Origin of the sequence: Mesorhizobium sp. CA16 (genome assembly GCF_020165175.1) — a bacterium.
Taxonomy (GTDB): Bacteria; Pseudomonadota; Alphaproteobacteria; order Rhizobiales; family Rhizobiaceae; genus Mesorhizobium.
The window spans coordinates 57158-114342 of record NZ_JAIUHP010000007.1 but is presented as its reverse complement, the minus strand read 5'-3'; the positions used below and the strand labels follow the sequence as shown (position 1 = coordinate 114342).

Here is a 57185-nt window from a genome sequence, read left to right as displayed (position 1 = left end):
TATTTCGGCGGCGACAAGCTTGCCCGCGATGTGTTCTCGCGCATGGTCTATGGCAGCCAGATCGTGCTGATCATCGCGCCGGCCGCCACCGGCTTCGCGCTGATGGTCGGCATCACGCTCGGCCTGCCGGCTGGTTATTATGGCGGTAAGATCGACACGCTCTTGTCGTTCCTTGCCAATCTGGTGCTGGCCTTCCCGGTCATCCTCCTGTTTTACCTGCTGGTGACGCCGGGCATCATGGACACGCCGATCCCCTATGGGATGGCGGGACTGTTCTTCCTGTTCCCGATCATCTTCTTCTGCGTGCTGTTCTGGACCCGCTACAAGAACCGGCCGGACCGGCTCTATATCCTGCTCGGCATCACGCTGGTCCTAGGCGGCTGGATCTATACGGGCCTCGTCTTCGACAAGGATCCGCTGCGCATCGTCCATATCGATCCCAACCAGCTCAATATCTTCGTTGCGGTGGTGTTCGCCTCCAGCCCGGGCGTGTTCCGCATCGTGCGCGGGCTGACCATGGACATCAAGACGCGCGACTATGTGGCGGCGGCGCAGACGCGCGGTGAATCGCCCTGGTACATCATGCTGTGGGAGATCCTGCCCAATGCACGCGGTCCGCTGATCGTCGATGCCTGCCTGCGCATCGGCTACACGACGATCCTGCTCGGGACGCTCGGCTATTTCGGCCTGGGCCTGGCGCCGGAAAGCCCCGATTGGGGCACAGCGATCAAGGACGCCAGCCGCCTCTTGCGGTCCTTCATCCACCCGGCGCTGCCGCCGACGATCGCGCTGATGTCATTCGTGCTGGGGCTGAACCTGTTGGCGGATTCGCTGCGTGAACAGTCGATGAAAGATTGATGGCGGGGTTTTCGGCCCCATCTTCCAAGGACCAAGGATTGGAGCGACCCATGAACGAGGCAGTTCGAGATCCAGCCAAGGCGACCAGTCAGCCGATCATCGAGATCGAGAACCTCTCGATCTCCTTCTTCACCCGCAAGGGCGAGATCCCGGCCGTGATGGATTTTTCCTGCACGGTCATGCCCGGCGAGGCGATGGGCATCGTCGGCGAGTCCGGCTGCGGCAAGTCGACCGTGTCGCTCGGGATCATGCGCGACCTCTCCAACATCGGGAAGATCGTCGGCGGAAAGATCAAGTTCCAGGGCAAGGACATGGGCGAGCTCTCGGAGGATGAGCTGCGCTCGATCCGCGGCAACAAGATCGCCATGATCTACCAGGAGCCGATGGCGAGCCTCAATCCGGCGATGAAGATCGGCCAGCAACTGATGGAAGTGCCGCTGATCCACGACAAGGTGTCGAAGGAAGAGGCCTACAACCGCGCCCTGGAAATGGTGCGGGCGGTGAAACTGCCCGACCCGGAGCGCATGATGCGCTCCTATCCGCACCAGCTGTCGGGCGGGCAGCAGCAGCGCATCGTCATCGCCATGGCGCTGCTGTCGAAACCGGCGCTGCTTCTGCTCGACGAGCCGACCACCGCGCTCGACGTCACGGTCGAGGCCGGCATCGTCGAGCTGGTCAAGGGTCTGGGCGAGAAGTTCGGCACCTCGATGATCTTCGTGTCGCACAATCTCGGCCTCATCCTCGAGACCTGCGACAAGATCACGGTGATGTATTCCGGCGAAGCGGTCGAGACCGGCAAGATCGAGGACGTGTTCGACCGGATGCGCCATCCCTACACGCAAGGGCTGTTCCGCTCGATCCCGCTGCCTGGCGCCGACAAGAACTCGCGGCCGCTGATCTCCATTCCCGGCCAGCTGCCGCTGCCGCATGAGCGGCCGAAGGGCTGCAATTTCGGGCCGCGCTGCCACCATTTCGTCGAGGGCGTCTGCAACGCCGCGGAAATCCCGATGATCCCGGTCGAGGGCCATGAGGGCCATTTCTCGCGCTGCGTGCGGTTCAACGAGATCGACTGGGAGGCGCTGCCGCCCGGTGCCAAGAAGGTCAACGAAAAGGTCGAGCCCGGCGCGCCGGTGCTCAAGATCGACGATCTCAAGAAATACTACAAGGTCGGCGGCAGCGAGGTGTTCGGCTCGAGCGAAGGCCGCGTCGTCAAGGCCAACGAGACGATCTCGTTCACCGCGCGCGAATCCGAGACGGTGGCGATCGTCGGCGAATCCGGCTGCGGCAAGTCGACGCTCGCCAAGGTGTTGTTGGGCCTCGAGACCGCAAGCTCCGGCACCGTGACGCTGGGCAACAAGGAGATCCAGTCGACCGGCATCGAGCGCCGCAATGTCGAGACGGTGTCTTCGATCCAGATGGTGTTCCAGAACCCGTTCGACACGCTGAACCCCAGCCACACGGTCGGCTCGCAGATCATCCGCACGCTGGAGAAGTTCAAAGTCGGCAGGACAGTCGCCGAGCGGCGCCAGCGGATGCTGGAACTGCTCGACCTGGTGAAGCTGCCGCGCGCCTTCGAAACGCGCAAGCCGCGCCAGTTGTCGGGCGGGCAGAAGCAGCGTATCGGCGTCGCGCGCGCCTTTGCCGGCGACGCCAAGGTGGTGGTGGCCGACGAGCCGGTCTCGGCGCTCGACGTCTCGGTGCAGGCGGCGGTGACCGAGCTGTTGATGGACATCCAGCGCAAGAACAAGACCACGATGCTGTTCATCAGCCACGATCTGTCAGTGGTGCGCTATATCGCCGACCGCGTCGTCGTCATGTATCTCGGCTACATCGTCGAGCAGGGCACGACCGATCAGATCTTCTCGCCGCCTTACCACCCCTATACCGAGGCATTGCTGTCGGCTATCCCGATCGCCGACACCAGCGTGGTCAAGAAGCACATCGTGCTGGAAGGCGACATCCCGTCGGCGATGAACCCGCCGACCGGCTGCCCGTTCCAGACGCGCTGCGGCTACAAGAAGCTGGTGCCCGACAATCTGTGCGAGACCAAGGTGCCGCCGGTGAAGAATCTCGGCGACGGCCATATGAGCCTGTGCTGGCTCTCGGACGATGTCTTGGCCAAGATGGAACCGGTCATCAAGTTCGACAGGGAACATGCCGCGCGTGAAGGCGTGCCGGATGATGCGCCGCACGGCGAGGGGCCAGGCTTTGCCGGTTCGCCGCCGCAGCGTCCCGACGGCAAAAACGCCAGCGCGGAGGCCGATGCGATCGGAAAGGGCGTCGAGGAGAACGACCAGGTGCTCAAAGCCCGTCGCCACGAAGTGCGCGACGAGGATTCGGAAACCGGTGTCTCAAGGCCGAAGGACACGACAAGGCGGCACTAGACCCGGTTCCTTAACATAGAAGTTTTGACCGGTTGGTTATGTGTGCGTTGGCAAAGCCCATGCCTTGGCGATTGGCCGAGACGCCTATCGCGATCGTCATCCACGGGCGGGCAAGGAGCGTAGCGACGCGCGCAGACCCGAGGATCCATGCCGTGACATTGAAGCGCCGCGGCGGTCCAGAAATTCTGCACCATTGCACACTTCGGTCTAGGTAACGGAATGGATTCTAGGGTCTGCGCGCGTCGCTACGCTCCTTGCTCCGCCCTAGAATGACGAGGTTCAGGAGCCTTCAGCTCATCGCCAGCGTTTGCGTTGATAGCCTTGCCCGACAAGCCTTCAATCTTTCAAAATCACCGTGTTGAGGAACTAGTTGCCGCACTGCCGCATCTGCGCGGCGTAATCGCGCGCCATCTGGTCGGTGGCGCGCGCGTAGTTTTGAACGCCGCCATCGCCGCGGTTGCCGCGGCCATAAGCGGTCCAGCCGAGATAATAGGCCAGATAGAGATTGTAGGTGTCGTTGCGGGCGACGCCGAACGTGTCGGCCGTCTTTGAGTGGTACCAGCCGACGAAATCGATGGCGTCGGCAAAGCGCGTACGGCGCGCCGCCCAGTTGCCGGTCTCGCTTTGATATTGCGACCATGTGCCGTCGAGCGCCTGCGAGTAGCCGGTGGCGCTCGAGACATGCGTCCACGGGATGAAGCCGAGCAGCTTGGTGCGCGGCGGGCGGGCATTGCTCTTGAAGCCGGATTCCTTGCGCACCGTCGCCATCAGCACGGGGACGGGAACGCCGTATTTCCGCTCGGTCCGTTCGGCGGCGGACTGCCAGTTGTCGAACCAGCCGTCATTCTGGTCGAAGACCGCGCAGACATTGTTGATGTGACTGGGCGCCGTCGCGCAGGCCGAAAGCGCCAGCAGCACGGAGACAGCGACAATTTTACTAAAACTCGACCTACGCATTGGAAGACGAATAGGCCGAAATCATAAAAGGAGTGTTGCGCGCTTTCTTAACGAGGGGTGGGAAGCGCGAAAAGCCAAGTATCGATATCACGACTACTCGTGTCGCTATTCTTTTCCTCGATTTTGAAAAATGCCGCCTTGGCTAAAATCACGCCGGCAAATGGCGAATTCCTGACAGCTCGCATGCGATGCCGGCGCTCTGATGCGCGCATGAGCGAACCAAGACGCAAGCGCGGCGCCGAGCGCACCAGCAACCGGGGACCAGCCGCCATCCCGCAACTGCCGGCGCGGCGGGTGGACAATCCCTATCCGCCCATGGCGCTGCTGTCGGCCGACCAGATCGAGGCCATTCACCAGGCATCGATGCACATACTGGAGAATTTCGGCATCGAGGTGATGAGCGCACGCGCCCTGTCGCTGTTCGAGCGCGCCGGCGCCAAGGTCGACCACGGCTCGATGAATGTGCGCGTCGATCGCGGCATGGTCGAGGAGGCGCTGAAGTCGACGCGCTCGGCCTATACGCTGACGCCCCGAAAGCCAGACCACGCCATTCATCTTGGCGGCAGCACCATCAACTTCACGCTCGTCGCCGGGCCGCCCAATGTGCATGACATGGAACGCGGCCGCCGCGCCGGCAACCTTGCCGACTACTCGGACCTCGTCCGGCTGGCGCAGCATTTCAACTGCATCCACATGCTGGGCAACCAGGTCTGCGCCCCGGTCGAGCTGCCGGCGAACACCAGGCATATGGATACCTATTTCGCCAACCTGACGCTGACCGACAAATGCTTCCACGTCTCGGCGATCGGGCGGGGCAGGGCGCTGGACGGCATCGAGATGATGGCGATCGCGCGCGGGCTGACGCTTGAGCAGATGGGAGAGGACCCCGGCGTCACGACCATCATTTCGGTCAACTCGCCGCGCCGCTTCGACGAGATGATGGCCGAAGGGCTGATGACGATGGCCGAATACGGCCAGTCGGTGGCGGTGACGCCATTCACGCTGATGGGGGCGATGAGCCCGGTGACGCTGGCCGGCGCGCTGGCGCAGCAGAATGCCGAAGCGCTGTTCGGCATCGTGCTGACGCAGCTGGTGCGTCCGGGCGCGCCGGTGATGTATGGCGCCTTCACCTCCAATGTCGACATGAAGTCGGGCGCGCCCGCCTTCGGCACGCCGGAAAACACCAAGGCCAACATTGCTTCGGGACAGTTGGCGCGGCGCTACAAATTGCCCTACCGCACGACGCCTGGCTCTGCCTCCAATGCCGCCGATGCGCAGGGCGCCTATGAGACGCTGATGGCGCTGTGGGGCGCGGTGCTCGGCCACGGCAATCTCGTCTACCACGCCGCCGGCTGGCAGGAAGGCGGGCTGACGGCGTCGTTCGAAAAGCTCATCATCGATGTCGAGATGATCCAGCACATGATGGAATTCCTGCGGCCGATCGCGGTCGACGAGGCGGAGCTTGCGGTCGAGGCGCTGGGCGCGGTGCCGACCGGCGGCCATTTCTTCGGCGAACCGCACACGCTGGAGCGCTACGCCACCGCCTTCTACCAGCCGATGCTTTCCAACTGGCAGAATTACGAGGCCTGGCAGGAGGCGGGCGCGCTCGACACGACGGCGCGCGCGACGCGGCTGTGGAAGAAGGCGCTGGAGGAATATGTCCAGCCGGCCATGGATCCCGCGGTGCGCGAGGCGCTCGAAGCCTATATGGCGCGCCGCAAGGAAGCGATCGGGCAGGGTGAGCCGTGAGGGAACAGCTTCCCATCCTGACCATTTCAATCTCTCAACTCACTGAACCAACGAGAAAAGTCCATGAAGTCGCATGCAAAGGTCGTGGTCATCGGCGGCGGTGTCGTCGGATGCTCGGTGCTGTTCCATCTTGCCCGCCATGGCTGGACCGACGTCGTGCTTTTGGAGCGCGACGAGCTGACGTCGGGCTCGACCTGGCACGCGGCCGGCGGCATGCACACCATCAATGGCGATCCCAACGTCGCCAAGCTGCAGAAATACACGATCTCGCTCTACAAGGAGATCGAGGAACTGTCGGGGCAGGCCACAGGCGTGCACCTCACCGGGGGCGTGCTTCTGGCCGCGACCGAAGCGCGGCTCGACTGGCTGCGCGGCGTGGTGTCCAAGGGCCGCTATCTCGGCATCGACCTCGAGGTGATATCGGCCAAGGAAGCGGCGGAACTGATGCCGCTCATCGATCCCAGCCAGTTTGTCGGCGCCATCCGCAACAAGGAGGACGGCCATCTCGACCCGTCCGGCGTGACGCATGCCTATGCCAAGGCGGCGCGGAAACTGGGGGCTGAGGTTGAGCGCTTCACCAAGGTCGAGGACATCGTGCGCCGTCCCGACGGGCTGTGGCGGATCATCACCAACAAGGGCGATATCATTGCCGAGCATGTCGTCAATGCCGGCGGGCTGTGGGCGCGGGAGGTCGGCCGCATGGTCGGGCTCGAGCTGCCGGTGCTGGCCATGGAGCACATGTACCTGATCACCGAGGACATGCCGGAGGTCGCCGACTGGAACAAGAAGACCGGCACCGAGATCATTCATGCCGTGGACTTCGACGGCGAGCTCTATCTGCGCCAGGAGCGCGGCGGCATGCTGATGGGCACTTACGAGAAGGCCAACAAGATCTGGTCCGAGTTCCAGACACCCTGGAATTTCGGCCATGAACTCCTGGAGCCGGACATCGACCGCATCGCGCCGTCGCTCGAAGTCGGCTTCCGCCATTTCCCCGCTTTCCAGAAAACCGGCATCAAGCAGATCATCAACGGCCCCTTCACCTTTGCGCCGGACGGCAATCCGCTGGTCGGCCCGGTGCGCGGCCTGCCGGGCTTCTGGGTCGCCTGCGGCGTCATGGCCGGATTCAGCCAGGGCGGCGGCGTGGGGCTCGCGCTTTCCAACTGGATGATCGAGGGCGATCCGGGCGCCGACATCTGGGCGATGGACGTGGCGCGCTACGGCGACTGGGCGACGATGGCTTACACCAACGCCAAGGTGCGCGAGAATTATTCGCGCCGTTTCTCGATCCGCTTCCCGAATGAGGAACTGCCGGCCGGTCGGCCGCTGAAGACGACGCCGGTCTATGACACGCTTGCCGCCAAGGGCGCGCAATGGGGCGTGTCCTATGGGCTCGAAGTGCCGCTCTGGTATGCGCCGGACGGCACCAAGGACGAGTTCTCGTGGCGGCGCTCGACCGACTTCGAGCATGTCGCCAAGGAAGTCGCGGCGGTGCGCGACGGCGTCGGCCTGTCGGAGATCTCGAACTTCGCCAAATACAAGGTGACGGGCGAGGGCGCGGCCGCCTGGCTCGAGCGCATGCTTGCCTGCAGGCTGCCAAAGCGCGGCCGCATGACCCTGGCGCCGATGCTGAAGGACGACGGCAGGCTGATCGGCGATTTCACTTTGGCCAATATCGACGACGCAGAATGGTTCATCGCCGGCTCCGGCATCGCCGAGCAATACCACATGCGCTGGTTCGAGGCGCATCTGCCGAAGGACGGCTCGGTGCAAATCGAGGCGCTGGGACAGAAGCTCACCGGCCTTGCGATCGCCGGACCGAAGGCCAGGGAAGTGCTCGCCAAGGTCACCCGCGCCGATGTCTCCAACGCGGCGTTCCCTTTCATGGCGGTTGCGCGGATGGATATCGGCATGGCACCGTGCCTGGTAGGCCGTGTCAGCTACACCGGGGATCTCGGCTACGAGGTCTGGGTAGCGCCCGAATATCAGCGCGCCGCATACCAGGCGCTGCTGGCCGCGGGCGAAGCGTCAGGCATCGGCCTGTTCGGCTCGCGCGCGCTCAATGCGCTGAGACTCGAGAAGAACTATGGCTCATGGGCGCGCGAGTACCGGCCGATCTATGGGCCGCTTGAGGCCGGGCTCGACCGCTTCGTCGCCTATGGCAAGGACGCTGATTTCATCGGCAAGGAAGCAGCACTTACCGAGCGCAAAGACGGCGGCAAGCTCAGGCTGCGCAGCTTCATCGTCGACGCCACCGATGCCGATGTGATCGGCGACGAGGCGATTTGGCATGACGGCGTTGTGCGCGGCTGGGTCACCTCGGGCGGCTATGCGCATCATTCGAAGAAGTCGGTCGCTATGGGCTATGTGCCCAAGGAGATCGCCGACAGACCGGACGGTTTCGAGATCGAGATCCTCGGCAAGCGCCATGCGGCGCGCATCCAGGCGGCGCCGCTGTTCGACGCCAATTTCGAGCGGATGCGCGGCTAGAGCAGGATGACGTTTCGTTGAATCGTCATCCTGCTCTAACTCTTTGTTGGAGCATGATCTTTTCCGAAAACCGGTTCCCACTTTTCGGGATCATGCTCTAGAGCAATTCCAGGAAAAGCGCGAAGCGGTTTCCGATCCGGAATTGCGTCAAAACAAAAAACCTCCAGGCGCGTACCCTTCGATGCTTCAGGCGTTGCGGCGGTTATCCAGCGCGAAGGCGCCGGCCCCGGCGAAGATCAGATAGAGGAAGATGAAGCAGAAGGAGATCGCCGAGTCGCCGCCGTTGTTAACGGGGAAGAAGTCGCGCGGCATGTGCGCCATGAAATAGGCGATCGCCATTTCGCCGGCCAGGAGGAAAGCGACCGGGCGGGTGAAGAGGCCGAGCGCCAGCAGGATGCCGCCGGCGAATTCGAGAATGCCGGCAGCCGTCGTCAGCCCGGTGAGGACGTGCGGCTCGGCGCTGACCGGGAAGTTGAACAGCTTCTGCGAGCCGTGTTCGACGAACTGCAAGGCGGTCATGATGCGCAACACGCCCAACGCTTGCGGACGGCACTGGGCAAGGCTTTCGAAAAGCTTCATCTAAAACTCCATTGTACGCCGCTCGGGCCTTAAGTTATCGCCCGGCGACGGACCACTCACATCCCATGGCCTGCCATCAACAATCGGCGAGTGGAAATGGCTTCAATCCCCATATTTTTTCTCTCTATGGTTGCATACATATCCTTATGGTTGTATTAGTATGGGTGACGCATCAAAACCAGGCAGGTCCCTTAACCATGAGAAAAGTCGTCATCAGCCTATTCGCAATCCTTGCGGGCACCAGCTTCGCCGCAGCCGCAGACACCGGCTGCGACGCGTTCAAATGGCCGGTTGAACGCGAGCAGGCCCTGTTTGCGGCCGCGCCCGCCGCCCAGTCCGGCGCCACGCTGACAGTCGGCGAAGCGGTGGATTTCTCACTCGCGGCTGTCGACACGGTCAGCTTTGAAGTGCCGCCTGACCGTGCACCGAAAGCCGGCACCTTCGGCGCGACGGCAAATGTGACGGTGCCGCCTCAAGGCGAGCTGCAGTTCAGCCTGTCCGACGAGGCCTGGATCGATGTCGTGCAGGATGGCAAGATCGTGAAATCGGCGGCTTTCAGCGGCGTGAAGACCTGCCCGGGCATTCGCAAAAGCGTGCGTTTCAAGCTCCAGGGCGGAGCGGCCGTCGTCCAGCTCAGCGGCGCCAAGAAAGCCGATCTGAAGCTGGCGGTGCTGACGCCGGAATGATCCAGCGCCAGCCCGCCGAGTGGTGCTATTACCGAACCGGTGCCAGCAGCGCGAAATGCGCGCCTTGCGGGTCCTGGCACTGGATGATCCACTGGCCGCTCGGCACGTCCATTGGACCCATGATGACCTTGCCGCCATTGTCGGTGACGCGCTTGGCGGCGGCGTCGATGGCATCGACGTTGAAATAGAACTGCCAGACGGGGACCGGGATCTGCGGCGGCTTGTTCATGATGCCGCCGCCGGATTGGGGGCCGGCGCCAAAAGTCTGGTAGATGCCCATCTCGCCCATATCGAACTGGCCGGCGCTCTCCCAGCCGAACTGGCTGGAATAGAAATCGAAGGCGGCTTTCCAGTCCGATGTATAGAGCTCATGCCAACCGACATGGCCGGGCGTGGTCGCCGGCACCGGCGGCTGCTCGGCCTGATTAGGCTGCAGGAACATGAAGGAAGCCCCTTGCGGGTCCGCAACGACCGCGAAGCGGCCAACGCCCGGAATGTCGTCCGGTGCGCGGTGGACGGCGCCGCCGGCGTCCTTGAGCGCTTGCGTCGAGGCGTCGACATCCTTGGTGTAGATGTAGCCCATCCAGGCTGGCGGCATGCCCATCTTGGCGGGCTCTTCCGGCATCGTCATCAGCCCGCCGACGCCGCGCATGGCGGAGTTCACGACGATGTAGCGGGGCATGCCGGGCGCCTTGTCGAAGGGCTCGGCCCGCCAGCCGACAACGGCGGTGTAGAAAGCCTCGGCGGCGTCGAGGTCGGTGGTCATCAACTCGTACCAGAAGAAAGGTTGCGGGGATTTCGGCATGGTCGGTCTCCTCACCGGTTCAGGCAGCGATCGTTGTTCGATCCAATCCTAAGGTATGTTGATATTCAGGTGATGCCGGCCTGCAAACGCCGGTTTCCTGCGCTTCCGGTGCTCACGTACTTAAGTACGCTCCGCTCCGGTTCTCGAAAACCGCCGTTTTCGGCGCGGCCTGACCTGAATCTCAACACACCTTAGGACGATCCTGACGACAGGAATCCGACATCTGGGCCAGAATTCGAGGACGGCAAGCGGCTTAAATCGCGTCGCGCTGAAACGGATTCAGGCGGCGCGCTTTGAGTCCTTGTCTTGATGCATGTCGTTGTCCCAGAACCGCTGCACACTTCTCGGTGACATGCATTAGGCCCACGATCTTGCGTATCCGGCGCTTTTCGACTTTGCTGGCCTCAAAGAGGGGGCTGTCTTCATGCGTCGAATGTCACTCACGCCTGAGCTCGTGGCCTTGTGCCATCGCGACGAGGTCGACCCTGGTCCCGATGGCAGCTGGACACAGCTAAGCGATGATGATTTCCGGACGCTTGCTAAGCGCCTGTCCGGCGAAGCCGACGACGGTCCGCTGTGGGTGTTCGCCTATGGCTCGCTGATCTGGAAGCCGGCCTTCGAATCGGTCGAGCAAAGACGCGCGGCCGCGCATGGCTGGCACCGCTCGTTCTGCCTCGACATAAAGCGCTGGCGCGGCAGCCGCGAGCAGCCTGGATTGATGATGGCGCTGGAACGGGGCGGGCGCTGCGACGGCGTCATCTATCGTTTGCCGGATGGCGAGAAACCAGCCCAGATCGAGCGATTGCTGCGGCGTGAAATCGACGACCATGAGTCCGTCAGCTCGGTCCGGTGGGTTCCGGTAAGAACGGCGCAAGGGTCTTTGCGGGCGCTCGGCTTCTGGGTCGGCGTGACCGGCAAGGGCACTTCGCTCGGGCAGCCGCTGGAAAGCGTGGCGAAGATACTGGCACGCGCCTGCGGCCATGTCGGCTCCGGCGCCGAATATCTCTACAACACCGTCAGCCACCTCGAGACCTTTGGCATCCATGACCGCAATCTGTGGCGGCTGCAGGAACTGGTGGCGGACGAGATCCGGTCCATCCATGGCCACAGCGTCACAAGCCATGACACAGCAAAGGTTGCCGAGCCGGCTATAACATGACTACATTCATCATGTTTTTGGGCAAACAATACAGTGGCTTGGCCGAAAATTGACCAATTGATAAAAAAATAAAACGTGCTAGCCTTCCCCAAAACGACAACAAGGGGAACTGGAATGGCGACTGGTCATTTCATCGAAGGCATTGCCGGCGGGCGGCTGTCTTCCGAGCAATATGCCGACAATTTTTCCGACCTGCATCCGCCGCTCGATCATCACGAGGCGCTGGTCGAGTCTGATCGCTGCTATTTCTGCTACGACGCGCCGTGCATGAACGCGTGCCCGACGTCGATCGACATCCCGCTATTCATTCGGCAGATCGCGACGGGCAATCCGCTGGGTTCGGCCAAGACGATCTTCGACCAGAATATTCTCGGCGGCATGTGCGCCCGCGTCTGCCCGACCGAGACGCTGTGCGAAGAGGCCTGCGTGCGCGAGGTCGCCGAAGGCAAGCCGGTGCAGATCGGCCGGCTGCAGCGCTATGCCACCGACGTCGCCATGAGCGAGAACAAGCAGTTCTACAAGCGCGCCGAACCGACCGGGAAGAGCATTGCCGTGGTCGGCGCCGGCCCGGCGGGGCTGGCGGCGGCGCATCGGCTTGCCCGCCACGGCCATGACGTAACGATCCTCGAGGCGCGGCCGAAGGCCGGCGGGCTCAACGAATACGGCATCGCCGCCTATAAGAGCGTCGACGATTTCGCCCAGGCGGAAGTGGACTATGTCACCGCGATCGGCGGCATCGACATCCAGAACGGCAAGGCGCTCGGCCGCGACTTCCAGCTTGCCGACCTGATCCGCAACTATGATGCGGTTTTCCTCGGCATGGGGCTTGGCGGCGTCAACACGTTGCGCGCCGATGGCGAGGACGCCGACGGCGTCGCCAACGCGGTGGAATTCATCTCGGAACTGCGCCAGGCGAGCGATCTTTCCGGCCTGCCGGTCGGCCGGCGCGTCGTCGTCATCGGCGGCGGCATGACGGCGATCGACGCGGCGGTGCAGTCGAAGCTGCTCGGCGCCGAAGAAGTGACGATCTGCTACCGGCGCGGCCAGGAGCACATGAATGCTTCGGAGTTCGAGCAGGATCTGGCCGCCGCCAACGGCGTCACCATCCGCCACTGGCTGCAGCCGAAGCGCGTCATTGCCGAGAACGGCAAGGTGTCGGCCATCGAGCTCGAATACACCGCCATGAGCGGCGACAAGCTTGTCGGCACCGGCGAGACGCTGCGGCTCAATGCCGACCAGGTGTTCAAGGCGATCGGCCAGAGCTTCGTGCCGGCGCATCTCAACGGCAGCGCGGAACAGATCGAGCTCGAAGGCGGCCGCATCAAGGTCGATGCCGAAGGCCGCACCTCGCTGGCCAAGGTCTGGGCCGGCGGCGACTGCATCTTCGGCGGCGACGATTTGACTGTCTCGGCGGTGGCGCAAGGGCGCGACGCGGCCGAGAGCATCCACCGGGCACTGACCTCTAACGGGAGGGCATGAGCATGGCAGACATCCGCAACAATTTCGTCGGCATCAAATCGCCCAATCCGTTCTGGCTGGCCTCGGCGCCGCCGACTGACAAGGCCTACAATGTCGAGCGCGCCTTCAAGGCCGGCTGGGGCGGCGTGGTGTGGAAGACGCTGGGCGAGGAAGGTCCGCCGGTCGTCAACGTCAACGGCCCGCGTTATGGCGCGATCTGGGGTGCCGACCGCCGGCTGCTCGGCCTCAACAATATCGAGCTGATCACCGACCGCGACCTGCAGACCAATCTGCGCGAGATGAAGCAGGTGAAGATGAACTGGCCGGACCGGGCGCTGATCGCCTCGATCATGGTGCCGTGCGTGGAGGAGAGCTGGAAGGCGATCCTGCCGCTGGTCGAGGAGACCGGCGCCGACGGAATCGAGCTCAATTTCGGCTGCCCGCACGGGATGAGCGAGCGCGGCATGGGCTCGGCGGTCGGCCAGGTGCCGGAATATATCGAAATGGTCGTGCGCTGGTGCAAGCAGTACACGCGCATGCCGGTCATCACCAAGCTGACGCCCAACATCACCGACATTCGCAAGCCGGCGCGCGCAGCGCATGCCGGCGGCACCGATGCTGTGTCGCTGATCAACACGATCAACTCGATCACCGGCGTCGATCTCGACAATTTCGCGCCGCAGCCGACCATCGACGGCAAGGGCTCGCATGGCGGCTATTGCGGCCCGGCGGTGAAGCCGATCGCCATGAACATGGTGGCCGAGATCGCGCGCGATCCGGAAACGCATGGCCTGCCGATCTCAGGCATCGGCGGCATCACCACCTGGCGCGACGCCGCCGAATTCATGGCGCTCGGCGCCGGCAACGTGCAGGTCTGCACGGCGGCGATGACCTATGGTTTCAAGATCGTGCAGGAGATGATCGCGGGGCTGGAGAACTGGATGGACGAGAAGGGTCACGCCTCGCTCTCCGACATCGTCGGCCGTGCCACGCCCAATGTCACCGACTGGCAGTATCTCAACCTCAACTATGTCGCCAAGGCGCATATCGACCAGGATGCCTGCATCAAATGCGGCCGCTGCCACATCGCCTGCGAGGACACCTCGCATCAGGCGATCACCAGCATGGTCGACGGTGTCAGGCATTTCGAGGTGATCGAAGCCGAATGCGTCGGCTGCAACCTTTGCGTCAATGTCTGTCCGGTGGAGGGCTGCATCACCATGCAGCCGCTGGCCGCCGGCGTGCTGGACCAGCGCACCGGCTTGCCGGTGTCGCCGGTCTACGCCAACTGGACGACGCACCCCAACAATCCGATGGCCAAGGTGGCCGCGGAGTAAAGCTTGGGTTCCTCGCCCCACGGGAGTGGGGAGAGGTGGCCCGGCGAAGCCGGGACGGAGAGGGGCTTTCGCGGCGGTTGCACACCGCTGAGGCCCGTGATTGTCTTTTATCTTTCTTGCGCCTGGTCCCTGACCGGTTTTGGCTTCACAGAAGGCGTCCCCCTCTCCGTCCCGGCTTCGCCGGGCCACCTCTCCCCCGCTTTGCGGGGTGCGAGGAACCCAAGTCCCGCGAAGCGCCAATTCTCCCCCACTCTGTCATTGCGAATCCGCGGGCAATCTTCATTTTTTCATTGCAGATAAAAATTATCTACGATAAAAAATATCCATGATTAGGAGATCGGTACGATGAAGCTCGGCGATGGCGTTGAGGCGGCAATCCATTGCGCGGCGACGCTGGCCAGCGTCGATGGCAACAGCACCATGCCGGGCGCGGCGTTGGCTGAGGCGTTTGGTCTGTCGCCGAGCTATCTGCTCAAGCATCTCAACCAGCTCACGGCGGCGCGCATCCTGGAATCGGTGCCGGGACCGGCGGGCGGCTACAGGCTGGCGCGGGCGGCCGAGCGCATCACGCTGCTCGACATTGTGCTTGCAGTGGAGGGCAGGGAGCCCGCCTTCCGTTGCGGCGAGATCCGCCAGCGCGGCCCGGTCAAGATCGATGCCTCGGCCTATGTGAAGCCTTGCGGCATCAATGCCGCGATGCTCAAGGCCGAGCGCGCCTATCGGGCGGCGCTCGCCGAAGTGAAGCTGTCCGACATCGTGGCGGAGTACGCGGCCGAAGGCGATCAGCGATCCTATGCCGCGAGTTGCGCCTTCGTCGAGCGCCACCAGCGGCCCCAGAAATCCGCTTCACCGAAACAGATTTGAACCCCTGACCCCACCAAAAACCCGGAAGGAAAAGACGATGAAACAGAGGCTGCAGTTCTTTGCCAAGGCGCCGGAAATCATGAAGGCGGTGTCGGCGCTCAACAAGGCCGTCGACGAATGCGGGTTGGAAGTGAGCCTGTTGCACCTGATCAAGCTCAGGGCCTCGCAGATCAATGGCTGCTCATATTGTGTCGAAATGCACAGTCGCGAGGCGCGACGCGACGGCGAGACCGAAACGCGGCTTTATCTCGTCGCCGCCTGGAAGGAATCGCCGCTGTTTTCCGAGCGCGAGCGCGCCGCCCTTGCATGGACCGAAGCCGTGACGCTGATCGCGAACAATGGCGTATCGGACGAGCTCTACGCCCGCACGCTCGAGCATTTCTCGGAAGAGGAACTGGTCAAGCTCTCGGTCGCGCTCGGCATGATCAATACCTGGAACCGGCTGTGCATTCCCTTCCACGCCATCCATCCGATGCCAGCCGCCAAGGCTGCCTGATCGAACGGCTTGGCGCGCGGATAAGAGATCCGCGCGCCTGTTCACGCAGCAAAGCGCAGGCCTCCGTCGCAGGTCAGCACCTGGCCGGTCATGAAGCTGTTCGAAACCAGGAAGGCGATCGCTTCGGCGACGTCCTCGGCGCGACCGATACGGCCGACCGGCGTCTTGCCGGCATATTCGGCAAACACTGCCTGCCGCTGGTCATTCGGCAAAAAATCCCACCAGGGCGTTTCGATGACGCCGGGCGCCACGACATTGACACGCAAAGGCTTCAGCTCGACGGCCAGGATCGGCGCGACGGTCAAAAGCATGCCGTTGATGGCGCCGATGCCGGCGACGCCGGGCGCGGCGATCTGCGCCGACACGGCCGAGATGAAAGTCACCGATCCAGCTTTATTCAAGGTCGGCAGGGCCGCCTGCAGGCAGGAGAGTTGCGGCCGGATCTTTTCATCGACGCCGCTGCCGATGTCGGCGAGGTCGAGCGTCGCGAACGGTCCCAGTCCCTTGCCGCCGCTGGCGGCGAGAACAAGGTGATCGAACGGCCCGAGACGCTCGAAGAAATTCCGGACCTCGTCCGGCTTGGTGGCGTCGAACGCTGCCTTGCCGACGGTGCCGCCAAGCGTCTTCCATGCGCCTTTGAGTTTCTCCTCGTTGCGGCCGGTGATGGTCACTTTCATGCCGGGGCCGACCAGCCGTTTGGCCGTGGCGAGGCCGATGCCGGATGAGCCGCCGACGATGACGCAGTGTTCGGTGGTCTCGCTCATGAATGCTTTTCCCTGGATGTTGCGGAAGATTGTCCGATCAGCTCGAGGCTAAGCGCGCGCAACCGGCGGCGGGCTTTCTCGTCATAGGCCTGCGGGTCGGCGCGCGATTCGCGCTGGCCGTCGAAATAGAGGCCGCTGCGGCCTTCGAGCGCCGGCGATGTTGCCAGGTTGAGAATGGCGTCGGCGCCGGTCTCGACCGAGCTCCATGGCGTGACCCCGGCCTGCCGCACCATCGTTGTGTCCATGTAGCTTGCCGGGTGCAAAGCATTGACCGTGATGCCGGTGCCGTCGAGCTGCTCCGCCAGATCGACGGTGAACAGGATCTGCGCCAGCTTGCTCTGGCAGTATGCGCGCACGCCGCTATAGCTATGCGTCAGCATCACGTCGTCGAAGTCGATCGCCTGCTGGCCGGCCGAGGCGACATTGACGATGCGCGCCGGCGCGCTTGCTTTGAGCAAAGGCAAGAGCTCCGACGTCAGCAGGAAGCCGGCGAGATAGTTGACGGCGAAGCGCAACTCGTAGCCGTCGGCGCTGACCTGCCGGCTGGCGGCCTGGCCGCCGGTGCCGACGCCGGCATTGTTGATCAGGACGTCGAGCCGATCGGTCCTGGCGCGCACCGCTTCGGCGAGGCGGCGCACTTCGGCAAGCGAAGCGAGGTCGGCGGCGAGGAATTCCGCCTTGCCACCTTTTGCCTCTATGGCGGCCACAGTCGCCTTGCCGCGGCTTTCGTCGCGGCCATGCACCAGCACGTGGGCGCCGCCGGCGCCGAGCCGCTCGGCGACCACGCGGCCGACGCCATCGGTCGAGCCGGTGACGAGAATTGTCTTGTTCCTGAGTTCCATGTCCGGAGCCTCCTTGCGCTGCTCTGAATGGAAAGATGGGACATCGCGCGGGACGCAAACAGTTCAAACTTTATCCTGGTATCGGTACTGCTATAATAGGCGCATGGATGCCATCGCCCATTCTCCCGAAGATCATCGCCGGCGCGAACTCGGCGCCTTCCTGCGTTCCCGTCGCGAGCGGCTTTCGCCTGATACCGCCGGCATCGCCTGCGGCGCGCGGCGGCGCACGCCGGGCCTGCGGCGTGAGGAAGTGGCGATGATCGCCGGCGTCGGCACGACCTGGTACACATGGCTGGAGCAGGGCAGGGACGTACGGCCTTCGGTCGAGGTGCTGTCGGCTCTCTGCCAGGCGCTGCGGCTCGACGCCGCCGAGCAGCGGCATCTGTTCACGCTCGCCGGCCGCCAGCAGCCGGAGCGGCGCCGCATCGTGCAGGGCAAGGTCGAGGGGCCGCTGCTGCACATGCTGCAGAGCTTGGTCCTGCAGCCCGCCTATGTCGTCGGCCCGCGCTGGGACGTGCTGGCATGGAACGATGCGGCCGTCGCGATTTTCGGCGATTACGGCCTGCTGGAGGGCGACGCCCGCAACATCATCCACGGCGTCTTCACCGATCCGCACCGGCGGCATCTGCTGGTGGATTGGGAACAGCTGGCGCGCGCGACCCTTGCCGCTTTCCGCGCCGAAAGCGCGAAATACACCGGCGATCCGGATTTCGAGCGGCTGATCGAGTTGATGATGCGCTCAAGCCCCGAGTTCCGCGAATGGTGGCCGCAGCGCGATGTGGTGCATCGGCTCTCCGGCCTGAAGCATCTGCGGCATCCGATCGCCGGCGCGATGACGTTCGAGCATATGAGCCTGTCGATCGACGACGGCTCGGACACGCGGCTGATCGTCTACACGCCGCTGGCGGAGCAGAACTCGGTGGTGAAATTGCGCAAGCTGCTCGAGGGGCTTCCAACCGAGCGGCGCAGCGCGTGAGGTCCCCTCGACTTCGTCATCCACGGGCGGAGCGGGAGCGAAGCGGACGCGGAGACCCGAGGATCCATTCCGTTACCTTTGCCGTGTGTGCCAGCGGTGCAGAATTCTGGATCGTCGCGTCGCTTCGAGGTCACGGAATGGATCCTCGGGTCTGCGCTGCGTCGCTTCGCTCCTTGCTCCGCCCGTGGATGACGAAGCTGAGAGGCTTCGGCTAATCTCGAAGGACAGCAACAGCCAAACGGCTGGCAAAACGGCCCCGTCCCGGCGATACGCTAGCCCTTCGGTTTCAGTCCATCCAGGAACAGCTGCTCCAGAAACCGCGCTGCGTCCTCGAAGCGGCCGTCGCCGCCGCGGTCGGCGCCGAGCACGGCGCGGACCTGAACGTCGAAATCGGCATAATGCTGCGTCGTCGCCCAGATCGAGAAGATCAGGTGCCAGGGATCGGTGCGGGCGATCTTGCCGGCGCGCATCCAGCCCTTGATGACGGCGGCCTTCTCGTCGACCAGCGTCTTCAGCTCGCCCTCCAGCATCGGCTTTATGCGCGGCGCGCCCTGCAGGATCTCATTGGCGAACAGCCGGCTTTCGCGCGGAAAATCGCGCGCCATCTCCAGCTTCCTGCGGATATAGCTTCTGAGCTCCGTCAGCGGATCGCCGATGTCGTCAAGCTCGCGCAATGGCGCCAGCCAGGTGTCGAGCAGACGCTGCATCAACGTCTCGTGAATGTCCTCCTTGCGGCGGAAGTAATAGAGAAGGTTGGGCTTCGACATGCCGGCGGCTTCGGCGATCTGGTCGATGGTCGAGCCGCGAAACCCGTTGGCGGAGAAGACTTCGAGCGCGGCTTCCAGGATCAGCTCGCGCTTTTCCTGCTGGATGCGGGTGCGGCGGGGAGCAGAGCCTTCCTTCGCCGCCGTCATCCTGGCCGGCCGTCTTCGCGCCGGCTCTCTGGACCAATTGTCTGGACCAGTTTTTCCTTGGGCTGTGGAGCGCGCTTTTTATGCCGCATTTCCGCTAGTAATCCCCTGACCGCCGACAGGCGGTGCTAACGTTTGTCCAACCGGTCAAAAATTTGCGTAGCACGAAAACGCAGCAAAGACCAAGCGTTGGCCGCACCGAAACACGCTTACAAGGGGAAGTCCTGGTCATGTCCAACCGGCTGAAAGTCACGCCGAACGATCTCAGCGCATTCTGGATGCCGTTCACGGCAAACCGCCAGTTCAAGCAGGCGCCGCGCATGTTCGTGTCCGCCAAGGACATGCACTACACCACCAGCGACGGCCGCAAGGTGCTCGACGGCACTGCGGGCCTGTGGTGCGTGAACGCCGGCCACTGCCGGCCGAAGATCACCGAGGCGATCCAGAACCAGGCTGCCGAGCTCGACTACGCGCCGGCTTTCCAGATGGGCCATCCGATCGTGTTCGAGCTGGCGAACCGGCTGGTCGATATCGCCCCCAAGGGCATGGACCATGTCTTCTTCACCAATTCCGGATCGGAATCGGTGGACACCGCGCTCAAGATGGCGATCGCCTATCACCGCGTTCGCGGCGAGGGCTCGCGCACCCGCCTGATCGGCCGCGAGCGCGGCTATCACGGCGTCAATTTCGGCGGCATCTCGGTCGGCGGCATCGTCTCCAACCGCAAGATGTTCGGCACGCTGCTCGGCGGCGTCGACCATCTGCCGCATACGCATCTGCCGGACAAGAACGCCTTCTCGAAGGGTGTGCCGGAGCATGGCGCCGAGCTCGCGAACGATCTCGAGCGGCTCATCGCGCTGCATGACGCCTCGACCATCGCTGCCGTCATCGTCGAGCCGGTCGCCGGCTCCACCGGCGTCATCCTGCCGCCGAAGGGCTACCTGCAGAAGCTTCGGGAAATCTGCACGAAGCACGGCATATTGTTGATTTTCGATGAAGTGATCACCGGCTTCGGCCGCCTCGGCGCGCCGTTCGCGGCGGACTATTTCGGGGTCACGCCGGACATCATGACCACCGCCAAGGGCGTCTCCAACGGCGTCATCCCGATGGGCGCGGTGTTCGTCAAGAAGGAGATCCACGACGCCTTCATGACCGGCCCGGAGCACATGATCGAGTTCTTCCACGGCTACACCTATTCGGGCAATCCGATCGCCTGCGCCGCGGCGCTCGGCACGCTCGACACCTACAAGGAAGAGGGCCTTTTGACCCGCGGCGAGGAACTGGCGCCTTACTGGGAGGACGCGCTGCATTCGCTGAAGGGCGAGCCGCATGTCGTCGACATCCGCAACATCGGCCTGATCGGCGCGATCGAGCTGGCGCCGATCGCCGGCAGCCCGACCAAGCGGGCCTTCTCAGCCTTCGTCAAAGCGTTCGAACGCGGCGCGCTGATCCGCACCACCGGCGACATCATCGCGCTGTCGCCGCCGCTGATCATCACCAAGGGCCAGATCAACGAACTCATCGACCATGTGCGTGAGGTGCTGAGGTCGATCGACTGACAAGCCGGAGCGGACACTCTGCCGTGGAGGGAGGGTGTCCGCGAAGCCGCCGGCTGAGGTCGACGCCGCAGCGCCGACCTTCGGTGCGATTCAGGCCGGCTGCGCGCCAATGCCGGTCAGGATCACCCGTTTGATGTTTTCCTTGGCTTCCCGCCATTGCCGGTCGGAGAGCGACTTGCCGCCGTTCAGCGTCTCGATCTGGTGGCCGAAATCGGCGTAATGCTGGGTCGTGGCCCAGAGCATGTAAAGCAGATGACGCGGGTCGACCGGGTCCATCTTGCCCTCCTCGATCCAGCGCCTGATGATCTCGACGCGACCGTCGGTCCATTCGCGCAGCGTCGATTCCATATAGTCCTGAAGCACGGGCGCGCCGTGCATGACTTCCGAGGCCCAGACCTTCGAGCCGTCCGGGTGGCGACGCGATATTTCCATCTTGGCGTCGATGTAGGCGCTGATGCCGTCTACCGGGCCGCGCGCCGCGTCGAAGCAATTGGCCGCCTGCAGCCAGATCTCGAAAATGTTCTGGACGACGGACCGGTAGAGCTCTTCCTTGGTGGCGAAATAGTAGTGGAGATTTGCCTTTGGCAGTCCCGCCAGATCGGCGATCAGCTGCATCGTGGCGCCGCCGAACCCGGCTTCCGCAAACACCTTTTCGGCGGCGAGCAGAATTGCTTTTTCATTCTCCCGCCTTATGTCCTGTCGCCGCATGGGACGGGTGGATTCGCTCATGTCTCCCCCAAGATTCTCGTTGACCGCTTGGTCAGCTTGTGTAGTCTGAAAGCTGACCATACGGTCAGGATGCAAACCACTCAAGGGGCGACAAGACCCCTGGTGAAAATGGGAACCGCAAATGGCCGCACCTGGTGAAAATCTGCGAGTGAATTCAGACCGCTTGTGGGATTCCATCATGGAGATGGCGAAGATCGGCCCCGGCATTGCCGGCGGCAACAATCGTCAGACACTGACCGATTCCGACAAGCAAGGCCGCGAGCTGTTCAAGTCCTGGTGCGATGAGGCCGGGCTCACCATGGGCGTGGATCAGATGGGCACCATGTTCATGACGCGGGCCGGCACCGATCCGGACGCGCTGCCGGTCTATGTCGGCTCCCATCTCGACACCCAGCCGACCGGCGGCAAATATGACGGCGTGCTCGGCGTACTTTCCGGCCTGGAGGTGGTGCGCTCGCTCAACGATCTCGGCATCAAGACCAGACATCCGATCGTCGTCACCAACTGGACGAACGAGGAGGGCGCTCGTTTCGCGCCGGCGATGCTCGCCTCGGGCGTGTTCGCCGGCGTGCACACCCAGGAATATGCCTATGCCCGCAAGGATCTCGACGGCCTGACCTTCGGCGACGAGCTGAAGCGGATCGGCTGGGTGGGCGACGAGACGGTCGGCGCGCGCAAGATGCACGCCTATTTCGAATACCATATCGAGCAGGGCCCGATCCTCGAAGCCGAGAACAAGCAAATCGGCGTGGTGACCCACTGCCAGGGCCTGTGGTGGCTGGAGTTCACGCTGACCGGCAGGGAAGCGCATACCGGCTCGACGCCGATGAACATGCGCGTCAATGCAGGCCTTGCCATGGCGCGCATCCTGGAGATGGTGCAGACGGTCGCCATGGAGAACCAGCCCGGCGCCGTCGGCGGGGTGGGCCAAGTGAAGTTCTCGCCCAATTCCCGGAACGTCCTGCCAGGCACGGTGGTCTTCACCGTCGACATCCGCTCGCCGGACCAGGCCAAGCTCGACGGCATGCGCGCCCGCATCGAAAAGGAAGCGCCGAAGATCTGCGAGGCGCTTGGCGTGAAATGCTCGGTCGAGGCGGTCGGCCATTTCGACCCGGTGACCTTCGATCCGACGCTGGTCGGCCGCGTGCGCACAGCCGCCGAAAAGCTCGGTTACAGCCATATGAATATCATCTCCGGCGCCGGCCACGACGCCTGCTGGGCGGCCAAGGTGGCACCGGCGACCATGGTCATGTGCCCCTGCGTCGGCGGCCTCAGCCACAACGAGGCCGAGGAGATCTCCAAGGAATGGGCGGCGGCGGGCGCCGATGTGCTGTTCCATGCGGTGGTCGAGACAGCTGGAATCGTTGAATGATCGCCTAGACCAGTCACCTCGCAACGCCGCTCGCAAAGAAGCGCGAAAGAACAGGGGAACAGATATGACCAAAGTCATCCGGAACGGCACCATCGTTACCGCCGACCGTACCTGGAAGGCCGACGTGCTGATGCAGCATGGCAAGATCGTCGCCATCGGCTCCAACCTGCACGGCGACCATGAGTTCGACGCCACGGGGTGCTATGTCATGCCGGGCGGCATCGATCCGCACACCCATCTCGAAATGCCCTTCATGGGCACTTATTCGGCCGACGATTTCGAATCCGGCACGCGCGCGGCGCTCTCCGGCGGCACGACCATGGTGGTCGATTTCTGCCTACCGGCGCCGCAGCAGTCGCTGCTGGAAGCCCTGCAGATGTGGGACAACAAGACCTCGAAAGCCTCCTGCGACTATTCCTTTCACATGGCGATCACCTGGTGGGGCAAGCAGGTGTTCGACGAGATGGCTCAAGTCGTCGACCGGGGCATCACCTCGTTCAAGCATTTCATGGCCTATAAGGGCGCGCTGATGGTCGACGACGACGAGATGTACTCGTCGTTCCAGCGTTGCGCCGATCTCGGCGCGCTGCCGCTGGTCCATGCCGAGAATGGTGACGTGGTCGCAGCGCTCTCGCAGAAGCTTTTGGCCGCCGGCAACAATGGTCCGGAGGGACATGCCTATTCGCGGCCGCCGGAAGTGGAGGGCGAGGCGACAAACCGCGCCATCATGATCGCCGACATGGCGGGCGTGCCGCTCTATGTCGTGCATGTCTCCTGCGAGCAGAGCCACGAGGCGATCCGCCGCGCCCGGCAGAAGGGCATGCGGGTGTTCGGCGAGCCATTGATCCAGCATCTGACGCTCGACGAGACCGAGTATTTCAACAAGGACTGGGACCATGCGGCGCGCCGGGTGATGAGCCCGCCTTTCCGCAGCAAGTGGCACCAGGATTCGCTGTGGGCCGGCTTGCAGGCCGGCTCGCTGCAGGTCGTGGCGACCGATCACTGCTCTTTCACCACCAGCCAAAAGCGCAACGGCATCGGCGACTTCACCAAGATCCCGAACGGCACCGGCGGGCTCGAGGACCGCTTGCCGGTTCTATGGACGAGAGGCGTCAACACCGGGCGGTTGACGATGAACGAGTTCGTCGCGGTGACCTCGACCAACATCGCCAAGATCCTCAACATGTATCCGAAGAAGGGCGCGATCGTCGAAGGCGCCGACGCCGACATCGTCGTGTGGGATCCGAAGCGCAAGAAGACGATCTCGGCCAAGAACCAGCAGTCGGTGATCGACTACAACGTCTTCGAAGGCGTCGAGGTGACCGGTCTGCCGCGCTTCGTCTTCTCGCGCGGCGAGCTGTCGATCGAGGAAGCGGAGGTGAAGGCCAAGACCGGCCATGGCGAGTTCGTCGCCCGCGAGCCGAACGCCGCGGTCAACCGGGCGCTGTCGACCTGGAAGGAGATTTCCGCGCCGCGCAAGGTCGAGCGAACCGGCATTCCGGCCACCGGGGTCTGACCATGCGGGCTCTTCATCTTGCGATCACGGCGGCCGTGATACTTGCCGACGGCCAGGCTCTTGCCGCCGGCATCGACCTCAGCAAGCCCTATGGCGACAAATATGGCTGCATCAACCGGAACGGCCAGCAGGTCGCTGCCGACAAGATGCTGCTTTTGACCGACAAGGAACTGATCACGGCGGCCAGCGCCTGCACCTTCAGCGACCGCCAAGCGCAGGCCGATGGATCGCTGGTGGTGACGGCAAAATGCGAGGCTGAAGGCGAAGAGGGACAGCCGACCAGGTTCACCATCAAGCGCAGCGCGAAGAATGCGAAGAAGCTGGTCGTGGCTGACGAAGGCGGCAATGTGATGGGCGAAGTCGCGCGATGCAAATGACGGTCATCCCGTCAGGGTCAAGCGACGAGGCCATCCAGCTCCGGCAGCAGCACGACGCTTTCCTGTTCATTGGGATCGGTGCGGGCGATGACCGCGGAGGAGGGCGCCCCGCTCAGATTGGCGGGCAGATGCGGCACGCCCGCCGGAATGTAGAAGAGGTCGCCGGCCTTGACGACGGTGTGGTGCTCGAGCCGGTCGCCGTACCAGGTGTGGACTTCGCCGGAGAGCACGTAGATCGCCGTCTCGTGGCTTTCATGCATATGCGCCTTGGCGCGCGCGCCGGGCGGCATGGTGAGAAGATGCATGCAGATGCCGGAGGAGCCGACGGTTTCGGCGGCGATGCCGGCGAAATAGCTCAGCCCCTGCTTGCCCTGATAGGTGCTTTCGGGGCGAACGAGACGACAGGTGGGTTTAGGCGACATCAGCAAGGCTCCGGGCGGCGTCGATCGGGTGGGACAGGACGAGTGGAAAGCAACGCTATCATAAAATCAACCGGATTGCGGACGGTGCGGCAGCGGCTGCGAAAGGCAGGCTGCAGCCAATGACCGAACAGCCGCCAGCCGTCGTCTCGGCAAGCAAGCTCGGCCTCACCTTCCAGACCAATGACGGTCCGGTGCAGGCGCTGTCCAATGTCGATCTGACCATCGGCAAGGGCGAATTCGTCTCTTTCATCGGCCCGTCCGGCTGCGGCAAGACCACCTTGCTGCGCGTCATCGCCGATCTCGAGAAGGCGACCGCCGGGGCGATCTCCGTCAACGGCATGACGCCGGAGCAGGCGCGCGAGAAACGCGCCTATGGCTATGTCTTCCAGGCGGCGGCCTTGTTCCCGTGGCGCACGATCGAGCGCAACGTGGCGCTGCCGTTGGAGATCATCGGCCTCAGCCAGGTCGAGCAGGCCGAGCGCATCAAGCGCACGATGGAGTTGGTCAACCTTTCCGGCTTCGAGAAGAAATACCCCTGGCAGCTTTCCGGCGGCATGCAGCAGCGCGCCTCGATCGCGCGCGCTCTCGCCTTCGATGCGGATCTGCTCTTGATGGACGAGCCGTTCGGCGCGCTTGACGAGATCGTGCGCGACCATCTGAACGAGCAGCTCCTCGATCTCTGGGCGCGGACCAACAAGACGATCTGCTTCGTCACCCATTCGATACCCGAGGCGGTCTATCTGTCGACGCGCATTGTCGTGATGTCGCCGCGGCCCGGCCGCGTCACCGACATCATCGAATCGACGCTGCCGAGAGAGCGGCCGCTCGACATCCGCGAGACGCCTGAATTCCTGGCGATCGCCGCGCGGGTGCGGGATGGCTTGAGGGCAGGGCACAGCTATGATGATTGAGGGGCGGGAGGATGAGCTCTCTCCTCTCCCCTCCGGGGAGAGGGTGGCGGCGCAGCGGCCGGGTGAGGGGCCGGCCACTCGCGCCTTCGTCATCCTAGGGCGGAGCAGGCGCGCCACCCCGCGTGTTAAGGAAGCCGGCCATCGCGATTTCGTCATCCTAGGGCGTAGCGACGCGAACCGGAGCGCAGACCCTAGGATCCATTCCGTGACCCTGGTCGAAGGGCGTAAGCGGCTCAGAATACCCGACGAGCAGAGCGCGGCGCAGGGAACTGTATTCTGGAACGTTGCGGAGCTCAGAAGTAACGGAATGGATCCTAGGGTCTGCGCCGCGTCGCTTCGCTCCTTGCTCCGCCCTAGGATGACGAAAAATACCAGCGCCGCAGCACTCCAGTCGAACGTGCCCGGCCTTCGCTTTGCTCCGGCCACCCTCTCCCCGTGGGGGAGAGGAGAAGGGCGGCGCTAGATGGACTCCTTCCGCTCCAAGATCGTCCCCGTCACCAGCATCCTCGCCGGCGTGGTGGTGCTCTGGTATGTCTTCGCCGTCATCCTCAACGCGCCGTTCCAGCGCGATCTCGACCGCCGTGCCAATGAGACGCCGGGTATCGTCGAGTTCATCGGCAAGACGCTGTCGCAGCCGAAGCCGACGCTACCGGCGCCGCATCAGGTGGCGGTGAATTTCTTCCAAAACACCTTCCTGCGGTCCGTCACCTCGAACCGCAGCCTGGTCTACAACGCCTGGGTGACGCTGTCGTCGACGCTGCTCGGCTTTGCTTTCGGCACCGCTCTCGGCATCCTGATTGCGGTGGGCATCGTGCATGTGGCGACGCTCGACCGCAGCCTGATGCCGTGGATCATTGCTTCGCAGACCATTCCGATCCTGGCGGTGGCGCCGATGATCATCGTGGTGCTGGCCGCGATCGGCATCACCGGCCTGATCCCCAAGGCGCTGATCTCGACCTATCTGTCGTTCTTTCCGGTCGCCGTCGGCATGGTGAAGGGCCTGCGCTCACCCGAGATCATGCATCTCGACCTGATGCATACGTATAATGCCAGCGCCTCGCAGACCTTCTGGAAGCTCAGGGTGCCGGCTTCGGTGCCGTTCCTGTTCACCTCGATGAAGGTGGCGGTGGCGGCGAGCCTGGTCGGCGCCATCGTCGGCGAATTGCCGACGGGTGCGGTCGCCGGCATCGGCGCGAAGCTGCTTGCGGGCGCCTATTACAGCCAGACCATTGATATCTGGTCGGCGCTGGTCGCGGGGTCCGTCGTCGCGGCGCTGCTGGTGATGGTCGTGGGCATCGCCGGACGCCTGGTCGACCGCGCCATGGGCGGGAGGCCGGCATGAATTGGCTGAAGCCATCATGGCAATCGGTGCTGGCAATCCTGCTTTGTCTCATCGCTGTTGCGCTTGGCGCAATGACGAAGCCGGAGGCAGCCGCGCTGGCGGAGCCGGCCGCAACGCTGGCCTATCCCTATATGGGCGCCAAGGGGCTGATCATCGGGCTGCTGCTCATTGCGGCGCTGGTCTCGACCTTAAGGCTGACGCCGGTCGTTGAGGCCATCGTGCTCTTCGTCGGCGCCCATGCCGCAGCCTGGCTCTTGGTCAAAGGCATAGCCGGTTTCGAGGGCACGGCGCTGGCGCCCTATTTCCTGCTGCTTGCCGCTGCCTGGCTGCTTGCCTGGCGCTGCGTTGCCTTGCTCGCCTGGTTGCGTCCGAGCGGGAGCGTCGCAAGGAACGCGCTGCGCCTGATCATCCCGGCGATCTTCGGCGCCTGGATCCTGATCATCTGGGAGGCGGTGACGCGCGGCGCCGGCATCCCCTTCATTCTTTTGCCGCCGCCGAGCGCCATCGGCGCGCGTATTGCCAACTCACTGCCGATCCTGGGATCGGACGTGCGGCAGACGATCTTCAAGGCGGTGCTCATCGGCTATGTCGTCGGCAATCTCGCCGGCTTCACCGTCGCTATCCTCGCCGACCGTGTGCCGTTCCTGCGGCGCGGCCTGCTGCCGATCGGCAATATGGTTTCGGCGCTGCCGATCATCGGCGTGGCGCCGATCATGGTCATGTGGTTTGGCTTCGATTGGCCGTCCAAGGCCGCGGTCGTCATCATCATGACTTTCTTCCCGATGCTGGTGAATACGGTGGCGGGCCTTGCCGCGTCCGGGCATATGGAGCGCGACCTGATGCGCACTTATGCATCGGGCTATTGGCCGACCTTGCTCAAGCTCAGGCTGCCGGCGGCCATGCCGTTCATCTTCAACGCGCTGAAGATCAACTCGACGCTGGCCCTGATCGGCGCCATCGTCGCCGAGTTCTTCGGAACGCCGGTGGTCGGCATGGGATTTCGCATCTCGACGGAAGTCGGGCGGATGAACATCGACATGGTGTGGGCCGAAATCGCAGTTGCAGCACTGGCGGGTTCGGTCTTTTATGGCGTGGTCGCTCTCGTCGAGAGAGCCGTCACGTTTTGGCATCCCTCTGTCCGAGGTGGATAGGGGCGGTGGGTTTGGGTGCTAACTTCAGAGGGTAATAAGATGAAAAGACTGCTGATTTCTGCTCTGGCCGGCGCCATGTCGCTGGCCGCCTTCCAGGCGATGGCCGCCGACAAGGTGACACTGCAACTGAAATGGGTCACGCAGGCCCAGTTCGCCGGCTATTATGTCGCCAAGGCCAAGGGCTTCTATGACGCCGAAGGCCTCGACGTCGACATCAAGCCGGGCGGCCCGGACATTGCGCCCGAGCAGGTGATCGCCGGCGGCGGCGCCGACGTCATCGTCGACTGGATGGGCGGCGCGCTCGCGGCCCGCGACAAAGGCGTGATGCTCGTCAACATCGCCCAGCCGTTCAAGAAGGCCGGCATGGAGCTGGTCTGCCCCAAGAACGGCCCGATCAAGACGGAAGCCGACTTCAAGGGCCACACGCTCGGCGTCTGGTTCTTCGGCAACGAATATCCGTTCTACGCCTGGATGAACAAGATCGGCCTCAAGACCGATGGCGGCCCGGACGGCGTGACCGTGCTCAAGCAGAGTTTTGACGTGCAGCCGCTGATCCAGAAGCAGGCCGACTGCATCTCGGTGATGACCTATAATGAATACGGCCAGGTGCTGGACGCGGGCTACAAGCCGGAAGACCTGGTCGTGTTCAACTACTCCGCCATGGGTAACGACCTTCTGGAGGACGGGCTTTACACGCTCGAGGACAAGCTCAAGGACCCGGCCTTCGAGGACAAGATGGTGCGCTTCGTGCGCGCCTCGATGAAGGGTTGGAAATACGCCACGGAGAACACCGACGAGGCGGCCGAGATCGTCGTCGACGCCGGCGGCCAGGACGAGAACCACCAGAAGTTCATGATGAAGGAAGTGGCCAAGCTGGTCGACAATGCCGACGGCAAGCTGATCCCGGCCGCTTACGAGCGCACCGCCAAGGCGCTGCTCGACCAGAAGATCATCAGCAAGGAAGCGAGCGGCGCTTACACCACTGCGATCACCGACAAGGCGATCAAGTAAGGTCCGCTCTCAGCGCGGAAGTTGGAAAGGGGCGGGCGACCGCCCCTTTCTTGTTGCCCCGCGGTAAAATAACCGTGTGCGCCGGGATACATCGGGCCGCTCAGCCGTTGATTGGCGCATCCGCGCGCCGGGGAGCCGCGAAGGATGCTGCAATCAACGGAGGTTCTTCATGCGCATCCTATCCGTGCCGATGCTTTCGGCCTTGGCCGTTTCGACCGCCTTCCTTCTTGCATCGCCGGCCATGGCCGAGATGGTGAAGTACAAGGCGACGCTCGACGGCAGCCAACAGAGTCCGCCCGTCACCACCAAGGGCAAGGGAACCGCCACACTCACCTTCGACACCACAAGCAAGAAGCTCAGCTGGAACGTCAAATATTCCGGCCTTAGCGGGCCTGCCGTGGCCGCCCACATCCACGGCCCGGCGGACATGGGCGCGAACGCGGACCCGGTCATCCCGTTCAAGAAGCTGAAGAGCCCGATCAAGGGATCGGCGACGTTGACCGACGCGCAGGCAGCCGATCTGGAAGCCGGCAAATACTACGTCAACGTCCACACTGCCAAGAACAAGGACGGCGAGATCCGCGGCCAGATCGAGAAGGCGATGTAGCGCCCGATAGGGTCACGATCAATTCGGACGTCGGCGGGACAGCCCCCCTCTGTCCTGCCGGACATCTCCCCCACAAGGGGGAAGATTAGCAGTTCCGTCGCCTTGCCGTTCCTGCAACGCTGGTGATTGGCGAAAGCCGGCGTGACGTCCAATCTCCCCCCAAGTGGCGGAGATGTCCGGCAGGACAGAGGGGGGCGCGAAGGAACTCGGCCTAAACTCTGTCGGCAATTATGCCTTGTCGCGGATCTGCGTCAGCGTGCGGGTGGGCGTGATCGCTTCGGGATCGAGCTTGATCTCGACGATCGCCGGCTTGCCGCTGGCGCGCGCGCGTTCGAAGGCCGGCGCGAAGTCGGCGGTTTTTTCCACCGTCTCGCCATGGCCGCCATAGGCACGGGCCAGTGCGGCGAAGTCAGGGTTCTTGAGGGTGGTGGCGACGACGCGGCTTGGATATTCCCGCTCCTGATGCATGCGGATCGTGCCGTAAATGCCGTTGTTGACGACGATCACGACGATCGGCAGGTCATACTGGACAGCCGTCGCGAACTCCTGGCCGTTCATCAGGAAGCAGCCGTCCCCGGCGAAGGCAACCACAGTGCGATCCGGGAACAGCGACTTGGCGGCGACCGCCGCGGGCGTGCCGTAGCCCATCGAGCCGGACGTGGGCGCCGCTTGTGTACCGAAACGGCGCGAGCGGTAGAAGCGATGCACCCAGGTGGCATAGTTGCCGGCGCCATTGGTGAGGATGGCATCTTCCGGCAGAACCTTTCCGAGGTAGTCCATGATCGGGCCCATCTGGACGGCGCCCGGGCCGGTCTGCGGCGGCGTCGACCATTCGAGATAGGCGGCGTGCGCCTTTTCCGTCTCGGCCGCCCAGGCAGGCTTGGCCGTTGGCTTGCGCCTGGCGAAAGCCTCGACAAAAGCGGCGGGCGACGCGTTAATCGCTATCGTCGGCCGGTAGACGCGGCCGAGCTCGCCGGCATCGGCATGGACATGCACCAGTGCCTGATCGGGGTAGGGGCTCTTCAGCAGCGTGTAGTCGGAAGACGGCATCTCGCCCAGGCGGCCGCCGATCAAAAGCACGACGTCGGCCTGCTTGATCCGCTCCCCCAGCTTGGGATTGATGCCGATGCCGACATCGCCGGCGTAATTCGGATGCAGATGGTCGAAAAGCATCTGGCGCCGGAAGGAGCAGCCGACCGGCAGTGACCAGGTCTCGGCGATCTGGCGCATATGCGCCACCGCTTCCTCGTTCCAGCGCGTGCCGCCGAGGATGACGAAGGGACGCTTGGCATTGCTCAGCAACATCTCCAGCGCGTCTAGCTCGGCTTCACCGGGACGCGTCTCGACCGGCGTGTGCGGGAGCGCTTCCGGCGCCTCGACCTCGTCGGTCAGCATGTCCTCCGGCAGCGAGATGACCACCGGGCCGGGACGGCCGGAAGTCGCCACGGCGAAGGCGCGGGTCACGAATTCCGGAATGCGCGCGGCATCGTCGATCTCGACCACCCATTTGGCAATGTCGCCGAAGAAGCGCTTGTAATCGACCTCCTGGAAGGCCTCGCGCTCCTTGGCGTGGCTGGCGACCTGGCCGATGAACAGGATCATCGGCACCGAATCCTGCATCGCGATATGGACGCCGGCCGAAGCGTTGGTGGCCCCGGGGCCGCGGGTGACGAAGCAGATACCGGGCTTGCCGGTCAGCCTTCCTTGGCAGTCGGCCATCATCGCGGCACCGCCTTCCTGGCGGCAGACGATGGTGCGGATCGAAGAGTCATGCAGCGCGTCGAGGACGGCGAGATAGGATTCGCCCGGAACACAGAAGATGCGGTCGGTGCCGTTCGCTTCGAGCGCCTCGACGATCAGTTGTCCGCCGGTTTTCATTTTGCTGCTCTCTCCAGTTCGGCAAGGATTTCTTGCGTGTGTTCGCCAAGGCGCGGCGAGGGTCGTTCATAGACGAGCGGCGTGCCCGACATCACCATCGGCGCGCGCACCGAAGGCAGGCGATTGCCGTGGCCGTCGTCGAGATCGAGCCGCATGCCGCGCGCGATGGTCTGTGGGTCGTCGAACATCTGGCCAATCGTGTTGATCGGGCTTGCCGGCACACCGGCAGCCTCGAGCTTCGCCAACAGCGGATCGCGGTCCCAGGTGCTCAGCATCGCGATAATCAGCTCGCGCAGCTTCACCCGGTTGGCGACGCGGGCAGGGTTGGTGGCGAAATCCGGATTGGCGGGCAGATCGGTCAGCCCGACCGCCGCGCAGAACTTGCCGAACTGGCCGTCATTGCCGACCGCCAGGATGATGTGGCCGTCCCTGACCGGCAGCACCTCGTAAGGGGCGATGTTCATATGCGCATTGCCCATCTGCACCGGCGACTTGCCGGAAATCAGATAGTTGAGGTTCTGGTTGCCGAGCGCCGAGATCTGGCTGTCGAAGAGCGCCATGTCGATATGCTGGCCCTCACCGGTCTTTTCGGCGTGGCGCAGTGCTGCCTGGATGGCGATCACCGAATAGAGGCCGGTGAAGAGATCCGAGATGGCGACGCCGGCCTTCTGCGGCTCGCGGCCGGGCTCGCCGGTGATCGACATCATGCCGGCCATGGCCTGGATGATGAAATCGTAGCCGGCGCGCGGCGCGTAGGGACCGTCCTGACCAAAGCCGGTGATCGAGCAATAAACGAGGCGCGGATTGATCGCCTTCAGGCTCTCGTAGTCGAGGCCGTATTTCTTCAGGCCGCCGAGCTTGAAATTCTCGATCAGCACGTCGGCGGTGGCGACCAGCTTGCGCAGCGTCTCGGCACCGTCGGGCTTGGAGAAATCGACGGCGATGGAACGCTTGCCGCGATTGCAGGAGTGGTAATAGGCGGCCGACAGGTTCTCGCCGTCATGGCTCATGACGAAGGGCGGACCCCATTTGCGCGTATCGTCGCCGCCATCGGGGCTCTCGACCTTGATGACGTCGGCGCCGAGATCGGCAAGCAACTGCCCGGCCCAGGGACCGGCCAGGATGCGGGCGAGTTCGACAACGCGGATGCCTTTCAGCGGAGGTTCGGCCATGGATCACCGTAATGGGGTCGGAAACGCAGGCTCTATCAACAGCAGCGGTACCTGTCACGGCCCTTGCAGTGGGCCACGCCGGATCAGGATTTCAGCACGCTGTCCGCCCAAGCGACGAAATCATTCATGACGGCATTGCGGTTGATCTCGTTCAGGCTTTCATGGCGGGTTTGCGGGTAAACCTTTGAAACCAGATTCGAAAAGCCCATTGCCTGCATGCGCGTTGCCAGGTGATGGACCGCCTTGCCATAGTCCGATGCGGGATCCTTCTCGCCGCCGACAAGGTTGATGAAGAGATCGCGGCGGACGCCGGTGAAGCTGGAATCCTTGCCGGCGTGAAGCGCCATGTCGACTACGTCGCGCCACATCGAGACCGACGCATCCCAGCCGCAGAGCGGGTCGGCGATATATTTGTCGACCTCGACCGGGTCGCGCGACAGCCAATCGAACAGGGTCCGGTGATTGGGAACCGCCTTGCCCCAAGCCTGGAAGGTGAGCTTGGGCAGAAGCCGCGACGGCACGTCGGAGCCGAGCCGCATCCGCTCCCAGCCTAGAATGCCAAGCGCCAGTTGCCCGAGCCGGCCTTGCGAGAAATTGCCGTTCCAGATCGCGGCGGCATGGACACGCCCGGAATGGCGCAGGACAAAGTTCAGCGCGACCGAGGCGCCCAGCGAATGTCCAAAGGCGATCACCGGCAAGCCCGGATGCTCGGCCGCGATCAGGTCGTGCACGGCCTCGACATCGGCGATCACCTTGGCGATGCCGTCGCTATCGGCGAATTTGCCGAGCGGCGCGTCGGGCGCCTTCGTCGCGCCATGGCCACGATGGTCATGGGCATAGACGTGGAATCCGCGCGGCGCGAGATAATCGGCAAAGCGGGCATAACGCGCCGCATGCTCGGCCAGTCCATGGTTGATCTGGACCACGGCGCGTGGCTTCGCCTCCGCGTGTTTCACATAGAGGTTGAGGTCGGCCCCGGTCGGTGAGGCCAGGCTGGTCTTTCTGTCGAATGGCATGTGTCGCTCCCTCGGCAACGTTGGGCGCGGCGTTTGCCGGCGTCAAGAGGATGAGCGCGCTTGCGAACATGCCAATGGGAAGCGCTCAGCTGGGGATTGTTTTTTCGAGCGGCGAAAAAGATCGCAATTCTGACACGTCGACTGTTCTAGTGTGACGTATTCAATACGGTTCAATGATCGCCGGGAGAGCGGGATGCGGGTTTGGGCATTATGGGGTTCGATGGTGCTGGCTCTGGCCGGCGCCGGGGTGGCGCATGCCGACGTGAAGATGAGCGGCACGTTCGTTGCCGACAGCGCCTGCCCGGCGACGCAGGCCATCAAGAGCGGCAAGAACCCCGGCAACATCTCGACCGAAGCCGGCAAAAGCTACGACCTTCTTGCCGGCAACAAGGACGAGCCCACGCACTACCTTATCCAGGTGCCGGGCGCCGACCCAGAGCGGCGCTGGGTGAAGATCAGCTGCGGCCACGTCAACGGCGGCAGCGCTGCGACCATGCCGGCGCCTTCCGGCCAGGCCAAACCGTCGCCGTCAGCCTCCGGAAAACCCGAATATGTCTTTGCGCTGAGCTGGCAGCCGGCTTTCTGCGAGACCAAGGCGAGCAAGCCCGAATGCAAGGCACAGAGCCCGAGCGAGTTCGATGCCTCGCACTTCACGCTGCATGGGCTGTGGCCGCAGCCGAACGGCAATTTCTATTGCCAGGTCTCGGCGAACGACAAGGCCAATGACAATCCGGCGCATTGGGGAGACCTGCCGCCGGTCGAGCTCGACGCAGAGACGCGTGCCGAGCTCGACCAGGTGATGCCGGGCACTGCCTCCAAACTGGAGCGGCACGAATGGATCAAGCACGGCACCTGCTACGGCAAGAACCAGCAGGACTATTTCTCAGACGCGCTGAACCTGATGCGGGCGGTGAACGCCTCGGCGGTGCGCGATCTGTTCAACAGGAACATCGGCAAGCAGCTGACGTCGGATGCGATCCGCGGCGCCTTCAACCAGGCTTTCGGTCCCGGCGCCGGGGATCGCGTACGCGTGTCCTGTCTGGTCGACCCGTCGAGCGGCAGGCGTATGATCGGCGAGATCACGCTCGGCCTGTCCGGTCCGATCGGCCCGGACAGCAAGCTGGCCGATCTCCTGATGGCATCGGCGCCGACAGCCAAGGCCGGTTGCCCGAAGGGCACGGTCGACGCGATCGGTTTTCAATAGGCGAGAATTTTGGTCAGCCCGTTCTTTGTCAGGCTGATCGGGAGGCCGTCTGCAGGATGATAGCCTCGCTGCCAGGTTCGCCGACCACGCGGTCGCGGCCGCTCAACTTCGCCTTGTAGAGGCGCTGGTCGGCCAGCGCGAAAATGTCGGCAAGACAGCGCGTCGTCTCGCTGACGGTGGAGACGCCGGCACTCACGGTGATGTTGTAGCGGCCGGTATGCGCCGACGTCTTCGTGGCGTTCCTGATAGTCTCGCCGAGCAGCCTGGCCGGCGCGTGCGACTGTTGCGTCAGCACGGCGAATTCCTCGCCGCCGATGCGGAACACCTGATCGTTGCCGCCGACGGTCTCGGCCAGCAGGGCAGCCATCGATTTCAGCACCTTGTCGCCCTCGGCATGACCGAAGCTGTCGTTGATCGACTTGAAATGGTCGACGTCGACGATGAGCAGGCTGAGCGGCTTGCCGATCCTGATGGCGGACGACACCGCGGACTCGCCGTCGGCATCGAAACTGCCGCGATGCAGCAGGCCGGTGAGGCCGTCGCGGCCGACATATTTGATCAGCGCTTCGTAGCGTTCGCGATAGGTGAGGGCGTCGAAAATGTCGGAGAGGCCGCGTGGCACGGCGACATCGTGGTCTTCGATCCATTTCAGATAGGCGACGAGCATGCCGCTATAGGCAAGCGCGGCGCCCATCTTGGCGAACCAGCCGCCGAAGAAGACCTCGAGCGGCGCGCCGGCGACGAAATGCAGCGCGGTGAAGAAGCCGGCCTGATCGAAGGTGAGCACGCAGGCGACCGATGCGAGGATGCGCATGAATGGCCTAGCGCGCAGATAGCTGCCGAGCTTCTCGTAGAGCAAGATGATCAGGATGGAGTCGACGAAGAGCAGCGAGGTGCCCCAGACCATCAGCCAACCCATCTCGTCGATGAAGGCGATATCGGGAAGCTTGCCGCTTGGAAGTGGAGCGATCGCGTGCAGGCGCAGGACCAGCACCAGCCCTATCATCACGGCGTTGCCAAGCAGCAGGCCGTAGATCGGCTGGCGAACCGTCGCCGCATCCTCCTTCATGTAGAGCAGAAGCAGCATGACGAGCTTGCCGGAGAAGAGCACGGCGGAGCCCGGCGACACCAGCCCGAACGGCAGCGCGACATAGAAGACGCTGGCAAGGTAGGTTTCGAGGAAGTGCATGACGCCGAGCGCGCAGATGAACACGCCAAGCCCGATGCGGCGCCGGAAACGGAAAAGCGTGACCATGGCGCCGAAATAGAGAACCGCTTCGGCAAGGAGCAGGGCACCGTTCAGCACGTCGTCGATCCGATCCTTCCCCGAAACCGCAGCATGACCGCGATTTCCCAACCTAACATCGTTTTGAAGGCGAATGGTTAAGCTCTGATTTCGCACGATCGCGAGAGCGGCGAAAAAGCCCTGAGTGAATTTGGGCGCCGCAAACCGGCGAATCCGCGCGGATTGGCGCGTTTCGCGCCGAAAGCGATTGCCGTTCGACGCTTCATCGCCTACATAGCGCCCAACCCCCATCCACCTTGACACTTCAGTTTCCAGGGAAAGCGCGCGTGGCTCGCCAGTTCATCTATCACATGTCCGGCCTGTCAAAGGCCTATGGCACCAAGAAGGTGCTCGATAACGTTCACCTGTCCTTCTATCCGGATGCCAAGATCGGCATTCTCGGCCCCAACGGCTCGGGCAAGTCGACGATCCTGCGCATCATGGCCGGGCTCGACAAGGAGTTCCAGGGCGAGGCATGGCTGGCCGAGGGCGCAACCGTCGGCTACTTGGCGCAGGAGCCGCAGCTCGACAACACCAAGACCGTGCGCGAGAACGTCATGGACGGCGTCGCCAGGAAGACCGCCATCATCGAGCGCTATAACGAGCTGATGATGAACTATTCCGACGAAACCGCGGACGAGTCGGCCAAGCTCCAGGACGAGATGGACCGGCTCAATCTTTGGGACCTGGAGCAGCAGGTCGAAATGGCGATGGACGCGCTGCAGTGTCCACCGCCCGACTCCGAAGTGACCAACCTGTCGGGCGGCGAGCGCCGCCGCGTGGCGCTGTGCCGGCTGCTGCTCGAGCAGCCCGACCTCTTGCTGCTCGACGAGCCGACCAACCATCTCGACGCCGAGACCACGCAATGGCTGGAAAAGCATCTGCGCGACTATCCGGGCTCGGTGCTGATCATCACCCACGACCGCTACTTCCTGGACAACGTGACCGGCTGGATCCTCGAGCTCGATCGCGGCCGCGGCATCCCTTACGAGGGCAATTACACCAAATATCTCGACGCCAAGGCCAAGCGCCTGATCCAGGAAGGCCGCGAGGACGACGCCCGCCAGAAGTCGATCTGGCGCGAGCGCGAGTGGATCCAGTCCTCGCCCAAGGCGCGCCAGACGAAGTCCAAGGCGCGTATCAAGGCCTATGAGGAACTGGTCGAGCAGTCGCAGAATCGCAAGCCGACCGACACGCAGATCGTCATCCCGTCGAGCGAGCGCCTCGGCAACCTCGTCATCGAGGTCGAAGGCCTCAACAAGGGCTTCGGCGACGAGCTCTTGATCGAGGATCTGTCGTTCAAGCTGCCGCCGGGCGGCATCGTCGGCGTCATCGGCCCGAACGGCGCCGGCAAGACGACGCTGTTCAAGATGATCACGGGCCAGGAAACACCGGATGCCGGCTCGATCCGCAAGGGCGAGACGGTGCGGCTCGGCTATGTCGACCAGAGCCGCGACGCGCTCGACCCGAATAAGACCGTATGGGAAGAGATTTCCGGCGGCGCCGAGGTCATCAAGCTCGGCAAGCACGAGGTCAACAGCCGCGCCTATTGCTCGTCGTTCAACTTCCGCGGCGGCGACCAGCAGCAGAAGGTCGGCAACCTGTCGGGCGGCCAGCGAAACCGCGTCCACCTGGCCAAGATGCTGAAGGGCGGCGGCAACGTGCTTCTGCTCGACGAACCGACCAACGACCTCGATACCGAAACGCTGGGCGCTCTGGAAGACGCGCTCGAAGCCTATGCCGGCTGCGCCGTCATCATCAGCCACGACCGCATGTTCCTCGACCGCATGGCCACCCACATGCTCGCCTTCGAAGGCGACGCTCATGTCGAATGGTTCGAAGGCAATTTCGAGGAATATGAGAAGGACAAGCTGAGGCGCCTGGGCGCCGAAGCGGCGACTCCGCACCGCATGACCCACAAGCGGCTGACGCGGTAGGATCAGTCCCCAAGGGCGGCGAACAAAGCAAGGTTCTCACATGGCTGACTGGTCCGCCGCCCAATATCTGAAGTTCGAGGATGAGCGCACACGGCCCGCGAGGGATCTGGTGGCGCAGGTGCCGGTCGATTTTCCGCGCCGCGTCGTCGATATCGGCTGCGGTCCGGGCAATTCCACCGAGCTTCTGGTCGAGCGCTGGCCGGATGCCCAGGTGAGCGGCTTCGACACCTCGCCCGACATGATTGAGAAGGCGCGGGCGCGGCTGCCGAATGTCAATTTCGAGCTGGCGGATGCCGCCGGATGGCAGCCCGAGCATCCCATCGACGTCATCTTCGCCAATGCCGTCTTCCAATGGCTGCCGGAGCATCCGGCGGTGTTCCAGCGGCTGATGGGATTGCTGGCGCCAGGCGGCGCCCTCGCCATTCAGATGCCCGACAATCTCGGCGAGCCTTCGCACCAGCTGATGCGCGAAACCGCGGCCGAGATGCCGTTCTCGGCGAAGCTCGAGGGTGCCGCGCGCGGGCCGCTGCCGCCGGTGTCCTTCTATTACGATCTTCTGTCGCCGCTCGCCGACCGGCTCGACATCTGGCACACCATCTACAACCATCCGCTGGCCGATGCCGAGGCGATCGTCGAATGGGTCAAGTCGACGGGCCTGAAGCCCTTCCTCGATCCGCTCGATGCGGATGAGAAGAAGCTGTTCCTCGACAGCTACACCGCCAAGATCGCCAAAGCCTATCCGAAAATGGCTACCGGCAAGGTGCTGCTGCGCTTCCCGCGCATCTTCATCGTGGCCAAGCGCGCTTGAGCATCCACCACCTGAATGCCAGCGGTGGTTGTCGAATTAAGCTGGAATAAACCGGGCAAATGCGACAAGTGTAGCGCCTCGCCTCGGCACAACTTGGCGCCCCCTCGGACGGATTGGACATGCATCGCGTCATCATCAGCGGCATCGGCGCCGAAATCCCTGAACCCGTCATCACCAATGAAGAGCTGGTCGCAAGCTTCAACAACTGGGTCGATACCGAGAACGCGCGCCGCGCCGACACCGGCGAGCCGCTTTTGCAAAAGTCGGACAGCGACTTCATCGTGCATGCCTCGGGCGTGAGAAGCCGTCATGTAATCGAGCGCGAGGGTATTCTCGACCCGACCCGCATGTCGCCGCGCATTCCGGCGCGGCCCGACGACGCGCTGTCGCTGGAGGCGGAGTTCGGCCTCGCCTCGGCCAGGAAGGCGCTTGCCCATGCCGGGGTCGACGGGTCGGACATCGACCTGGTGATCTGCTCGGCCTCGCACCACCAGCGGCCCTATCCGGCCATCGCCATCGAGATGCAGGAGGCGCTGGGCACCAAAGGCGCCGGCTTCGACATGGGGCTTGGCTGCTCTTCCGCCGCGGCGGCGCTGCATGTCGCGGTCAACCTGGTGAGGGCAGGGGCGCATAAGCGCATCCTGGTGTCGACGCCGGAGATCATCACCGGGCATCTCAACTTCCGCGACCGGCAGACGCATTTCATCTTCGGCGACGCCTCGGTCGCCATGGTCGTCGAGGGGCTGGCGCAAGGCGAGAAGCAGCCAGGACGTTTCGAGGTGCTCGACACGCGCACCTGGACGCAGATGTCGAACAACATCCGCACCAATCTCGGCTATTACACGCGCACCGCCCAGGACGATCCCTACATGATCAACCTGGAAGGCAACCTCATCAAGCAGGTCGGCAACAAGGTGTTCAAGGAAGTCACCGTCGCCGGCCAGAAATTCATCGTCGAATTCCTGGCCGAGCACGGGCTGACGCCGGCAGGCATCCGCCGCTTCTGGCTGCATCAGGCCAATGCGCGCATGAATGCGATGATCCTGAAACTGTCCTTTGGCCACGACGTCGACCATGACCGCGCGCCGATGGTGCTGGAGCGGCTCGGCAACACCGCCGGCGCCGGCGCGATCGTGGCGCTGTCGGAGAACCATGCCGACATGAAGGCCGGCGATTTCGGCCTGATCTGCGCCTTCGGCGCCGGCTATTCGATCGGCGGTGCGCTGCTCAGGATGCTTTAAGCCGGCGCGAAGGGCACCAGCATCGGCACGCGCCTGGCGTAGTCGTCATAGGCCGGGCCGAGCTCGCCGCGCAGGAAGCTCTCTTCCAGCCGCGCCTTGACGACGACGCCGACGAGCAGCAGCGCGGCGCCGGCAATACCCCATACGGTGCCCTTGACGGCCATGGTGGCGAGGACAGACAGCAGCAGCCCGGCGTAGATCGGATGGCGGACCAGGCCGTAGGGGCCGGTATCGACCACGCGATGATCGGCCTTGGCCGTGACGTTTGCCGACCACAGGCGGCCGAGATGCAGGCGCGCCCACCAGGCGAAAGCGATGCCGATGGCGATCAAGGCGACGCATATCCAGGCTTCGGCAAGCGTCGGCGTCCACAGCCGCAGCCGGCCGGCATAGCCGTGCGCCGGCACGAACAGCAGGATGGTGCCGGCGAGCCAAAGGACCCGATAGCGCGCCTCCGACTTGAGATTGGCGCGCTTTTGCGCTGGATCTGCCCAGCTAGCGGCAAGGAGCCAGGATACCACCCAGAACAGCCAAAGCGCCGCTACAGCGTGTCCGACCTGCATGATCGAGCCTCCTCCCTCCCGATATAGCGCGCATCGTTTATGACGGCCGCACGGCGGCAATGCGACCCGTGTGCAGCGGGGCGGCGTTTTCTGGTAATAACGTCGTGATCGCCATCAAACGATGTGATCGGATCATCAGCGCTTTCGACTGGACCGCCTTCTCAGCGGCCTTTAGACCAGCGGCATGCAGGAAACGAACCTAGAGCTTTTTCCAGCGGCCGAACCGACAATCGACATCGTGCCCGGCCGCAAGCTGACGGCAAAGGCGGCGGCGCTCTATGCCGCTCCGCACGATCATTTCGAGACAAAACGGGTGGAGGAACTGCGGCTCGGCTTCGACGGCATCGAGGGCGATTTCCATGCCGGCGCAACGCGGCGGTCGGGCGGGCGCGAGCCTTGGTATCCGCGCGGCACCGAAATGCGCAACGAGCGGCAATTGTCGCTTGTGGCCGCGGACGAGCTCGCCATCATCGCGCAACGCATGGGGATCGAGCAGATCAAGCCGGAGTGGATCGGCGCCAATCTTCTGGTCGAGGGCGTGCCGCATCTTTCGATGCTGCCGGCCGGCTCGCTGATGTTCTTCAAGGGCGGCGTGACGCTCAAGGTCGACGGCCAGAACAAGCCGTGCCGGTTCGCCGGGCAGTCGATCGCCGAGCATGTCGGCGCAGCGGATCAGGAGGCCACCGCGCTGCTCTTCCCAAAGGAGGCGAAACGGCTGCGCGGCCTTGTCGCCTGGGTCGAGAAGCCGGGCGTCATAAGAGCTGGCGAAGAGATTTCCATCCGGGTGCCCGAGCAGTGGATCTATCGGGCCTGAACAAAGAGGCCGCGCCGCTTTCGCGGGGCGGCGTTCGCGGTTAGGCCGCCTTGCGGTTCTTGTTGGCGCCCTGCGCCATTACCGAGACGTGATCCCATTTCTCCCAAGTGGCGATGCGGTTGGCATATTCCTGCCGGATCATCGGCAGTCCGCCGTCGCCGAAGAAGACCCTGAGCGGCGGCTCTTCGGCATCGACGATCGCCAGCATCGCCGGGCCGGTCGCTTGCGGATCGCCAGCGACGGAACGGCTGCGGCGCTCGGCCATCGCTGCGCGGACCGGCTCATAGGCGTCCAACGGCTTGGAGACCTTGGCCGACGGCCCGGCCCAGTCCGTGGAGAAGCCGCCCGGCTCGACCAAGGTCACGTGAATGCCGAACTCCGCGACCTCCAGGCTGAGCGACTGGCTGAAGGCTTCCAGCGCCCATTTTGAGGCGTGATAAAGGCCGAGCGAGGCAAAGGCGTTGACGCCGCCGATCGAGGAGATCTGGATGATGTGGCCTGAGCGTTGCGCCCGCATGACGGGAAGCACGGCCTGGGTCACCCAAAGCGCTCCGAAGACGTTGGTCTCGATCTGGTCGCGCGCCTCCTGCTCCGTGACCTCCTCGATGGCGCCGAAATGGCCGTAACCGGCATTGTTGACGACCACGTCGAGCCGGCCGAAACGCCTGTGCGCTTCGGCAATCGCGGCGTCGACCGCCTGTTTATTGGTGACGTCGAGCTGCATGGCAGCAACCTTGTCGCCATATTTCTTCACGAGATCGGCAAGCGTGCCTGCGTCGCGCGCGGTTGCGGCGACGCGATCGCCGCGGGCGAGAGCGGCCTCGGCCCAGACGCGGCCAAAACCCTTCGACGATCCGGTGATGAACCAAACCTTATCAGTCATGATCTGCTATCCTTGCCCAGAGGGCGATGAATTCGGGGGGTAAACGGAGGAATCTCCGTTTATCCCCATGTACGGCGCCGCCGCCGTTTTTCCAGAGGCGGCACCCGAATTAATTGGCGGGATGCGGCGTAGAGGGCGCAGCCGCCTATTCGTCCTCGTCGTCTTCCTGAAGCAGGCGTGTAGCGCGCCAACGGGTGAGCACCTCATTGGTCCGCCCGATGACGAAGAAGCGCGCCGAATCCCGGTCATAGCCCTCGGCGAGCAACTTCTCATAATCTGTGTGGACATGGCGGACATGGGCGATGGTGGCCAGCCATACCGCGATCGTCGGGGGCAGGGTCTTCATATGCACGGAACCGGCGTCGGCGCGGATCTTTTCCATGTCGGCATAGGGCGCAAGCGGCAAAAGTGCGGTCAGCGCCTTGGCGATGGCACGGCGGCGGCCGGTGGGGGCGCTCATTTCTCGTCTCGCCCGGCAATCGTCGCTTCCGGGAAGGCATCCGTGGAAGCGTAATAAGGCTTGATGTCGATGACCGGTGTGCCGTCGAGCACATCGATGGCGTCGATCTCGATCCGACCGGCCTCGATGTCGAGCGCGGCGAGCTTCGCTACATGCAGGCCGACAGGGTTGGGCCGGGCAGGGGAGCGCAGCGAGAAAACGCCTTTCGGTTCAGCCGCGTGGCGCGGTTTCTGCACAATCAGATTCCGCGGCGCGTGATGCAGCCAGGACAGGATGACGACGTGGCTGGCGCGCTCCAGGTTTTGCAACCCCGGGCGATAGGGCTGGTCGATCAGGATTGTCGCGGGTTGCCCGGTTTCCCGGGCGGCGCGCATGTTCTTGGGGCAATGCTCGCGACTGGTCCATGGTGAGACGATGCGGCCGATGAAGACCACATGGCCGTCCGGCGGCAACTGCGCCGGGTCGACCGCAAGAAGCATTTCACCTTGGCGTGTCTCAAACATCCTGTTCATCCCGCCCAGAAACCGCCTGCCGGCGCGGATCGCGGCTGCGCCATTTTCTTGTCCGGAAGCGACATAGCGCTTGCCAGGGTATCAAAATCGACATAAACATATCTTTATATCTTTCAACGAGAGCCCGCTCATGCATGTCTCGCTCGACACAATGGTAGATACATTGAAGGCGGCGGCCGAATCCAGCCGGCTGCGCATCCTGGTGCTGCTTTCACGCGGGGATCTCACCGTCTCCGACCTCACCGAGATCCTCGGCCAGTCGCAGCCGCGCGTCTCGCGGCACCTCAAGCTGCTGCTCGATGCCGGGCTGATCGGCCGCTATCAGGAAGGGTCCTGGGCTTTTTTCAGGCTGACCGACATCGATAATTCGCGCGATTTCGTCCAGCGTCTGGTCTCGGCCATAAGCGAGGCCGATCCGCAGGTGGTGCGAGATCTCGAGCGGCTGGCGGCGGTCAAGCGCAAGCGGCAGGACCGGGCTGCCGAGTATTTCTCCGAGAATGCCGCGAGTTGGGATCATATCCGCTCGCTGCATGTGCCGGACCGCGCGGTGGAAGCGGCACTCATCAAGCTCGTCGGCAAGCGGCCGTTCCAGTCGATGCTCGACCTCGGCACCGGCACGGGCAGGCTGCTCGAAATCTTCGCGCCGCTCTACCGGCGCGGCGTCGGCATCGACATGTCGCGCGAGATGCTGAGCGTGGCGCGCGCCAATCTCGACAAGGCCGGCATCGCCAATGCGCAGGTACGCCAGGGCGACATCTTTTCGCCGCCGGTCGAGCGCAACGCCTTCGATCTCGTCACAATCCACCAGGTGCTGCACTATCTCGACGATCCCGCGCGCGCCATCGCCGAGGCGGCGAGGCTGCTCAGGCCATCAGGCCGGCTGATCGTCGTCGACTTCGCGCCCCACGCGCTCGAATTCCTGCGCGACCAGCACGCCCATATGCGGCTGGGCTTTTCCGACCGGCAGATGTCCGACTGGTTCGCCGAGGCCGGCCTCGATCTCGAGGACAGCCAGGAATTCGAGCCGCGTGGCGGTAACGAGGCAAGGCTTACGGTGAAGCTCTGGCTCGGCCGCGACCGGCGACTGCTGATCGCCGATCCATCCAATGACTCGCTACCCGCCAAGGCATATCCAATGGGGGAAACAGCCTGATGAACCAGTTCCGCTTTTCCCGCCGCCCCGACATCGGCGACAAGGTCCGGGTCTCGTTCGAATTCTTCCCACCGAAGACCGACGAGATGGAAGCAAGGCTCTGGGACACGGTTACAAAGCTGGAGCCGCTCAAGCCGAAATTCGTCTCGGTGACCTACGGCGCTGGCGGTTCGACCCGCGAGCGCACGGCGCGCACGGTCAAGCGCATCTTGAACGAGACGACGCTGACGCCGGCGGCGCACATGACCTGCGTCGATGCCGCGCGCGATCAGGTCGACACGGTCATTCGCGAATTCGCGGATATGGGCGTCAAACGTTTCGTCGCGTTGCGCGGCGATCCGGCGGCCGGTGTCGGCGCAAGTTACCACCCGCATCCCGACGGCTATGCCAATGGCGCCGAACTGGTCGGGGCGCTGAAGAACGCCGGCGATTTCGACATCTCGGTCTCGGCCTATCCGGAAAAGCATCCGGAAAGCCCGGATTTTGCCACCGACATCGATATGCTGAAGCGCAAGGCCGACAATGGCGCGACGCGGGCGATCACCCAGTTCTTCTTCGACAACGACCTTTACGAGCGCTATGTCGAGCGGGCGCGCCGCGCCGGCATCTACATCCCGATCGTGCCGGGCATCCTCCCGGTGCATAATTTCACCCAGGTCGCCAATTTCTCGTCGCGCTGCGGGGCGCTGGTGCCGGCCTGGCTGGCCGAGCGGTTCGAGGGGCTGGAGAACGACCCGCAGACGCATGCCCTCGTGGCCTCCGCCGTGGCCGCCGAACAGGTGCTCGACCTTGTCGAGCGCGGCGTCGGCGACTTCCATTTCTACACGATGAACCGCGCCGATCTCGTCTTTGCCGTCTGCCACATGATCGGCATCCGCTCGCATGAGACGGAGGCGGCGGGTTCGGCCGCCGCATAGGGCAGGCTGCAACGGAAAAGGCCGGGTAGAACCCGGCCTTTTCGAACTGTTTGGACTATATCTCGGTACTGGTCTTCCCGGTTTTGGCGGGTCAGGGAAGAACACCTATGATAAGGGCACCGATGAATGCGAATGCGGCACAAATCATCAACGCGTTGATCGGCCTCGTCAGTCCCATGCCATAGCCTCCTCTTCAGAGCTATGGCCGGAATCTAGAGTCATTTGGGTTACAGGCAAGCGGAAAACGTGCTGCAATGCGACATGATTGTGGGATTTGCGACTTCCGATTTATCGTTAGCCGTTGAAACTCTTCGGCAAAAGCCGCCTCAAGCGTTGTGAATAAATTGTGGCGGAGCCGTGGCATGACACCGCTACCATCGGCCAAACAGGCGACCGTCTATGGTGACCAGGCCGAGTCCGATCAGCGTCATGCCGCCGATTTCGAACAGCGCCAGGCGCTCGCCGAGGAACAGGAAGCCGAGCAGCACCGCACTGACCGGCACGACCAGGGTGACCAGCGAGGCATTGGTGGCGCCGGCCGAGGCGACGAGATTGAAATAGAGGATGTAAGCAAAGGCGGTTGAAAGCAGCGCCAGGCCCAGAACCGCGGCCCAGACGGGCGGCGAGACCGAGAAAAGCCCCGCGGGGCCATACGCAATCAGCACGAGCGGGATCATGATGATGGTCGATGCGGTCAGCTGTCCGGTGGCGATGACGGGCGATGGCACGCCCTTGAAGCGGCGGGCGATCATCAGGGCGACGGCGTAGGAGATCGAAGCGCCGATCAGTGCGAACTTGGCCCACACCGGTCCGCCAAGCCCGGCAAGCAGGCCGGGTCCGATCATCACCGCGGTGCCGGCGACACCGAGCGCGATGCCGGCGAACTTGTTCCAGGACAGCTTCTCGTCGATGGTGAGCGCATTGGCCAGGATCAGCGTCCAGAACGGCGTCGTGGCGTTGAGCACCGAAGCGACGCCGGCGCCGAGCTGCGTCTGGCCGGCGAAGATCAGCGAGAAGGGCACGACATTGTTGGTGAGCGCCAACAGGAAGAACAGGCCGGCATGCGGGAAGGCGAGCCGGAACGAAGGGCCGCGGGCTGCCAGATAGAGGTGAAGTGCCGCCGCGGCGATGGCGACGCGGAACAGCACCAGCGCCAGCGGATGGATCTCGGAAACGGCGATGCGGGCAAAGAAGAACGAACCGCCCCAGATCGCGCCGAGCAGGAGAAGCTGCGCCCAATCCTTGAGCGTCATCGCTCCGCGCGTCGGCGCGGCGCCGGCCGTAATCGACATGTCCTGTTCCTCCCCGGGGCCGATCGCAACCTCGGCCCCTAAAGCATCTCAAGAACCGATATCGGGTTCGGCGGCAAGAGCCACCCGAAACATGACCGCTGGTTTAGCGTCGCCAAAATGTGCAGCAGGCCGCTCCGGATCGCCAAGACACAGAACTGTTTTCTTTGGCGGCTAGCTAGGATTAATTGTGCGCGCTCCAGACCTGAGGATTCGTCCATGCAGCGATTCGAAAATGCCCGTGAGGCGGCACTGGCGCTTCGTCCCGACGACCCGGTCTACTGTTTCCGCCCGCAGGTGTTGAAGGAGGATGCCCTGCAGTTCATGGGCATGTTTCCCGGCAAGACCGCTTATGCGGTCAAGACCAATGGCGAGCAGATCGTTCTCAAGACGCTGGTCGAGGCTGGCGTCAGCGCCTTCGATGTCGCCTCGCCCGGCGAGTTCGCCGCCGTGCGCGCCGTCTCGCCCGACGCCGAGATGCTCTACATGCATCCGGTCAAAGCGCAGTCGGACATCAAGCTGGCGCTTGAAAAATACGGCATCCGGGTGATCTCGCTCGACCATGAGGACGAGATCACCAAGCTGACGCGCGTCGTGCGTGCGCTCGATATCGACCCGGGCGCTCTCACCGTCTTCGTGCGCATCCAGACCAAGGGCCACGCGGCTTACGAGCTGTCGAAGAAGTTCGGCGCCGGGCCGGCCAATGCGGTCGAGCTTGCCGAGCGGCTGAATCGCACGGGCTACAAGGTCGGCCTCTGCTTCCATGTCGGCAGCCAGATCGAGGATCCCGATACCTATGAACGTGCGCTCGCCTCGGCGGACTGGGTGCGCAACCGCCTGACCTTCGACATTGCCGGGCTGGATGTCGGCGGCGGCTTTCCCGCCGAATACGGCCACGACCCCAATCGCAGGCACATCGAGATGCCGTCGCTCGGCCAATTGATGTCGCGACTCGCCGGCGACCTGAAAGAATATCAGTTTGACCAGATGCCCCTGGTGGCCGAGCCCGGACGCGTGATCGTGGCGCGGTGTCTCTCGCTGATCGTGCGGGTGCTGTTGCGCAAGGGCAAGCGGCTCTACATCAATGACGGCATCTGGGCCTCGCTGTCGGATTCATGGACCGGCAAGATCACGCTGCCGGCCCGCTTCATTCCCGATCCCGCGATCCGTACCCGCAACGGCGACGAGAAAACCATCGTACCGTTCAAGGTCTGCGGCGCGACCTGCGATTCCGTCGATATCCTTTCCAGGCCATTCTGGCTGCCGGAAACGGTCGACACCGGCGACTGGATCGAGATCGGCCATATCGGCGCCTACTCGCTGTCGCTGAGGACCCGCTTCAACGGCTTCTTCCCAGACACATTTGTCGAGGTGACGACGCCGTTCGACGAGGGCGACGCGCCGCAGGGGTTCGCGAGTTTGGAGACGATGGCGGATTAGGAGTAGGGAGTAGCGAATAGCGAATAGCGAATAGTGTGTAAGCGAAAGAAGCGCCGGCCAACCCTATTCGCTACTCTCTATTCGCTATTCGCTCTCACAATTTCGCCAAAAGCTCGGGCGTCGGCCAACCGTCTACCGGCAGGCCAAGGCGCATCTGCTCCTTGCGGACCGCTTCGCGCGTGTTGGTGCCCAGGATGCCGTCGACGGTGCCGACGTCGTAGCCCTTGGCCTCTAGCTTGGTCTGCAGCGCCTTGATCTGGTCGCCGCTCAGGCCTTGCTCGGGCGTGCGCGGATCGAATTGCGGCGCGCCGGCAAGGCGGCTCGCAAGCACTGCCGCCGTCAGCGCGTAGGTGAAGGACTGGTTCCATTCCAGATAGACGTCGAAATTGTCATAGGTCAGGAAGGCGGGACCCTTGCGGCCCATCGGCAGCGCCAGGCCAGCCTTGAGACCATTGTCGATGAGCGGGTTGCCGTTGGGTTCGGTGACGCCCCACTGCGCCCATTGCGACAGCGGCAGCTTGTTGGTGCGGCCGGTCTGGTCCCATGGCATTTCGTCGGGGACGCGCACTTCCTGGACCCAGGGCTGGTCGCGCTTCCAGCCGCGCGACATGATCTTGTCGGCCGTGGTCATGATGACGTCCGGCACGCTGTTCCTCAGATCGACCTTGCCGTCGCCGTCGCCGTCGACGCCGCGCGCCAGATAGTCGGTCGGCAGGATCTGCGTCTGGCCGATTTCGCCGGCCCAGGCGCCCTTGACGTCGGCCGGCAGCACGCCGCGGTCGATCAAGGTAAGCAGCGGCACCAATTGCTGCCGAAACAGCTGAGGGCGGCGGCAATCATGCGAAAGCGTCACCAGCGCATTCAGCGTATGGAAGTCGCCCTGGACAGCGCCGAAGTCGGTCTCCAGCCCCCAGAAAGCAGCGATGATGGCCGGCTGGACGCCGAACTCCTTGTCGGCGCGGTCGAAGATTTCGGCATATTTCTTCAGATTGGCCGCACCCTGCTTCAGGCGGTAGGTCGAAATCATGCGGTTGGCAAATTCGGTGAAAGTCTGGGTGAAGACGCCCTGGGCGCGGTCGCGCGCCAGCGCCCGCTGGTCGATGGTGGCGTCCTCCAGCGCGTCGAGCCCGACGGCGCCGACGCCGGCTGCCTTGGCTTCTGCCGCGACGCCCTGTTTCCAAGCCTCGAAATCGCCGCCGCATTCCTGCGCCGCCGCGGGCATCGCAAGCGCGCCGACGAAGAGCGCCGCCAGGATTTCAACGCGCAATCGCATCGCTTTCCTTTCGAGACCGGCGCATGACCCGATCGCGACCCCGGACGGGATCGGACGGGCGCATGCGAGGATTTCAAAGTTCGGGAGCCTCGCTAGGCACTCGCACGAGTACGCCGCTCCAGATTACCAGCGGTTGCATGTTTCGCCGCCCGCCGTGTCGAAAAGCAGGCGCGGCGGCCGATGTCAACGGGTGTTCTGCCGCAGCCACTTCTTCCAGGCAGCTTCCGAGCCGTTGAAGACGTTGATGTCGGACTTGCCGGTCATGCCGGGCACGATGCCGGTGCCGGTGTACTGCCAGAAGGTGAAGGGGTGGCTGCCGTATTTCTCGCGCGGATGGCCGGCGACCGAGCGCAGCCAATAGGGATAGCCGCGGAAGGTCGCCAGTTGGTTGTCGTCGAAGAAGTCGACCGAGGTGTAGATGATCGGCTTCTTGCCGTAATAGCGCTCGACCATTTGCAGGAAGACGGTCATCTCGCTGCGCACCGTGGCCGGGTCGGGGCGCAGCCTGCAGGTCGGCGATTTCGCGTTCCATTCCATGTCGAGCACCGGCGGCATTGCCGACGGGTCTCTCGGGACATTGGCGATGAACCAGCGCGCCTGGATTTCGGCCGGCGTGCAGAAATAAAAGAAATGATAGGCCGCGCGCGGGACGCCGGCGGCCCTTGTACGCGCCCAGTGCTCGTTGAAATAGTCGTCGAAACGATCGCCGCCCTCCGTCGCTTTGATGAAGGCAAAGGAGATGCCGCTGGCCTTGGCGGTCGGCCAGTCGATCGAGCTCTGGTATTTGGAGACGTCCGTGCCGTGGATGGCGTAGGTCCATGGCGCGCCGCTGTCCCACTCATGCGGCTTGGAGTCCTCGAATTTGGGCGCGCGCACGGCAACCGCCTGCGACGACGGCGACAATGGTGAGAGGTCCTCCACAGTCGAGCAGGCGCCCAGCAGCGTAAGCATCAGGATGGCCGCAAGACGGCGCATGATATTCCCCGAGCCGGGATCAGCCGGCCGCTGATGGGTCCTTCATCGATGGTGGTCGCTTACGCGGGCCCCCTCCGGACGATCGCCCCACAGGACCGTCCCGATTTATTCCGTCCAAATCGTTATCCCAAAACCGCTGCGCACTTTTGGGCGACATGGAATCATTTGATCGCCGAACATGGTTGATAATCCATTGACGGCGCTCGACCATGCCGGCGATTTTGCGGAAGCAATGGCGGCAAATCGATGACATATATCGAGCCCGCGAATCCAAAAGGCGGGGAAAGATGCGGACTGTCGTTAAGTTCATCAAATGGCTGCTTGGGCTTGTGATCCTGGCGGTGGCGGCACTCTTCGCCTGGCTCTATTTCGCGCCGCCAGAACTCATCCGCGTCGGCTCCGGCTACTCGGCCAAGATCATCTGCTCGAACGTCTTCATCGCCGGCCGCGACGCCAAAGAGGTCCTGGCCGTCGACGTGCAGGCGCCGGGCCATCCGTTGCTGAAGCTGATGAAGGTCTCCGTCGACAAGGAGCGGGGACTGGTTTCGGCCGGCCTGCTTTGGGTTTTCGGCAAGAGTGTCGCGGTCGAGCGCGACGGCGTCGGTTGCGCGTCGGTTGCCGATGGCGACACCGGCAAGGCAAGGCAGATGTCGCTGCGCGCCGCGCCGCCGGCCGCGGCGCAACCCGACGCGCTCTGGCCCGATGGCGAGCGGGTCGATGCTTCGCAGCACCCCGAAGTCGCGAAGATCGTCGACGATGCCGCGATGGCCGGCACCGGCATGCGCGCCATCGTGGTGGTGAAGAACGGCCGGATCATCGCGGAGCGTTATGGCGAGGGCTTTTCGGCCAAGACGCCGCTGCTTGGCTGGTCGATGACCAAGACGGTGAATGCCGCGATCGTCGGCACGCTGGTCAAGGACGGCAAGCTGGCGCTCGATAACAAGGGGCTCTTCGCACCGTGGAAGGCCGATGGCCGCGCCGCCATCAGCCTTGCCGACATGATGGCGATGTCGAGCGGGCTGGCGTTCAACGAGGATTACGGCGACGTCGCCGACGTGACGCGCATGCTTTATCTCGAGCCGGACATGGCTCGCTTCGCCGAGGCCCAACCGCTGACCGGCGAGGTGGGAAAAGTGTTTTCCTACTCGAGCGGCACGGCGGTGATGCTGTCGCGGCTGTGGCAGGACGCGATCGGCGACAAGGCGAAGGCGCTGGCATGGCCGCGCACGGCGCTGTTCGAGCCGCTCGGCATGCATAGCGCGGTGCTCGAGACCGACGAGCAAGGCACCTTCGTCGGCTCGTCCTATCTCTATGCCACGGCACATGACTGGGCGCGCTTCGGCCAGTTCCTGCTGCAGGGCGGCGTCTGGAACGGAAACCAGATCCTGCCCGCCGGTTTCGTCGACTGGATGCGCGAGGCCGCACCGGCCTCAAAGGTGTATGGTAAAGGCCAGGTCTGGATCGAGGGGCCGGGCGATGAGGAAAATCCCGGCGCGGGCGTCGCTGCAGGCCTGCCCAAGGACACCTATTGGATGGAGGGCCATGACGGCCAGACGGTGGCGATCATTCCGTCTGAGCAGTTGGTGGTGGTGAGGCTAGGTCTGACGCCGCGCAAGTTTGGCTATCGGCCACAAGCGATGGTCAGCGCGCTGGTGAAGGCCCTGCACTGATCGCGTTCTTTTATTTGCGGGATCCGATCACGGCCAGCCAGGCGTAGCCGCGATAAAGCGTTCTGAAGCGGAAGGTTGCGCCAGTGCGCTGCGATTCCGATTCAAGTACGTCGCGCAGCGAGGCGCGCGGCGCGACATGGAATTTCCGCAGCCAGCCGCGCAGCAGGGAGCGGAACCAGTGCGGCAGGCCTTCCTGTTGGCCGAAATCGACGACATGCAGCGAACCGCCGGGCGCGAGCGCCGCAAGGGCTGCCGAAACCGTCTTTTCCCAGCCGGGGATCATCGACAGCGAATAGGACACGAAGACGCGGTCGAACTGCGCGATGCCGAAGAGCGCCATGGCATCGAAGTCGGTTGCGTCGCCACGCGACAGCCTGACTTTGTCGGACAGGCCTTCGCGAGCAATGGCCGCGCTAGCCGTCTCCAGCATCTCGGCCGAGATGTCCAAACCGAAGAAGCGCGCATCCGGATAGCGGCGGGCGGCAAGCGCAATGTTGCGGCCGGTGCCGCAGCCAAGCTCCAGCACGGTGCCGCCTTGCGGCACGTCCAGCCCGTCGATCAGCCGGTCGCGGCCGAGCAGGTAGTATTTGCGGGTCAGATCATAGATATGGCGCTGCCAGCGGTAGACGCCGTCCATCAGTTCGGCATGGCTGGCCGGCAGCTCCGTCGTGCTCATGCCGGCCGCTTCACATAGAGATGGAAGCCGCCATAAATGGCCGAGCGGTCTTTTGCCGAATATTCGCGCGAGGCGTCGGCCTCGTAGGTCCACTGGTCGAGCAGCGAACTGGAGACACGGCCGGGCAGGAGGCTCGGTTCGGCCGCGGTGCGGAAGATGACGCGGGCGCCGGCCGAGGCCGTGCGAGTGATCTCGGTCCACAGCGCGTTGAGCAGGTCGTCGGTCATCCAGTCCTGCGCGTCGAGCAGGACGAAGCGATCGACGGTGCCGGCATCCTTGGCGGCCAGGAACTTGATCAGATTGGCGTGGTGGATGGCGACGCGATCGATGTTGTCGCGGATCGTCTTGTAATTGCGCTCTTCCAGATAAGCAGGCAGCGCGGCCTCGCCGGGCTGCGGATAACGGCGGGCAAAGGCCTGCCAGGCGAAATAGTTGTTCTTGAGCGGGAAATCGCAGGCGAGCTTTTCAAGGCGCGCCTTGAGCACGCTCGCCATCGAGCCGTCGCCAGAGGTGATCAGCGAGTCATACTGCGCCGGCGGAATGCCGAGGCCGAACAGCGAGGCCTTGCGCGAGGTCGCCCAGCGCAGCAGCTTCTTGTCGAAGACCGGTGCCAGTTCCTCATTGAAGAAGCGGCGCTGCTCGCCGATGTTCTCCGCCTTCATGATGCCGGCGGGATCGACGCCGAACAGTTTTGCGACGCGATGGCCCATTGCGATGAAGAGGCCGAGCAGGCCGGTCTGGTAGAAGTTGCGGTCGAAAACCGAGATGCGGCGGCGGCCGCGCCAGTTGCGGCGTTCCCAGTAATGGCGGCTGACCGGATCGAGATGCGGCGCGATGAAGCGATCATAGGCATCGGAATTGTGGCTGGTGCCGGCGGCGCCGAAGAAACGGAACAGGTCGCCCTGCGACGGCAGGTGGCGCACCGCTTCCAGCTTCATGCGGTTCAGCGCGACATGCGCGGCATTGAGATCAACGGCGTCGATCCGGGCCGGCGTGCGGGTCAGGTAAGCCAGGATGTTGCAGCCGCCCGAGGCGATCGTGACGACTCGGTGCCCGGCGCCAAGTTGCATGGCCTCCATGTCGACATCGGGATCTTCCCAGATCTGCGGATAGACGAGGCCGGAGAACAGGAAAGCGAAGAGCCGCTCGGAAATGCCGTCCTTCGACAATGCCCGGTTCTGGTAGACGGCCTTTCCGACTTCCTTGCCTCGACGATAAACGAGTTCTCCGGATACGTCCGACATGGAAAGGTGATTCCCCGTTTGCTTTGGCGCAAGCGGGTAGCGCAGCGGCATGACAGACAGGTGACAGCCTGTTGACGCTGTTTTTACGCTTTTCCGAACGCTCCGGGTGTCGGCGTGGTGACGATGACGGCCTCGCCGGCATCGAGCGTGGTCTGGTCGCAGGCCTTCAGGACGTCGACCGAGCCGTCATTGCGCCTGACCTTGGTCGAGCCGGCCTCGCCGTCGCCGCCGCCTTCGAGGCCCTGGGGCGGCCGGTTGCGGTGCGACGACAGGATCGCGCATTCCATCTTTTCGAGGAAGCGGATGGTGCGCCTGGTGCCGTCGCCGGCGTTCCACTTGCCCTTGCCGCCGGAGCCTTCGCGGATATGGAAGTCTTCCAGCACGACGGGGAAGCGCAGTTCCAGCACCTCGGGGTCGGTAAGGCGCGAATTGGTCATGTGGGTATGGACGCCGGACGTTCCGGCGAAGCCGCGCCCGGAATTCATCCGGCCCGCCGGCGAGCCGGAGCAGATCGTCTCGTAATACTGGTATTTCCTGTTGCCGAAGGTGAGGTTGTTCATCGTGCCTTGGGCGTTGGCCATCGCGCCCATCGCGCCGAACAGCGCGTTGGTGACATGCTGCGAGGTCTCGACATTGCCAGCGACGACCGCCGCCGGATAGGACGGTTTGAGCATGCAGCCATCCGGAATAACGATGTTGATCGGCCTGAGGCATCCGGCGTTCATCGGGATCATGTCCTCGACCATGACGCGGAAGGCATAAAGCACCGCGGCGCGGGCGACGGGCTCCGGCGCGTTGAAATTGTTCTTCATGACAGGCGAGGTGCCGGTGAAATCGACCGTCGCCTCGCGCTTTTGGCGGTCGACGGTGATCTTCACCTTGATCACCTGGCCGGTGTCGGTGGGGTATTCATAAGCCGCGCTGTCGGGGAGCCGCTCGATCACGCGGCGCACGCTTTCGGCGGCATTGTCCTGGACATGGCCCATATAGGCCTCGACCACATCGAGGCCGAAATGCGCGACCATCTTGCGCAGCTCCGCCACGCCCTTTTCGTTGGCGGCGATCTGCGCCTGGAGGTCGGCGATGTTCTGGACGGGATTGCGCGCCGGATAAGGATGGTCGGTAAGCAGCGTCTCCAACTCCTTCTCACGGAAGCGGCCGCGGTCGACGATGCGGAAATTGTCGAACAGCACGCCTTCCTCATCGACCGTTGTCGCAAGCGGCGTCATCGAGCCCGGCGCGGTGCCGCCGACATCGGCGTGATGGCCGCGCGAGGCCGCCCAGAACAGGATTTCCTTGCGGGCGTCGTCAAACACCGGCGTCACCACGGTGATGTCGGGCAAATGCGTGCCGCCATTATAGGGCGCGTTGAGCGCGAAGACGTCGCCGGGATGGATATCGCCGGAGTTCAAGCGGATGATTGTCTCCACCGAACGGTCCATTGAACCCAGATGCACCGGCATATGCGGCGCGTTGGCGACCAGCGCGCCATGACGGTCGAACACGGCGCAGGAGAAGTCGAGCCGTTCCTTGATGTTGACCGAATAGGCGGTGTTCTGCAGCGTCACGCCCATCTGTTCGGCGATCGACATGAAGAGGTTGTTGAAGACCTCCAGCATCACCGGATCGGCTTCGGTGCCGAGCGCCGCGGCACGCGCCTTTCTTTCTGTCCGGCGTATCACGACGTGATTGAGACTGGTGATTTCGGCTCGCCAGCCCGGCTCGACAACGATGGTCTGGTTCGGCTCGATGATAAGCGCGGGCCCGGCGACAGTGTGGGACGGCCGCAGGCCTTCGCGGCGATAGACGCCCGCCTCGTGCCAGCGGCCTTCGGTGTAGATGCGCCGGCTTTCCAAAGGTTTGGCGTCAATTCCTGCCGGTCCGGCGAGCGCCGGGGCTTCAGCCTTGTCCTGTCGGGCGACTTCCATGCCTTCGACGGCGACGGTCTCGACGACGATCGGCTTATCGTCATAGACGAAACCGAACTGCGCCTTGTGCGCGGCCTCGAAATCGCTTCTGGCGCGGAAGATCGAGCCATGCTCGAAATTCACCGGCAGCGCCGTATCGGTGCCGTCATAGCGGATATGCAGGACAGGCCTCGTTGAAACCGCGTCCCCGGCAATGCCTTGCTCGCCGAGCTCGGCAATGACGTCGCCGCGCAGCGCCGCGATGAGCGCCTCGATCGCCGCGCGGGATTCTTCGGCAAGCGGCTGCAGCAGACCCTGTTGGCGCGAGGCGAAGACCGACGAGAGGCCGATGCCGTAAGCCGAGAGAAGGCCGGAGAAGGGATGGATGAGCACCGCCTCCATGCCGAGCGCATCGGCGACCAGGCAGGCGTGCTGGCCGCCGGCGCCGCCAAAACAGTTCAAGAGATATTCGGTGACGTCATAGCCGCGCTGCACCGAGATCTTCTTGATGGCGTTGGCCATGTTCTCGACGGCGATGGTGACAAAGCCTTCGGCG

At 63.8% G+C, this 57185-nt stretch carries 51 protein-coding genes (2 of these 51 running past the window's edge); 29 read left to right on the top strand and 22 right to left on the bottom strand.

Annotation, left to right across the window (positions count from 1 at the left end):
• Nucleotides 1-858, top strand: partial view of an ABC transporter permease gene (locus tag LB525_RS12690; RefSeq protein ID WP_140839587.1) — the 3' portion only. 300 nt of this gene lie to the left of the window's left edge; the window shows 858 of its 1158 coding nt (coding positions 301-1158); the start codon falls outside the window, past its left edge; the stop codon is at nt 856-858.
• A gap of 50 nt (nt 859-908) precedes the next feature.
• Nucleotides 909-3242, top strand: a complete 2334-nt coding sequence (locus LB525_RS12685) for an ABC transporter ATP-binding protein (RefSeq protein WP_224544875.1) — start codon at nt 909-911, stop codon at nt 3240-3242.
• Nucleotides 3243-3608: 366 nt separating this feature from the next.
• Here the strand turns inward: LB525_RS12685 and LB525_RS12680 are convergent, their stop codons facing one another.
• On the bottom strand, nt 3609-4199 hold the full coding sequence (locus tag LB525_RS12680; protein WP_095768936.1) for a hypothetical protein: 591 nt from the start codon (nt 4197-4199) through the stop codon (nt 3609-3611).
• 210 nt (nt 4200-4409) lie between these two features.
• On the opposite strand from LB525_RS12680, the gene LB525_RS12675 reads away from it, so the two are divergent.
• Nucleotides 4410-5948, top strand: a complete 1539-nt coding sequence (locus LB525_RS12675) for a trimethylamine methyltransferase family protein (protein ID WP_224544874.1) — start codon at nt 4410-4412, stop codon at nt 5946-5948.
• Nucleotides 5949-6011: 63 nt separating this feature from the next.
• On the top strand, nt 6012-8438 hold the full coding sequence (locus LB525_RS12670) for an FAD-dependent oxidoreductase (RefSeq protein ID WP_224544873.1): 2427 nt from the start codon (nt 6012-6014) through the stop codon (nt 8436-8438).
• 186 nt (nt 8439-8624) lie between these two features.
• Here LB525_RS12670 and LB525_RS12665 read toward each other — a convergent pair whose 3' ends face one another.
• A complete protein-coding gene (locus LB525_RS12665) occupies nt 8625-9017 on the bottom strand; it encodes a DoxX family protein (protein WP_224544872.1) in 393 nt (130 codons plus the stop codon).
• A 65-nt stretch (nt 9018-9082) separates the two neighbouring features.
• On the opposite strand from LB525_RS12665, the gene LB525_RS12660 reads away from it, so the two are divergent.
• A complete protein-coding gene (locus LB525_RS12660) occupies nt 9083-9703 on the top strand; it encodes a hypothetical protein (RefSeq protein ID WP_318012400.1) in 621 nt (206 codons plus the stop codon).
• 28 nt (nt 9704-9731) lie between these two features.
• On the opposite strand, the gene LB525_RS12655 is transcribed toward LB525_RS12660, so the two are convergent.
• The gene (locus tag LB525_RS12655; RefSeq protein WP_224544871.1) at nt 9732-10508 is read right to left on the bottom strand and encodes a VOC family protein; all 777 of its coding nucleotides are present in this window, start codon (nt 10506-10508) and stop codon (nt 9732-9734) included.
• Between the two features lie 424 nt (nt 10509-10932).
• Between LB525_RS12655 and LB525_RS12650 the strand changes: the two genes are divergently transcribed.
• The 5 genes from LB525_RS12650 (at nt 10933) to LB525_RS12630 (ending at nt 15822) form a co-directional block, all read left to right on the top strand.
• Complete coding sequence (locus LB525_RS12650) at nt 10933-11667, top strand: gamma-glutamylcyclotransferase (protein ID WP_224544870.1); 735 nt, start codon at nt 10933-10935, stop codon at nt 11665-11667.
• A gap of 114 nt (nt 11668-11781) precedes the next feature.
• On the top strand, nt 11782-13146 hold the full coding sequence (locus LB525_RS12645; RefSeq protein WP_224544869.1) for an NAD(P)-dependent oxidoreductase: 1365 nt from the start codon (nt 11782-11784) through the stop codon (nt 13144-13146).
• A 2-nt stretch (nt 13147-13148) separates the two neighbouring features.
• On the top strand, nt 13149-14462 hold the full coding sequence (gene preA, locus LB525_RS12640) for an NAD-dependent dihydropyrimidine dehydrogenase subunit PreA (protein WP_224544868.1): 1314 nt from the start codon (nt 13149-13151) through the stop codon (nt 14460-14462).
• Nucleotides 14463-14807: 345 nt separating this feature from the next.
• Nucleotides 14808-15326 carry an RrF2 family transcriptional regulator gene (locus LB525_RS12635; RefSeq protein ID WP_224544867.1) on the top strand — a complete coding sequence of 173 codons (519 nt, stop codon included), beginning with the start codon at nt 14808-14810 and terminating at the stop codon, nt 15324-15326.
• 37 nt (nt 15327-15363) lie between these two features.
• The gene (locus LB525_RS12630; RefSeq protein WP_224544866.1) at nt 15364-15822 is read left to right on the top strand and encodes a carboxymuconolactone decarboxylase family protein; all 459 of its coding nucleotides are present in this window, start codon (nt 15364-15366) and stop codon (nt 15820-15822) included.
• Between the two features lie 41 nt (nt 15823-15863).
• Here the strand turns inward: LB525_RS12630 and LB525_RS12625 are convergent, their stop codons facing one another.
• Complete coding sequence (locus LB525_RS12625) at nt 15864-16586, bottom strand: SDR family oxidoreductase (RefSeq protein ID WP_224544865.1); 723 nt, start codon at nt 16584-16586, stop codon at nt 15864-15866.
• Nucleotides 16583-17428: an SDR family oxidoreductase gene (locus LB525_RS12620; RefSeq protein ID WP_224544864.1), complete on the bottom strand. Its 846-nt coding sequence runs from the start codon at nt 17426-17428 to the stop codon at nt 16583-16585. The genes LB525_RS12625 and LB525_RS12620 overlap by 4 nt, the downstream gene beginning before the upstream one ends.
• A 103-nt stretch (nt 17429-17531) precedes the next feature.
• Between LB525_RS12620 and LB525_RS12615 the strand changes: the two genes are divergently transcribed.
• Entirely contained in the window at nt 17532-18404 is an 873-nt protein-coding gene (locus LB525_RS12615) for a helix-turn-helix transcriptional regulator (RefSeq protein WP_224544863.1), read from the top strand.
• A gap of 272 nt (nt 18405-18676) precedes the next feature.
• On the opposite strand, the gene LB525_RS12610 is transcribed toward LB525_RS12615, so the two are convergent.
• Nucleotides 18677-19318, bottom strand: a complete 642-nt coding sequence (locus LB525_RS12610) for a TetR family transcriptional regulator C-terminal domain-containing protein (protein WP_224544862.1) — start codon at nt 19316-19318, stop codon at nt 18677-18679.
• A 227-nt stretch (nt 19319-19545) separates the two neighbouring features.
• Between LB525_RS12610 and LB525_RS12605 the strand changes: the two genes are divergently transcribed.
• The gene (locus tag LB525_RS12605; RefSeq protein WP_224544861.1) at nt 19546-20874 is read left to right on the top strand and encodes an aspartate aminotransferase family protein; all 1329 of its coding nucleotides are present in this window, start codon (nt 19546-19548) and stop codon (nt 20872-20874) included.
• A gap of 90 nt (nt 20875-20964) precedes the next feature.
• Here the strand turns inward: LB525_RS12605 and LB525_RS12600 are convergent, their stop codons facing one another.
• Complete coding sequence (locus tag LB525_RS12600) at nt 20965-21603, bottom strand: TetR/AcrR family transcriptional regulator (RefSeq protein ID WP_095768951.1); 639 nt, start codon at nt 21601-21603, stop codon at nt 20965-20967.
• A gap of 121 nt (nt 21604-21724) precedes the next feature.
• Here LB525_RS12600 and LB525_RS12595 point away from each other — a divergent pair, with 121 nt between their 5' ends.
• The 3 genes from LB525_RS12595 (at nt 21725) to LB525_RS12585 (ending at nt 24868) form a co-directional block, all read left to right on the top strand.
• On the top strand, nt 21725-22975 hold the full coding sequence (locus tag LB525_RS12595) for a Zn-dependent hydrolase (protein WP_224544860.1): 1251 nt from the start codon (nt 21725-21727) through the stop codon (nt 22973-22975).
• A gap of 64 nt (nt 22976-23039) precedes the next feature.
• Complete coding sequence (hydA, locus tag LB525_RS12590) at nt 23040-24491, top strand: dihydropyrimidinase (protein ID WP_140839617.1); 1452 nt, start codon at nt 23040-23042, stop codon at nt 24489-24491.
• A gap of 2 nt (nt 24492-24493) precedes the next feature.
• Nucleotides 24494-24868 carry a hypothetical protein gene (locus LB525_RS12585; RefSeq protein ID WP_224544859.1) on the top strand — a complete coding sequence of 125 codons (375 nt, stop codon included), beginning with the start codon at nt 24494-24496 and terminating at the stop codon, nt 24866-24868.
• A gap of 17 nt (nt 24869-24885) precedes the next feature.
• On the opposite strand, the gene LB525_RS12580 is transcribed toward LB525_RS12585, so the two are convergent.
• Complete coding sequence (locus LB525_RS12580; RefSeq protein ID WP_140839621.1) at nt 24886-25290, bottom strand: cupin domain-containing protein; 405 nt, start codon at nt 25288-25290, stop codon at nt 24886-24888.
• A 119-nt stretch (nt 25291-25409) separates the two neighbouring features.
• Between LB525_RS12580 and LB525_RS12575 the strand changes: the two genes are divergently transcribed.
• The 5 genes from LB525_RS12575 (at nt 25410) to LB525_RS12555 (ending at nt 30312) form a co-directional block, all read left to right on the top strand.
• Complete coding sequence (locus LB525_RS12575; RefSeq protein ID WP_095768956.1) at nt 25410-26201, top strand: ABC transporter ATP-binding protein; 792 nt, start codon at nt 25410-25412, stop codon at nt 26199-26201.
• A gap of 463 nt (nt 26202-26664) precedes the next feature.
• The gene (locus tag LB525_RS12570; protein WP_224544857.1) at nt 26665-27543 is read left to right on the top strand and encodes an ABC transporter permease; all 879 of its coding nucleotides are present in this window, start codon (nt 26665-26667) and stop codon (nt 27541-27543) included.
• On the top strand, nt 27540-28694 hold the full coding sequence (locus LB525_RS12565) for an ABC transporter permease (RefSeq protein ID WP_224544856.1): 1155 nt from the start codon (nt 27540-27542) through the stop codon (nt 28692-28694). Before LB525_RS12570 ends, LB525_RS12565 begins: the two co-directional genes overlap by 4 nt.
• Nucleotides 28695-28733: 39 nt before the next feature.
• Complete coding sequence (locus tag LB525_RS12560; RefSeq protein ID WP_095768959.1) at nt 28734-29705, top strand: ABC transporter substrate-binding protein; 972 nt, start codon at nt 28734-28736, stop codon at nt 29703-29705.
• A gap of 169 nt (nt 29706-29874) precedes the next feature.
• Nucleotides 29875-30312, top strand: coding sequence for a CHRD domain-containing protein (locus tag LB525_RS12555; RefSeq protein WP_140839627.1), 438 nt, complete (start codon nt 29875-29877; stop codon nt 30310-30312).
• 228 nt (nt 30313-30540) lie between these two features.
• Here the strand turns inward: LB525_RS12555 and LB525_RS12550 are convergent, their stop codons facing one another.
• From LB525_RS12550 to LB525_RS12540, 3 genes are all read right to left on the bottom strand, one after another.
• Nucleotides 30541-32190 carry a thiamine pyrophosphate-binding protein gene (locus LB525_RS12550; RefSeq protein ID WP_224544855.1) on the bottom strand — a complete coding sequence of 550 codons (1650 nt, stop codon included), beginning with the start codon at nt 32188-32190 and terminating at the stop codon, nt 30541-30543.
• Entirely contained in the window at nt 32187-33362 is a 1176-nt protein-coding gene (locus tag LB525_RS12545) for a CaiB/BaiF CoA transferase family protein (protein ID WP_224531792.1), read from the bottom strand. The genes LB525_RS12550 and LB525_RS12545 overlap by 4 nt, the downstream gene beginning before the upstream one ends.
• An 83-nt stretch (nt 33363-33445) precedes the next feature.
• Nucleotides 33446-34378, bottom strand: coding sequence for an alpha/beta fold hydrolase (locus LB525_RS12540; RefSeq protein WP_224531790.1), 933 nt, complete (start codon nt 34376-34378; stop codon nt 33446-33448).
• A gap of 193 nt (nt 34379-34571) precedes the next feature.
• Between LB525_RS12540 and LB525_RS12535 the strand changes: the two genes are divergently transcribed.
• Complete coding sequence (locus LB525_RS12535; RefSeq protein ID WP_224544854.1) at nt 34572-35582, top strand: ribonuclease T2 family protein; 1011 nt, start codon at nt 34572-34574, stop codon at nt 35580-35582.
• A gap of 28 nt (nt 35583-35610) precedes the next feature.
• Here LB525_RS12535 and LB525_RS12530 read toward each other — a convergent pair whose 3' ends face one another.
• Nucleotides 35611-36888: a sensor domain-containing diguanylate cyclase gene (locus LB525_RS12530; RefSeq protein ID WP_224544853.1), complete on the bottom strand. Its 1278-nt coding sequence runs from the start codon at nt 36886-36888 to the stop codon at nt 35611-35613.
• A 266-nt stretch (nt 36889-37154) separates the two neighbouring features.
• Between LB525_RS12530 and ettA the strand changes: the two genes are divergently transcribed.
• The 3 genes from ettA (at nt 37155) to LB525_RS12515 (ending at nt 40853) form a co-directional block, all read left to right on the top strand.
• Nucleotides 37155-38804, top strand: coding sequence for an energy-dependent translational throttle protein EttA (ettA, locus tag LB525_RS12525; protein ID WP_224531784.1), 1650 nt, complete (start codon nt 37155-37157; stop codon nt 38802-38804).
• 40 nt (nt 38805-38844) lie between these two features.
• Nucleotides 38845-39612, top strand: a complete 768-nt coding sequence (tam, locus tag LB525_RS12520; protein ID WP_224544852.1) for a trans-aconitate 2-methyltransferase — start codon at nt 38845-38847, stop codon at nt 39610-39612.
• A 119-nt stretch (nt 39613-39731) separates the two neighbouring features.
• On the top strand, nt 39732-40853 hold the full coding sequence (locus LB525_RS12515) for a beta-ketoacyl-ACP synthase III (RefSeq protein ID WP_224544851.1): 1122 nt from the start codon (nt 39732-39734) through the stop codon (nt 40851-40853).
• Here the strand turns inward: LB525_RS12515 and LB525_RS12510 are convergent.
• The gene (locus LB525_RS12510) at nt 40850-41416 is read right to left on the bottom strand and encodes a methyltransferase family protein (RefSeq protein ID WP_224544850.1); all 567 of its coding nucleotides are present in this window, start codon (nt 41414-41416) and stop codon (nt 40850-40852) included. The two genes, LB525_RS12515 and LB525_RS12510, sit on opposite strands and share 4 nt — an antisense overlap.
• Nucleotides 41417-41600: 184 nt before the next feature.
• On the opposite strand from LB525_RS12510, the gene LB525_RS12505 reads away from it, so the two are divergent.
• Entirely contained in the window at nt 41601-42230 is a 630-nt protein-coding gene (locus LB525_RS12505) for an MOSC domain-containing protein (RefSeq protein ID WP_224544849.1), read from the top strand.
• Between the two features lie 40 nt (nt 42231-42270).
• On the opposite strand, the gene LB525_RS12500 is transcribed toward LB525_RS12505, so the two are convergent.
• The 3 genes from LB525_RS12500 to tsaA all read right to left on the bottom strand — a co-directional run bounded on the left by LB525_RS12500 (nt 42271) and on the right by tsaA (nt 44076).
• Nucleotides 42271-43113 carry an SDR family oxidoreductase gene (locus LB525_RS12500; RefSeq protein ID WP_224544848.1) on the bottom strand — a complete coding sequence of 281 codons (843 nt, stop codon included), beginning with the start codon at nt 43111-43113 and terminating at the stop codon, nt 42271-42273.
• 145 nt (nt 43114-43258) lie between these two features.
• Nucleotides 43259-43573 (bottom strand): DUF2293 domain-containing protein, encoded by a 315-nt coding sequence (locus LB525_RS12495; RefSeq protein ID WP_224544847.1) that lies wholly within the window; start codon nt 43571-43573, stop codon nt 43259-43261.
• Nucleotides 43570-44076 (bottom strand): tRNA (N6-threonylcarbamoyladenosine(37)-N6)-methyltransferase TrmO, encoded by a 507-nt coding sequence (gene tsaA, locus LB525_RS12490; RefSeq protein WP_224544846.1) that lies wholly within the window; start codon nt 44074-44076, stop codon nt 43570-43572. Before tsaA ends, LB525_RS12495 begins: the two co-directional genes overlap by 4 nt.
• Nucleotides 44077-44215: 139 nt before the next feature.
• Between tsaA and LB525_RS12485 the strand changes: the two genes are divergently transcribed.
• Both LB525_RS12485 and metF read left to right on the top strand, forming a co-directional pair.
• Nucleotides 44216-45238 (top strand): ArsR/SmtB family transcription factor, encoded by a 1023-nt coding sequence (locus LB525_RS12485; RefSeq protein WP_095768972.1) that lies wholly within the window; start codon nt 44216-44218, stop codon nt 45236-45238.
• Nucleotides 45238-46155, top strand: a complete 918-nt coding sequence (gene metF / locus LB525_RS12480; protein WP_224522885.1) for a methylenetetrahydrofolate reductase [NAD(P)H] — start codon at nt 45238-45240, stop codon at nt 46153-46155. Before LB525_RS12485 ends, metF begins: the two co-directional genes overlap by 1 nt.
• A gap of 371 nt (nt 46156-46526) precedes the next feature.
• On the opposite strand, the gene LB525_RS12475 is transcribed toward metF, so the two are convergent.
• Nucleotides 46527-47447 (bottom strand): DMT family transporter, encoded by a 921-nt coding sequence (locus LB525_RS12475; RefSeq protein ID WP_224544845.1) that lies wholly within the window; start codon nt 47445-47447, stop codon nt 46527-46529.
• A 216-nt stretch (nt 47448-47663) separates the two neighbouring features.
• Here LB525_RS12475 and LB525_RS12470 point away from each other — a divergent pair, with 216 nt between their 5' ends.
• On the top strand, nt 47664-48884 hold the full coding sequence (locus LB525_RS12470) for an alanine racemase (protein ID WP_224544844.1): 1221 nt from the start codon (nt 47664-47666) through the stop codon (nt 48882-48884).
• Nucleotides 48885-48978: 94 nt separating this feature from the next.
• On the opposite strand, the gene LB525_RS12465 is transcribed toward LB525_RS12470, so the two are convergent.
• Entirely contained in the window at nt 48979-50157 is a 1179-nt protein-coding gene (locus LB525_RS12465) for a lytic murein transglycosylase (protein ID WP_224544843.1), read from the bottom strand.
• Between the two features lie 183 nt (nt 50158-50340).
• Nucleotides 50341-51132: a GH25 family lysozyme gene (locus LB525_RS12460; RefSeq protein ID WP_224544842.1), complete on the bottom strand. Its 792-nt coding sequence runs from the start codon at nt 51130-51132 to the stop codon at nt 50341-50343.
• A gap of 287 nt (nt 51133-51419) precedes the next feature.
• Here LB525_RS12460 and LB525_RS12455 point away from each other — a divergent pair, with 287 nt between their 5' ends.
• Complete coding sequence (locus LB525_RS12455; RefSeq protein ID WP_224544841.1) at nt 51420-52802, top strand: serine hydrolase domain-containing protein; 1383 nt, start codon at nt 51420-51422, stop codon at nt 52800-52802.
• Nucleotides 52803-52812: 10 nt separating this feature from the next.
• On the opposite strand, the gene LB525_RS12450 is transcribed toward LB525_RS12455, so the two are convergent.
• The 3 genes in view from LB525_RS12450 to LB525_RS12440 are tightly spaced (at most 32 nt apart) and all read right to left on the bottom strand, a layout consistent with a single transcriptional unit that may run on beyond the window.
• Nucleotides 52813-53478, bottom strand: a complete 666-nt coding sequence (locus LB525_RS12450) for a class I SAM-dependent methyltransferase (protein WP_224544840.1) — start codon at nt 53476-53478, stop codon at nt 52813-52815.
• On the bottom strand, nt 53475-54773 hold the full coding sequence (locus LB525_RS12445) for a DUF3419 family protein (RefSeq protein WP_224544839.1): 1299 nt from the start codon (nt 54771-54773) through the stop codon (nt 53475-53477). The genes LB525_RS12450 and LB525_RS12445 overlap by 4 nt, the downstream gene beginning before the upstream one ends.
• A 32-nt stretch (nt 54774-54805) precedes the next feature.
• Nucleotides 54806-57185 carry the 3' portion of a hydantoinase B/oxoprolinase family protein gene (locus LB525_RS12440; protein WP_224544838.1) on the bottom strand. 1253 nt of this gene lie beyond the right edge of the window, so only the last 2380 of its 3633 coding nucleotides appear in the window; its start codon lies beyond the right edge, outside the window; it ends in the stop codon at nt 54806-54808.

Coding starts and splice junctions, on each gene's coding strand:
- LB525_RS12595 (WP_224544860.1), top strand. CDS start 21,725: ATGGCCGCACCTGGTGAAAATCTGCGAGTGAATTCAGACCGCTTGTGG.
- LB525_RS12515 (WP_224544851.1), top strand. CDS start 39,732: ATGCATCGCGTCATCATCAGCGGCATCGGCGCCGAAATCCCTGAACCC.
- LB525_RS12675 (WP_224544874.1), top strand. CDS start 4,410: ATGAGCGAACCAAGACGCAAGCGCGGCGCCGAGCGCACCAGCAACCGG.
- LB525_RS12685 (WP_224544875.1), top strand. CDS start 909: ATGAACGAGGCAGTTCGAGATCCAGCCAAGGCGACCAGTCAGCCGATC.
- LB525_RS12680 (WP_095768936.1), bottom strand. CDS start 4,199: ATGCGTAGGTCGAGTTTTAGTAAAATTGTCGCTGTCTCCGTGCTGCTG.
- LB525_RS12600 (WP_095768951.1), bottom strand. CDS start 21,603: ATGAGCGAATCCACCCGTCCCATGCGGCGACAGGACATAAGGCGGGAG.
- LB525_RS12510 (WP_224544850.1), bottom strand. CDS start 41,416: ATGCAGGTCGGACACGCTGTAGCGGCGCTTTGGCTGTTCTGGGTGGTA.
- LB525_RS12635 (WP_224544867.1), top strand. CDS start 14,808: ATGAAGCTCGGCGATGGCGTTGAGGCGGCAATCCATTGCGCGGCGACG.
- LB525_RS12630 (WP_224544866.1), top strand. CDS start 15,364: ATGAAACAGAGGCTGCAGTTCTTTGCCAAGGCGCCGGAAATCATGAAG.
- LB525_RS12460 (WP_224544842.1), bottom strand. CDS start 51,132: ATGCGCCGTCTTGCGGCCATCCTGATGCTTACGCTGCTGGGCGCCTGC.
- LB525_RS12500 (WP_224544848.1), bottom strand. CDS start 43,113: ATGACTGATAAGGTTTGGTTCATCACCGGATCGTCGAAGGGTTTTGGC.
- hydA (WP_140839617.1), top strand. CDS start 23,040: ATGACCAAAGTCATCCGGAACGGCACCATCGTTACCGCCGACCGTACC.
- LB525_RS12655 (WP_224544871.1), bottom strand. CDS start 10,508: ATGCCGAAATCCCCGCAACCTTTCTTCTGGTACGAGTTGATGACCACC.
- LB525_RS12665 (WP_224544872.1), bottom strand. CDS start 9,017: ATGAAGCTTTTCGAAAGCCTTGCCCAGTGCCGTCCGCAAGCGTTGGGC.
- metF (WP_224522885.1), top strand. CDS start 45,238: ATGAACCAGTTCCGCTTTTCCCGCCGCCCCGACATCGGCGACAAGGTC.
- LB525_RS12465 (WP_224544843.1), bottom strand. CDS start 50,157: ATGCGATTGCGCGTTGAAATCCTGGCGGCGCTCTTCGTCGGCGCGCTT.
- LB525_RS12625 (WP_224544865.1), bottom strand. CDS start 16,586: ATGAGCGAGACCACCGAACACTGCGTCATCGTCGGCGGCTCATCCGGC.
- LB525_RS12505 (WP_224544849.1), top strand. CDS start 41,601: ATGCAGGAAACGAACCTAGAGCTTTTTCCAGCGGCCGAACCGACAATC.
- LB525_RS12455 (WP_224544841.1), top strand. CDS start 51,420: ATGCGGACTGTCGTTAAGTTCATCAAATGGCTGCTTGGGCTTGTGATC.
- LB525_RS12545 (WP_224531792.1), bottom strand. CDS start 33,362: ATGGCCGAACCTCCGCTGAAAGGCATCCGCGTTGTCGAACTCGCCCGC.
- LB525_RS12645 (WP_224544869.1), top strand. CDS start 11,782: ATGGCGACTGGTCATTTCATCGAAGGCATTGCCGGCGGGCGGCTGTCT.
- LB525_RS12565 (WP_224544856.1), top strand. CDS start 27,540: ATGAATTGGCTGAAGCCATCATGGCAATCGGTGCTGGCAATCCTGCTT.
- LB525_RS12470 (WP_224544844.1), top strand. CDS start 47,664: ATGCAGCGATTCGAAAATGCCCGTGAGGCGGCACTGGCGCTTCGTCCC.
- LB525_RS12580 (WP_140839621.1), bottom strand. CDS start 25,290: ATGTCGCCTAAACCCACCTGTCGTCTCGTTCGCCCCGAAAGCACCTAT.
- tsaA (WP_224544846.1), bottom strand. CDS start 44,076: ATGTTTGAGACACGCCAAGGTGAAATGCTTCTTGCGGTCGACCCGGCG.
- LB525_RS12570 (WP_224544857.1), top strand. CDS start 26,665: ATGGACTCCTTCCGCTCCAAGATCGTCCCCGTCACCAGCATCCTCGCC.
- LB525_RS12620 (WP_224544864.1), bottom strand. CDS start 17,428: ATGGAACTCAGGAACAAGACAATTCTCGTCACCGGCTCGACCGATGGC.
- LB525_RS12445 (WP_224544839.1), bottom strand. CDS start 54,773: ATGCCGCTGCGCTACCCGCTTGCGCCAAAGCAAACGGGGAATCACCTT.
- LB525_RS12450 (WP_224544840.1), bottom strand. CDS start 53,478: ATGAGCACGACGGAGCTGCCGGCCAGCCATGCCGAACTGATGGACGGC.
- tam (WP_224544852.1), top strand. CDS start 38,845: ATGGCTGACTGGTCCGCCGCCCAATATCTGAAGTTCGAGGATGAGCGC.
- LB525_RS12475 (WP_224544845.1), bottom strand. CDS start 47,447: ATGTCGATTACGGCCGGCGCCGCGCCGACGCGCGGAGCGATGACGCTC.
- LB525_RS12605 (WP_224544861.1), top strand. CDS start 19,546: ATGTCCAACCGGCTGAAAGTCACGCCGAACGATCTCAGCGCATTCTGG.
- LB525_RS12485 (WP_095768972.1), top strand. CDS start 44,216: ATGCATGTCTCGCTCGACACAATGGTAGATACATTGAAGGCGGCGGCC.
- LB525_RS12550 (WP_224544855.1), bottom strand. CDS start 32,190: ATGAAAACCGGCGGACAACTGATCGTCGAGGCGCTCGAAGCGAACGGC.
- LB525_RS12670 (WP_224544873.1), top strand. CDS start 6,012: ATGAAGTCGCATGCAAAGGTCGTGGTCATCGGCGGCGGTGTCGTCGGA.
- LB525_RS12585 (WP_224544859.1), top strand. CDS start 24,494: ATGCGGGCTCTTCATCTTGCGATCACGGCGGCCGTGATACTTGCCGAC.
- LB525_RS12615 (WP_224544863.1), top strand. CDS start 17,532: ATGGATGCCATCGCCCATTCTCCCGAAGATCATCGCCGGCGCGAACTC.
- LB525_RS12660 (WP_318012400.1), top strand. CDS start 9,083: ATGGCCTGCCATCAACAATCGGCGAGTGGAAATGGCTTCAATCCCCAT.
- LB525_RS12610 (WP_224544862.1), bottom strand. CDS start 19,318: ATGACGGCGGCGAAGGAAGGCTCTGCTCCCCGCCGCACCCGCATCCAG.
- LB525_RS12560 (WP_095768959.1), top strand. CDS start 28,734: ATGAAAAGACTGCTGATTTCTGCTCTGGCCGGCGCCATGTCGCTGGCC.
- preA (WP_224544868.1), top strand. CDS start 13,149: ATGGCAGACATCCGCAACAATTTCGTCGGCATCAAATCGCCCAATCCG.
- LB525_RS12650 (WP_224544870.1), top strand. CDS start 10,933: ATGCGTCGAATGTCACTCACGCCTGAGCTCGTGGCCTTGTGCCATCGC.
- LB525_RS12555 (WP_140839627.1), top strand. CDS start 29,875: ATGCGCATCCTATCCGTGCCGATGCTTTCGGCCTTGGCCGTTTCGACC.
- LB525_RS12575 (WP_095768956.1), top strand. CDS start 25,410: ATGACCGAACAGCCGCCAGCCGTCGTCTCGGCAAGCAAGCTCGGCCTC.
- LB525_RS12535 (WP_224544854.1), top strand. CDS start 34,572: ATGCGGGTTTGGGCATTATGGGGTTCGATGGTGCTGGCTCTGGCCGGC.
- LB525_RS12540 (WP_224531790.1), bottom strand. CDS start 34,378: ATGCCATTCGACAGAAAGACCAGCCTGGCCTCACCGACCGGGGCCGAC.
- LB525_RS12495 (WP_224544847.1), bottom strand. CDS start 43,573: ATGAGCGCCCCCACCGGCCGCCGCCGTGCCATCGCCAAGGCGCTGACC.